This is a genomic window from Halalkalibacter hemicellulosilyticusJCM 9152 (assembly GCF_000513115.1).
GTDB lineage: Bacteria > Bacillota > Bacilli > Bacillales > Bacillaceae_D > Halalkalibacter > Halalkalibacter hemicellulosilyticus.
In genome coordinates this window covers 115343-157910 of sequence record NZ_BAUU01000007.1, presented here as the reverse complement: position 1 = coordinate 157910, position 42568 = coordinate 115343, and the positions used below count along the sequence as shown (strand labels likewise).

Genomic DNA, 42568 nt, shown 5'->3' with positions numbered 1-42568 from the left:
GTAGCACGAGGAGGCTCACCAGCTTCCCGCGGAAAGCGAAGTATATTTCAGGAGCGGTGCATGTGCTCCACTCTTGATTTGTTCGGTATCTCACTTATGAAAATACTTTTTTCCCAGCCTCTTCCCTAAAATATTTTTACGCGTTTTGACACATTCAAGTCTTTTTCTTTCTATTAGAAAAAGGTACACTATATTAGTGAATACGCATATATAAGGGGGCACTAATGAAGAAAGAAAATGTCTTATTCCTATTATTAGCTGTTATTACGGTCATTTGTATCATGAGCATTGGTGTAGCAGTCGCAGAAAAGAGTATGCTCATTTTTATTTTATCAATTATCGGTATTTTTTTAGCAATGAGATTAGGATTTACGCTAAAGAAAAAATTAAACGAACGCGAAAATAAAGAACCTGATGCATAGGCTACATCAGGTTCTTTTGCGATTCAAATTAATGATCCTCACCTAAATATAAAGAAATAATTTCTTTATGCACATGAGGCTTTCCTGCAATAAATGTGCCTGGCTCTAATAAGCTTAAGCGGTCTCCTTGAAAATTTGAAGCTCTGCAGCCAACTTCTTCAAGTAAAACTAACCCTGCTGCATAATCCCACGGAGATAATTTCACACTTATATAGCCATCTAATCGATCAGCTGCTAAATAAGCTAGTTCAATCGCAGCCGACCCAATTGAACGAGTACCACGTACATCGCGTACAAGTGCTGATAAAGGATTTCGATAAGGGTTTCTTCCCTCAATTAACCACCGAGCATTAATTCCAATAATCGCTTCTTCAACAGGCCTTTCTTTAACAGGAACAAGTGGTTCTTCATTTAAAAAAGCCCCCTTCTCTCGAACAGCATGAAACAATTCATCTGCCATCACATCATAAATTAAACCAACCATACCTATACCATCTTGATAGACTCCTATTGAAATCGCAAAATTGTACTTCTGATGAACAAAATTCATCGTCCCATCAATTGGATCAATTAACCAAACTGTACCTTTTAATGATTGTAATTCTTCCGCAACCCCCTCTTCTCCAAGAAAAAATGTTCCGGAAACGCTTCCTTAATTTTATGATAAAAAAACGATTCTATTGCCTTGTCCACTTCTGTTACAAGATCATTGGGATTTGATTTCGTTTCAATATGTATGGACGAAGCAAACGAATCCTTTATGATTTGGGCCGCTTCATAGATCCATGATTTTGCTACCTTTTCAATTTCACACCAATCATTTGACATCACATCGTACCTCCTCATTGTTGAAATAAACCTTTTTTGACTTACTACCATTATGACGTGAATGACCATATTGAATCAAGTATGAGGCAGTACGATTTACTAGGTTTGCGAAAAATGAGAAAGAGATGCGCTTGAAGTCTAACTTCCTTTGCACATCTCAGTACGTTTAGTGGAAAAATCCATATTCTACTAATTCTGCATGAAGCCTTCTTAACCTGCTTTTAGCAGCCTTCATTTCATCTAAATTTTCTGTTGCCATTGCATCATGTAAGGTAACAAGCTCATAATCTATTTCGAGACGCAACACAGGGATTCTATCTCTTCCGTCTTTTCGTTTCAACGTATTCATTACTTGTTCCATTTGCTACACTCCCTTTTTTCAATGGCTCGAATAACTGTCTGCAATAGTTAACTAAATTTTCAGTTATTTATAGTTATTATTTTAAGTGAATTTTCAGAAAAAATCAAGAGCAGCGACAAAAGAAATGAGAAATAGGGGAAAATTTTCATAAAGCACATCTTTTCGACATAGCGTGAAAATATGATAATATAAAGGAAATCAGTCATTACTATTTTATTTTTGAGCAATGACTAAAGGAAATTCACAACAAGAAAAGTGAGGTATAAATATGAACGGCTTTACAAAGAAAGACTTTCGCGTTTTTCAATTAGAAGGATTAGGTGAGCGAATGACTGCCATCCAAAATCAAATTCAACCCAAATTCCAGGACATTGGGTCACAATTAACAACTGATTTATCGATGATGATTGGTAATGAAATGTATTTACATATCGCTAAACATGCTAGAAGAAAAGTAAATCCACCAAACGATACATGGTTGGCAATCGCTGACAACAAACGCGGCTATAAAAAACATCCCCATTTCCAATTGGGATTATTTGATGATCATCTATTTATCTGGTTAGCGTTCATTTACGAACTACCAGCAAAATCAGCCATCGCTAATCGTTTTCTAAATGAATTAGACTTATTTTCTACGCTTTCAAACGACATAGTTGTTTCATTAGATCATATGAAAAAAGACGCCAAACCATTAGCTAGCTTTTCTGAAGAAGAATTAAAGCAATCTCTTATTCGTTTTAGGGATGTGAAAAAAGCAGAGTTCTTAGTCGGTAAGCATTTAACACCTAATGATGAGGTTGTACAAGACAAAGAGAAGCTAGTTGAGTATACAAAACATACATATGAAGAATTATTACCTTTATATCAATTAGCGATGAGTGCAAACGAATAGAGCATCACTGTCCACCATCTGAAACTCGCGAAACTGCTATTACATCATTTGAACTACTTATGTGTTCCAAAAGGCCTGTACGCCCCTTTGGAACACTTTCTTACTTTTGACGCTCACTTTTAATCATTTGATCTTTACTTTCTCTTGCTCGTTTTACAACTTGATATGTCGAAATATTGAATTCTTCATCATATTGCTTACATAACGTCTTCTCTTCGCTTTTACTTGGAACGATTTCTTTAAAACGGCGATATTTATGTAGAATCGTTTCTCGGTTGATTGGCTGCTTATACGTTAATTCAATACATTCAAAAAATTGGATAACATCAACCACTTCTTCCGAACTCCAGTCTAAAGAAATCGGTAAAGATCGATCCATCTCACTCACTTCCTTTCCTTGTTTATTATCGCTAATTTTCCTATCCTATTCAACGAGGAACTCTCCACTTAAAAAACATTAGGAATTATAGCTTATTTCTGATATACTCATTTTGTTTTAGCGATGATTATTATACAAAAGAGGTGAACCCGTTGTCTCGACAACATCTTACACCGTTGTTCACTGGTGTTCGTCAACACGCAGAAAAGCAACCAATCCAATTTCACATTCCCGGCCATAAACAAGGAGCAGGAATGGACCCTGAATTCAGACAATTTATTGGCGAAAATGCGCTTGCAATAGACTTAATTAATATTGCACCATTAGATGATTTACACCACCCAAATGGAATCATTAAAGAAGCACAAGAGTTAGCAGCAGAAGCTTTTGGAGCTGACTTCACTTTTTTTTCCGTACAAGGGACGAGTGGAGCCATTATGACGATGATTATGGCTGTATGTGGGCCAGGGGATAAAATTATTGTCCCGCGCAACGTACATAAATCGATTATGTCTGCCATTATTTTTTCTGGTGCAACCCCGATCTTTATACATCCAGAGATAGATGAAAATCTCGGGATTTCACACGGTATAACGGTTAATTCAGTAGAAAAGGCTATACATGCACACCCTGATGCAAAAGGGCTACTAGTGATTAATCCAACTTATTTCGGAATCTCAGGTAATTTAAAGCAAATTGTAGAAATAGCTCATTCTTATCAAATCCCTGTTCTCGTTGATGAGGCCCATGGTGTTCATATTCATTTCCATCCTGATTTACCATTATCAGCTATGCAAGCAGGGGCCGATATGGCAGCTACAAGTGTACATAAGCTTGGTGGATCAATGACACAGAGCTCAATCTTAAATGTAAAAGAAGGTCTCGTCTCTCCAAAAAGAGTACAAGCTATCATCAGTATGCTCACAACGACATCCACGTCTTACCTTTTGCTTTCTTCTCTTGATACAGCTCGTATGCAGCTTGCAACAAAAGGCGAAGCATTACTAGAGGAAGCCATTCGACTTGCAAATGATGCACGCAAAGAAATAAATAATATACATGGCCTTACTTGTGTCGGTAAAGACATCCTCGGCACTCGTGCTACCTATGATATGGACCCTACGAAATTGATCATTTCTGTTAGGCAGCTAGGTATTAGCGGGCATGAAGTTGAGCTTTGGTTACGCAAGAATTATTCAATAGAAGTCGAGCTTTCTGATTTGTACAACATTTTGTGTATTATTACACTCGGTGATACGAAAGAGAAAATAAATAAGCTTGTTGATGCTTTAAGACAATTAGCTTCAGAAAAAGAAATACAACCGAACCGAGATCATAAACCTGTATCAGTACCGGATATACCGACTTTATCACTATCACCACGTGATGCTTTCTATGCTGACACAGAAATTGTGCCATTTTCAAAATCAGCTGGACGTATTATTGCCGAATTTATTATGGTATACCCTCCTGGAATACCTATATTAATTCCAGGAGAAATTATTACAACTGACAATTTGCAGTACATTACAGAAAACCTTTCTAATGGCTTACCTGTTCAAGGACCCGAAGACGAAAGCTTCAACACGTTGCGAGTGATTAAAGAGCATAAAGCGATTCAGTGAACGTAAAAAGCCATTTAGATTACTACAGACTGTCCTCTATAGCACATAGGGAGTCTGAAAAAGTTGATTTTCACTTTTTCAGTACCCTCACCTATAGTTGCTTCTCTATCATATGTATGAAAACAAGACTCAAGTGTATCGGTCATGATGTCAAAAAAGAAGCACACTTGTACTAAAGGAACACTCTCCCATAACAGAAAATAGACAAAATAATGTTAAAGCGCCCTTGAGAATTATTTCTCAAAGGCGCTTTGTCTACAGTTTGAGGTAACTTTAGATTGCTAATCTAAAAAGGCTGCATAAGCAACAATAGCTCATACGCATGCATATATCATTTATTCCCAAATTCGTTGTAATATCGTTGATGTCTCATCTAACGTAAAAGGTTCCCAAAATAATTCGCCATATATGAGTAGATCTTGATGTAAATGAAGACCACCCATTTCATCGCCATTAACAGAGAAGCTTGTACCTGAATTTCCTACATAACCGATAATTGTATCAGCATCAACAGTGTCGCCCACTTGCAAATCTTCAGGAATTCCAGATAAATGAGCAAATCGATTCATGACACCACCTGGATATTCAACCCATACTTGCATACCACGCAATCGATCAAAAATGTATGCCGGAGTATCTTGTATTTCAACCGTGTAAGCTAAATCTTCATTACGCTCCTCAGGAGATGAATATTCCTTAAAGTCATGATCAACTCGAACGACAACCCCTTCCCCCATCGCATAGATAGGAGTATCTGGCGTAATCGCTTCACCTGTCGCATAACCATACCAGTCTATTCCTTCATGAAAACCGTTGCGATAATCTCGCGGTGCACCTGGTAAATGACTAGGTTGACGACTCACTTGAGCTCCCTGAATTGGACTTTCGAGAAAAGAGAGATAGTCAACCATTTCATCTACATCCCAATCAGACATATCAAAATCTTCAGGTGGACCTCCTACTCGTTCTGTTGGACCATACCAATGAAATTCTATCGTTTCTCCCGCTATATGAACGGGAATATCTAACCCTTTCTCAATAAATGCAACAGGAAGTAAAATAGAATAATCATCTTCCTCCTCCACTATCGTTAAATAAATTTCATCGGTTACGACATATTGCCCATTACGCTCTAATACTGGAACTTCATCTATTAAATAAAAGGAGTCATTGTTTATTGTTATTTCAACAGTACGATGCACGTCATCAAAATCATATTCTCCACCAGTTATGTCTAATAAATCATCCAACATAAAATATCGTTGATCATCTCGCCGCTCCATAGATAAAAGTTGCAGCGAATCATCCACTTCTGTTGACCCTTCCTCTACATCATCTTTTTCTTTAACATCTTGTTGCTTTGTCTCAGCTGCCTTATTTCCATCCATCTCTTGTTCTTCTATAGGCTCATGATTCATTTGGCAACCTACTAAAAGAATGAAACATGCAGAGAGTAACCATCTTGACTTTAACACGCCTAAGATTCCCCCTAAATTGTCATATGACGACTATTTTACCTTGCTCTCAATTGATTAACAAGTAGAGAATTTCCTATTCCACCTTAATAAGCTTCGGATCAACCACTTCATATCCTTTTGCCTGAAGCCCATGTACAATTTTCTCCAACGCATCAGCCGTCCATTGGCGATCGTGCATAAGTAAATTCGCCCCATTTTGTAATTCTGGCGCATTGACCATAATATCAGCCAACGGTTCAGGATCTAAGTAATCCGTTTCCCAATCATATCCATACGTCCAGTTCATCCTCGTCATTTCTAGCTCTTCCATTAATTCATTCGAGACATCTGTATTAACACCAAATGGCGCACGATAAAAACGCGGATATTCACCTGTAATCTCATAAAGCATATCGTTAAGTTCAATTATTTCGAAGCGTTGTTCTTCTTCTGATAATTCACTCATGTTCGGGTGATTCATCGTATGATTCCCGATTTCAAAGCCCATCTTATGTAAACGTTCGATCACTACCTTTCCCTCTTCATTAAGAAGATGACCATTCACAAAGAAAATCGCATTAACACCTAGCGTATGTAACGTTTCTGCCATTTCCAGTGAATGTTTATCAGGAGCATCATCAATCGTTAATAAGACAACTTGTTCATTCCCTTCATCAATCGGTTCTATACTCCAATTCTCTTCATTTACGCGGTAATAGTTAAGCTCTTCAACTTCCTCTGTCTCAACGTTTTCTACACGTTCATCATCATCTTCTTTCACACCTTGCACACCCTCATCTATTTGTTCATCTTCTTCATTTGTTATTTGATGTTGCTCATCTATTCCGTCTAATTGATTGTCATCAATCTTCTCATCTACTGTTTGTTCGCATCCAACAAGCAAGCACAAACAGAAGATTAGTACCCAATATGGATTCCTCATTTCCTTTCACTCCTTCACCTCAATAAGTATAACAGGAATTTATTTATGACATACTATAAATATCACTTTTTGTCATAAATACTAAAAAAGGCTTATTGGAAGCGCACTGAAAAAGTTTGATTTTTACCTTTTTTGGTGACATTTAAGCAATGAGTTAATAGTTACCTTTTTGAAAAGCTTGATATGAGTGGGTTTTTCGTATCAAGCGAGCAACGGGTGAAGACATTGCTAATCAAATGAAAGGTACTGAAAAAGTCGATTTGTACTTTTTCAGTGACCACTTATTGGGAGGATGATTATGAAAGGATGGATTGGTAGACGCGTATTAAAAACAGGCTTGTCTGTCTTCATTACGGCGACCATTTGTCACTTCATTAATATCCCACCGACTTTTGCTGTTGTAACAGCGATTGTGACGATTGAACCGACAGCAGCTGATTCAATTAAAAAAGGGTTGATTCGATTACCTGCCGCTGCTATAGGAGCGATGTTTGCTATTTTCCTAACAATGATGCTAGGACCAACACCCATCACGTACGGAGTCGTTTCAATATTGACGATTATGACTTGCATGAAGCTAAAGCTGGATACAGGGACTCTTGTCGCCACACTAACAGCCGTTGCCATGATACCAGCTACTTCACTAGATTTGGTTTCAGATTTCGCTCAACGAATTACTGGTACTTCTATCGGTATAATCGTATCTACACTTATTAATTTTCTTATTTTACCACCACAGTTCGGGCCAATTCTGTCTAACAAAGTCAATTATTTATTTTCACAAACGGCTCATTGTATTCATGCCATTATGGACGATCACTTCAACCAAAATGAACAAAACAAAACATTACATTATCGATTACTACAAGATGATCTAATAAAAGCTTATCAATTTATTCATTTTCAAATAGACGAGTGGGTATATCGTCGATCAACAGAATTAGAGAGACGTTCATTTAGCTATTTGCAAAAAAAAATGGATTATTTACATTTTATTCTTTTTCATTTGGGTAAATTAGCTCATACTCGAGTTAACCACCATTTATCAAATGAAGATCAAGAGGTGTTACGGCGAGCAATTGATTCATTTTCATCGATATTAAAGGATCCTTATCACCAAGTTACGACAGAACATTACATATGTTTAGAACAATTAAAGCAACTTTTAAACGAGCACAAGCATGAAGATTTATTTGTACATCAAGTATGTCGTGAACTATTATCTCTTCAAAGAGTGATGAAAGATTTAACTCAAATTACAAGTGATGAAAGACGTGTATCAATTGAAGAAAAGAGTTATCCCTCTTACATCTTTAACAAACCATCTTTAACTGATTAATTTACTCTTTTCCTGAATTTATGCAAAATATTTCTATTTCATTACATTTTTGTTACTTAGCTATTAAGAACGACCTTGCATGCTAAAATGGAGAAACAATGCTAGTCAGTATGCAAAGGAAGTGAACTGCGTTGGACAAGTACTTCATGGTCTTTCTGATAAGCTCTATGTTTATTTTAACTGCTTGTGTTTCCGTCGCCTCCACCGAAGAAAACCCTTTAAATCATCCAGATGATGAAATGGTCACTGTCCTATTTTCGGACTCTACGTCCATGCAGGATGAACATACATATTATGATGCATTCTTAACATTACAACAACATTTCGAAGATGAAATGCTCTCATTTATTATTGTTGATCTTAATGAGCGAGATGTGATTAAATATTTTGAAATCAATGAATTTCCAACGATGATTGTAGTAACTGGCGAAAATGAACACCTAAGGATGGAAGGAGTCCTTACAGAAGAAGAGATTCTTCAAGAGCTGTTTGATTTATTTTTAGAGGAGGAGACACCTTAAATGGCTATCCTAATCAGAGGAAAAATAGGACATTCCGAAAGAGAAACACTCATCTTTTGGAATACCCTATTTCTATCAGTCTTACCACAAACAAAAGAGAACAGGACAAAAGCACTAACCGCTTTTGTCCCGTTCTCTTTTTTAATTTTTACTTCACAATGTGAATCGGTGTACCAAGTGCAACTTCCGCTGCTTCCATTGTAATCTCACCTAATGTTGGGTGAGCATGGATAGTTAATGCGATATCTTCTGCTGTCATTCCTGTTTCGATTGCTAAACCAAGCTCTGAAATCATATCAGAAGCATTCGGCCCGGCAATTTGAGCTCCAATGACGAGTCCATCTTCTTTACGTGTTACAAGCTTCATGAAACCGTCAGCATCATTTAATGATAACGCACGTCCATTAGCTGCAAATGGGAATTTCGCTGCAGTAACATCAAAGCCTGCTTCTTTTGCACCTTCTTCATCATATCCGACACTTGCTAATTCAGGCTCCGAGAAGACAACCGCTGGAATCGCTAAATAGTCAATTTCCGACTTTTCACCTGCAATAGCCTCAGCTGCAATCTTACCTTCATAAGATGCTTTATGGGCAAGAGGAGGGCCGTCTACAATGTCACCAATTGCAAAGATGTTAGATACATTTGTGCGTAATTGCTTATCAACCTTAACAATTCCACGATCTGTCATTTCAACTCCGATTTGCTCAAGGCCAAGCTCATCTGTATTTGGTCTACGTCCAACAGTGACGAGGCAATAATCCGCTTCGAATACTTCTTCTTTGCCATTTACTTCAGCTGTTACTTTCACACCATCTTCTGTTTCTTCTACACTTTGAGCCATCGCTTCAAATTTGAAATCAACATTATTCTTCTTAAGACGACGTTCAACAAGCTTAGCCATTTGCTTCTCAAATCCACCAAGAATTTGCTTCGTCCCCTCAAGAACAACAACCTCTGTGCCCATATTAGAGAACGCACCTGTTAGTTCGATCCCAATATAACCTCCACCAATGACAACCATTTTCTTTGGTACTTCTTTAAGAGCAAGAGCACCAGTTGAGTTAATAACTCGCTTTGTATATTTAAATGCTGGAATTTCGATCGGGCGAGAACCAGTTGCAATAATACAATTTTTGAAATTATATGTTTGAGCACTTGACTCATCCATAATACGTACAGAGTTCTCCGACGCAAAATATGCTTCACCTTTAACAATCTCAACCTTGTTCCCTTTTAACAGGCCCTCTACTCCCCCTGTTAATTTCTTAACAACGGAAGCTTTCCACTCTTGAACCTTTTCGAAATTAATGGAAACATTTTCAGCAACGATTCCCATTTCTTCAGAAGCTTTTGCTTGGTGATAGCGATGCCCTGCTGAAATAAGCGCTTTTGATGGGATACAACCTACGTTTAAGCAGACACCACCAATATCACCTTTCTCAACAATTGTTACTTTTTGTCCTAACTGCGCTGCGCGAATAGCAGCAACATATCCCCCAGGACCTGAACCAATGACTAGTGTATCTACTTCGTTCGCGAAATCTCCTACAACCATCTCTTACCCCTCCATTAATAGTAATTGTGGATCATTTAACAAGCGTTTCACATGATTAAGTGCATTCTGTGCTGTTACTCCATCAATTAGACGGTGATCGTAACTGATAGAGAGAGCAAGAACAGGGGCAGCAACAATTTCGCCGTCCTTTACTACAGGCTTCTCTTCAATTCGACCAATACCTAAAATGGCAACTTCTGGGTGATTGATAACTGGTGTAAACCATAAGCCACGCGCAGAGCCTACATTTGAAATCGTCGCGCATCCGCCCTTCATTTCATCACCGCTTAATTTTGCATCACGAGCTTTAGCCGCAAGCTCATTAATCTCATCAGCTAATGCGAAAATGGATTTACGATCTGCGTCTTTAATGACAGGGACAAATAGTCCATGCTCCGTATCTGCCGCAATCCCAATATTGAAATACTTCTTATAAACAATCTCTTCATTTGCATCATCGATTGAAGCATTAAGAGTTGGGAACTTGCGTAATGCAGAAGTTAAAGCCTTCACTACATACGGTAAATAGGTAAGCTTCGTACCTTGCTCTGCAGCAATCTCTTTGTATTGCTTACGATGAGCAACTAGTCCTGATACTTCAACCTCATCCATATGAGTAACATGTGGCGCAGTGTGCTTAGAATTAACCATCGCTTTCGCTATTGCTTTACGCACACCTTTTAAAGGAACTCGTTCCTCTAGCTCACCAACAGGAATTGAAGTCGGTTTAGCTGATGCTTTTGCCGTTTTCTCTTCTTTCTCTTCTCCAACTGCTGGAGCTGCTTGATCGCCATTTAAGAAAGCATCAATGTCTTCTTTTAGCACTCGACCATTTTTACCAGTACCTGACACATTCGCAATCGTTACGTCATTGTCCCGAGCATATTTTCGAACAGAAGGCATTGCAATCACACGAGTGCTTTCCGTAGAATCATCTGATTCCTTCTTAGCTGACTCTTCTGATTTCTCTTGCTTCTTTGCAGTCGGTTCTTCTTTTGTCTCTTCTGCTGGCTCTTCTTCCTCTGCAGGATTTGCATCTCCAGCATCAATTGTTAGAAGAACATCACCTACGATTGAAACTGTTCCTTCTTCAACTTTTACTTCAAGAACCTTTCCATCAACAGGAGATGGAATTTCTACTACTGCTTTATCATTTTGAACTTCAAGAAGAATGTCATCTTCCTTAATTTCATCGCCTTCCTTTACAAACCACTTAACAATTTCACCTTCGTGAATACCTTCACCAATATCTGGTAATTTGAACTGATATGCCACCTTATGTGCCTCCTTTGTTTCTTAACGATTCGGTAAAAAGGAAAGACAAAAATCTTTCCTTCTTTTCATTCATACATTAAAAGTTAATAATTTCTTTTGCTGTTTCAACAATATCTTTGTAGTCTGGTAACCAAACATCTTCAGCTGCAGCAAAAGGATACACAGTATCAGGTGCTGTTACACGCTTCACAGGCGCTTCAAGGCTTAAGATTGCACGTTCTGTAATTTCTGCCACAACATTCGCTGCAATCCCAGCTTGCTTTTGAGCTTCTTGAACAACAATTGCTCGATTGGTCTTCTCAACTGATGCAATAATTGTATCGATATCAAGAGGGCTAATGGTCATCAAGTCAATAACCTCCACATCAAATCCCTCTTTCTCAAGTTCCTCAGCTGCTTTTAATGATGAGTGTACCATCGCACCATATGTAACAATGGTTAAGTCTTTACCTTCACGTTTAATATCCGCTTTTCCAAGTGGAATCGTATATTCTTCTTCAGGAACTTCTCCGCGGAATGAACGGTAAAGCTTCATATGCTCAAGATACACAACAGGATCATTATCACGAATCGCTGAAATAAGTAGACCTTTTGCATCATATGGTGTTGAAGGAATAACAACTTTCAAACCCGGTGTTTGTGCTACAAGTCCTTCTAAGCTATCAGCGTGCATTTCAGGTGTTTTAACTCCACCACCAAATGGAGAACGAACCGTAATTGGAGACGTTAGCTTACCTCCTGTACGATAGCGCATACGATTCATTTGACCTGCAACTGAATCAAAAACTTCGAACAAAAATCCGAAGAATTGAATTTCCATCACTGGACGGAAACCCGTTAAACCAAAACCAATTGCTAAGCCACCAATACCAGACTCTGCAAGTGGTGTATCGAACACACGATCTTCCCCAAATTCCTTTTGCAGACCTTCAGTCGCACGGAATACACCACCGTTTTGACCAACGTCTTCCCCAAACACAAGTACATCTTCATTATTTTTAAGCTCATTACGCATTGCATCCGTAATTGCTTGAATCATCGTCATTTGCGCCATTGGTTACTTCGACTCCTTTGCTGTGTATTGTTCCATTTGCTCACGAAGATTTGCTGGTAAATCCTCGAACATAAAGCCAATTAAATCCGTTACCTTTTGCTTAGGAGCAGCATCAGCTTTCTTTATCGCTTCTTTCACGTCTGCTTTTGCTTGTTCAACAACTTCATTCTCTTTCTCTTCGTCCCAAAGTCCTTTTTCTTCTAAGAATTTACGGAAACGAACAAGAGGATCCTTCTTTGTCCACTCATCATCTAAATCTGAAGAACGATAGCGAGTTGGGTCATCCCCAGCCATCGTATGAGGGCCGTAACGGTAAGTTAATGTTTCAATTAATGTAGGACCTTCTCCAGCTAATGCACGCTTACGAGCATCATTTGTCGCTTTATAAACAGCTAATACATCCATACCATCGACTTGAATACCTTCGATACCAGCAGCAACTGCTTTTTGAGCGATTGTTTTTGCAGCTGATTGCTTCTCAACAGGAACTGAAATCGCAAAACGGTTATTCTGAACAATAAATACAGCAGGAGCATTATATGCACCAGCGAAGTTCATTCCTTCGTAGAAGTCACCTTGTGACGCACCACCGTCACCTGTATATGTTAATGCGATATTTTCTTTCCCTTTACGCTTAAGCCCAAGTGCAACGCCAGCAGTTTGAATAATTTGAGCACCAATAATAATTTGCGGGAACAATACATTTAATCCATCAGGCATTTGTCCGCCTTCATAATGTCCACGTGACCATAAAAACGCTTGATATAACGGTAGTCCTTGGAATACAATTTGTGGAACATCACGATACCCTGGTAAGATCCAATCCTCTTTGTCTAACGCAAATTGTGAACCAAGCATTGAAGCCTCTTGTCCAGCTACAGGCGCATAGAATCCAAGACGACCTTGGCGATTTAATGAGATCGCTCGTTGATCCCAAATTCGTGTATAAACCATTCTTTTCATTAACTCTTGAAGTTGTTCATCACTTAGCTCAGGCATCGCTTCTTCATTTACAACTTTTCCGTTTTCATCCAAAATTTGAAACGTTTCAAATTGACTTTCAACTTGTTCTAACGTTTTTGTACTCATTTCCACCTTCACCTCTTCCTTAAAAATAAAAAAACTGTCCTGTCGTTCTTAAAATGTTTCATTTAATTTCAAGACTATTGACCATTCTCTAGCATATAGTACCCAATCTACCTATATCCATAACAGTTTCAAGTAGATCTTTTTTATGTCAAAGCCTTAAAGCACTGAAATGATTATCGACAACTGCGACTGTATTAGTCGAACTTTTCAATAACTAATACAATAGTCATCTTCGAAAATAAGTCTAACCTACTTTGTATAAATTCGTCAATCCTTTTGTATCATTGTATCATTTAACAATTCCTTTCCATACAAATAACCCTTATATTTTTAAAACTGTGTTATAGATCAATCTGTTTTTTTATAATACAGTTTCAAACAGAGTCTTCCATCGTTCCATCCAGCTCAAGAATTTGTTAATTAAGAAACACACGGTAGCAGTCTTGACAAACGGTTAAATTTTTTGAAAGTTGTACGTTTAATCAGAGCCGACGACACCCGATACCACCTTTCATCTGAACTTAATTGAACCTAATTCCGTATTTAAACATTTGTGCTGTGCTTTTCTTTTTGCGAATTAGCGAAATTGACATTCCACTTCGCGCGTTAAATGGCGTATTTCCTTCTTTAAACAAAATAAGGTTCCGTTTAGCATACTGCTCTTTCGTTCAATAAAAAAAGCCTTCTATGGGATGTTTTCTCCTAGAAGGCAATTGTAGCGCGTTTGTCTTACTTATTCATAGGTTATGTTTAAATCTGATGCTTCATAGAATTTTCTTTTGCTCTCATTGTATAAATCGGTCGCTCGATTAAAAGACTGCGTTTGTTGATCTACAGCTTCATAATAATCATTTACTTGATCGACAAGCTCCTGCAATCGTTCAAGTGTTAAATCTTCATCCAGAAATGCTTCGAATAAATCTTGGTCAGCTTGTGCTGCTTCTTTGTACACTTCATTTAATGAATGGTAAGCTTCATAGCGAGTGTTCATCGTTTCTAATAATGAAGAAAATAGCTCTTCCAATTCGGTTTCATTAAACTGATTTTCATATTGCTCAATTTCACTGAATTCATGAAAACTTGCTTCAATGCTCTCCTCTTCAATTTCTATCATCGATAATCTAGTCTCTATCGATTCAAGCGCCTCTTCAATAAGCGGTTCAATTTCGTCTAATTCAGACGTCCCTAAGGTTATGACTTCATCAAACAATTCATTTTCTCTTTCCTCAGCTTGATAGAGAGATTGTTGTTGTTCTTCAAATGGTCGTTCTAATTCAACAGCTGTCTCTAAGTGTTCATATACGTCTTGTGCCGGATTTCCACCACAAGCTGTAAGGACGAAACATGCTAGTCCAATTATGAGTAAATATTGTATGTATTTCACAAAACACCCCTCCTTCTCACTTTAATATCTAGCTTAACAATACACATCTTTTTTGCCCATGTAAATGTAAACGTTGCTATTATATGAAGGAAGTACAATGAATATGAGCCAGTACAATTAATTAAATTAAACGATCATAATTGGGCAAAAGTCCAACCGCTTATTTCGATCTTGCATACAGTAATTAGTGAATCGCAATAGTTGCGATACGCTTATAAAGGAGGAATGTCTCATGTTTGGATACGGTTACGGTGCTGACGCTGGTCAACAATATTGCTATGACCCATGTGGATATGGTTACGGTACTCAAGTAGCTCCAATGCAATATGGTCCTGGCCACTACGGAGGTGCTGGAAAGGGCTTTGCGTTGATCGTAGTTCTTTTCATCCTCTTAATTATTGTCGGCGCATCAAAATTCGGAGGTTAATTTCTCCTATATTCATCCCCTAATCATGAGGCCACTGAAAAAGGACAAATCGACTTTTTCAGTGCCTTTCATTTGAGGAGCAATGGCTTCACTCGTTGCTCGCTTGATACGAAAAATCCAATCGTTTCAAGCTATTCAAAACAGGCTACGGTTTCGCTCATTGCTTAAAGGGAACTGAAAAAAGTTGAAAATCAAACTTTTTTCAGTTCCCTCGATCATAAGGATGTGCACAATTACTTGCTATAATTGTGCACATCCTTCAATTCGTTTCTTGAAAATTTTTATCACATCAAACCTTTGCTTTTTCCTTATTTCACGTTAACATAAGAATACAATAAAGAATGCTTACCCATTATTACCATAAGTGTTTAAGTTAATAAGGAGTGATACATAAATGATTACAATGAAGGATATCATTCGAGAAGGAAATCCTATATTGCGCCAAAAAGCAAAAGAGGTTTCTTTACCTTTAAATGAAGAGGATAAGTCGTTGTTACAGGAAATGCTTGACTTTGTTATTAATAGTCAAGACCCCGAATTAGCTGAAAAATACGATCTTCGCCCTGGTGTTGGACTAGCTGCTCCACAGGTCGGTGTTTCAAAGCGAATGTTTGCTATTCATGCAACGGATGAACAAGATCGTTTATATAGCATGGGTCTCGTAAATCCAAAGGTGATAAGTCATTCAGTTGAAGAAAATCATTTAGAAGGAGGAGAGGGCTGCTTATCAGTCGATCGTGATATTCCAGGCAACGTTCCACGCCATTCAAGAATAACCGTTAAAGCAACTACCTTAGAAGGAGAAGAAGTAACATTACGATTAAGAGGATTTATTGCCATTGTTTTTCAACATGAATTAGATCACCTTGAGGGTATTATGTTTTATGATCGAATTGAAGACTTCTCAGACAAATTAAAACGTCCACTTCCAAAGGGAATATAGTATAAGTTAGGTTTAATGATGCTCTAAAACGACAACGCGACTTTTTAGAGCATTTTAATGTTGCCTCGTTTTCATTTCTTTACAAAAATTCCCTCGAACAAACTGTTATAAACTGACACATACTACAGAAAAGGACACTATTTGTGAAGAAAGGCGGGATCATATGCTAAAAAAATGGAGAAAGCGAATCGTAAACAAATGTAAGAACCTACTCCCAAAGAAACGATATTTTGAAGTTCAACGTTAATGACACGAAAGAAAAAACGACTATTTGTGAATCATTGACTCTTCTTAATCGAAAAATAAAAAAAAGAAAAACATGAAATTAGGAAGTATTTACTTTATAATGAACCTATAACCATTATTAAGGAGAGGTAGCTAAATGATTTTTAAAGTGTATTATCAAAATAATTTTTCTGAGGTTCCAGTACGAGAGTTTACGGAATCTCTCTTTATTGAAGCAGAAAGTGAAGCAGAAGTTCGGTTAAAATTAGCTTCTCGCCAGTATAATATCGAGTTTATTACTCCGATCTCTGGTCCATACTTAGAATATGAACAACAAAAAGAAGATTACAAAGTGGAGAATGTATAATTTATGAAACAAGTTAAAAACAACCAAACAGCCGTATTTGCATTAGGTGGACTCGGAGAAATCGGCAAAAATACGTATGCTGTTCAATTTCAAGATGAAATTATTTTAATTGATGCCGGAATTAAGTTTCCAGAGGACGAGCTTCTCGGTATTGATTATGTTATTCCAGATTATACGTATTTAGTTAAAAATGAGGACAAAATTAAAGGGCTTTTTATTACGCATGGACACGAGGATCACATCGGTGGTATTCCTTATTTATTACGATCTGTCAATATCCCGGTATACGGTGGCAAATTAGCTCTTGGACTTCTGAAAGGGAAATTAGAAGAACATGGACTTCTAAGAAGAACGAAGCTACATGAAATTCATGAGGATCAAATCGTCAAATTCACGAAAACGTCAGTATCCTTCTTTCGCACGACCCATAGTATTCCTGATGCATACGGGATTGTCGTGAAGACTCCTCCTGGTAATGTTGTACACACGGGAGATTTCAAGTTTGATTTCACTCCAGTTGGTGAACCTGCTAACTTAACAAAAATGGCCAGAATTGGTGAAGAAGGCGTACTATGCTTATTGTCAGATAGTACAAATAGTGAAATACCTGAATTTACTATGTCTGAGCGAAAAGTTGGCGAAAGCATCGACAATATTTTCCGTAAAGTTGAAGGAAGAGTCATCTTTGCCACATTTGCATCGAATATTCACCGGCTTCAGCAAGTTGTAGAGTCGGCAGTGAAATATGGACGCAAAATTGCTGTATTCGGGCGCAGCATGGAATCCGCCTTAACGATCGGACAAGAATTAGGCTATATTCAAGCACCGAAAAATACATTTATTGAGCCATCTCAACTAAACAAACTTCCTGATAATCAAGTAACTATTCTATGTACAGGGAGTCAAGGTGAGCCTATGGCCGCATTATCACGAATTGCTAACGGAACACACCGTCAAATTCAGATCATTCCTGGAGATACCGTAGTCTTTTCATCATCACCAATTCCAGGAAATACGTTAAGTGTGAGTAAAACGATCAATCAACTTTATCGTGCAGGCGCTGACGTCATTCACGGTTCATTAAATGATATACACACATCTGGTCACGGCGGTCAAGAAGAACAGAAATTAATGCTTAGACTGATGAAACCACAATATTTTATGCCTATACATGGAGAATACCGCATGCTAAAAATGCATATTCAATTAGCACAGGATTGTGGAATACCCGAAAAAAATTGTTTCATTATGGACAATGGAGATGTGTTAGCACTTCACCCTGAAGAAGCAGGTGTTGTCGGGAAGGTTCCTTCTGGCTCTGTGTACGTTGACGGTAATGGAATTGGTGACATTGGTAATATCGTTTTACGTGATCGCCGAATCTTATCAGAGGAAGGCTTAGTAGTAGTCGTCGTTAGCCTCAACATGAAAGAATTTAAGGTGACTGCTGGTCCTGACTTAATTTCACGTGGATTCGTATACATGCGTGAATCTGGCGACTTAATTCACGAAGCTCAAAAGCTTCTATCGAATCACCTGAACGACGTAATGGAGCGTAAAACATCACAATGGTCTGAAATAAAAAATGAAATTACAGATTTACTTGGTCCGTTTTTATATGAACGAACAAAGCGAAAGCCAATGATTTTACCAATTATTATGGAAGTATAATCTTCACAATGAAAAGCTCGTTACGAAAGGTGTACCTTACGTAACGAGCTTTTTTTCCTATTATTGAAACAATCTAGCCCACGTTTGCGGACCGACAATCCCATCCACCGTTATACCTTCAGCTCTTTGAAAATCTCGAACGGCTGTCTCAGTTTGAGGTCCAAATAAACCATCGGCCGTTATACCTAACTCTCTCTGAACTCTTCTAATATCTTGCCCTCTCATATACGGTGATTGAATAGATAACAATCGCTCATAACCAACTCCATTCTCACTAATGCGGTCTAAGGCTCTCCACGTCTGCGGTCCAACGATCCCATCCACAAGAATGTTTTGATCTCTTTGAAATGCTTGTACTCTCCTCTCTGTTTCTGGACCGTATAACCCATCTGGTACAGCCCCTACTTTCTCTTGCACCTCTCGAACATCCTCACCTCTCATCATAGGTCGTAACAGTCTTAGCAGCCTTCTTGATTCTTCTTCATACATAGTACTATTTTCATCTGGTTCATCAGTGGGCGAAGCAAGTTCTCGTTCATCCTTATGTTCAAAGCGATCTAATTGTTCCCTCGTTTGTGGACCGACAACTCCATCAACTTTAATGGCAGCAGTCCGCTGGAAACGAATAACCGCATCCTCTGTTTGTGAACCATATATACCATCAAGAGGGCCTGGATTAAAGCCTAGTTCATCTAATCGTTGCTGTATTTCCTTTACATCGCTCCCTTGATCTCCTATAGAAAGAATCGTTCGTTGTTGCTGATCATTTGTGAAACTTTTATCTACTTCTATTTCCTCGTATGAACCACCTCTTCTAGTAAGACGATTTCGAAAGTTTTGCATATTAATTGACGGACATGGTTTCCAAGCATATCCAGGAAATTCATCATGTCCCCAAACATTATCTACTGAAATGGCTAAGTCATCCATTAATTTCCGTGTAAGTCGAAGTGTTGCTTGCCGTTGCTCCTTAGTTAATGTTTGTGTCCGAAAGTCACCTACCATGCATATCCCAATCGCATATCTATTGCTATTACCAACATGGTAGCTAACAACCTCGATATCATGACAATGGCTAATCTGACCATTACGATCTACGACATAATGGTAACCAATACCGGGCCAACCTAGCTCATTAACGTGATACCTTGCAAAGGCTTCTGCACTACCGGAAGTTGTTGCACTATGATGAATCGCTATGTTACGAATTGTACTTCTTGGCCTTCTCCGGTACGAACTTGTTTGGCTTCGTAAGAGAGCATTCCTTTTATCAACGATTTTCATTAATCATCACCTCATTATTTATATATATCGATTGGTCTATTTATTGGTGATTAATTGACGCAGAACCTAACGTTTAATATGATAAGAATCGGTTATAGTTAATATGGGAGGAGATTTTAATGGAACAGTGGTTGAATCAACTAACGGAAGAAGGATTTTTACTTGGTATTCTAACAATATTAGGTCAAATGGTTTTAGCAATTCTAGCCTTTCTAATCGCTCGCTCAATTGGTAAGCGACTAATTACGAGTGCGTTTACGAAAATGCAATCGGAAAAGGACATGAGTGTCGGCAGAGTCAAAACGTTAGAAAAACTAAGTGTCAATGCTTTTTCATATGTACTCATTTTCATTTTCATCACAATCATTATTAGTATTTTTGGTCTTGATGCTACTGGATTAATTGCCGGTGCTGGTGTTATCGGTTTAGCGATTGGTTTTGGTGCTCAAGGACTTGTTAGTGATGTCGTCACAGGATTTTTTATCCTGTTAGAAAAGCAAATTGACGTAGGAGATTATGTGACAGCAGGTGGAATAGATGGTATTGTTGAAGAGGTTGGACTTCGTAATACGCAAATGAGAGGATTTGATGGAACTCTTCATTACATACCTAACCGTGAAATCGGAAGTGTCAGCAATCATTCACGTGGAAATATGAGAGCGTTAGTTGATATTAGCATTTCTTACGATGAGAATATTGATGAAGCGATTGCCATCATGCAATCTGCTTGCGACAAGGTAGCAAATGAAGATGAGACGATCGTAGAAGGACCTGATGTCATCGGAGTACAAGGGCTCGGTGATTCAGATGTTGTTATTCGTATAATCGCCAAAACAGAAAACATGCTTCAATGGGCAGTGGAAAGAAAATTACGAAAAGCCATTAAAGAAGCACTTGATGCGAACAACATCGAAATTCCATTTCCACATCAAGTTTATATCGAAAAGAACCATTAACTTGTATGGGTATTTGCAGGCTAATTTGCGTTTCACTCGATTTTCTGTAAGAGGAAAATCGTCAGTAGAAAACGAATGGGTCTTGCGCTAATGGCAGTGAATGTAAGTAAATTCACTGCCCAACTACTAAGGTAGTAGAAGAACTTACTCGCAAAATAGAAAAAGATGAATTTGAGCGAACTCAAATTCATCTTTTTCATTATTTAAAGCTATTTATAGCCCATCCTCATTATCGTACTATTGATTCACTCGTTGCTCAATTTGTTGGCAAATCTCTTGAGCTGTTAACCCATGAGCATTTATAACAGAACCTTGTGTAACAGCATCCTGAATCCCCATCATATTTTGATCCTGACCGGTAATGACACAACAATCACAGCCAGCCGCATCCTGTTCTTGTTTCAAAGGTACTACATCATATCCCTTTGCTTGCAATTCTTGTTGAACATCTGTTAATGACTGTTCTACACCTATTTTCGCCATAGCTATCCCTCCAGAATAGTTTTGAATTGATCATCATTACTATCCCCCGTTTATGGAAAGCTATTCAATTACCCTACATCCAAGCTTCATTCATCTTCTATACAAAAAGTCGATAATCGCCTTTACAGCAAAAGGAATAGCCTTTTCATTTGGTTCAAGCTTAGCATCGTGTAAACCATAAGGTGTATCAACGCCTAACCAAAACATGAATCCAGGAATTTCCTCTAAGAAATAACCAAAGTCTTCACCCGTCATCGCTTCTGAACAGATAATAACATTAATGTCTTCTTTTGTTTTTAACCATTCTATAAATGGTTCCGTTACTTTCGGATCATTGTAAACTTGGCAATAGTTCGCCCCATAATTAATCGTAGCTTCGCATTCAAAGCCAGTTTCAATTCCTTGAACAAGATTCTCTATTCGCTGTTTGATACGTGTCATCGTTTCAATCGAGCGTGTCCGAATAGTACCTTCAATTACGGCTTGTTCAGCGATAATATTTTGCTTCGTTCCCCCTTTAATGACTCCAATAGTGACAACCCCAGCGTCAAGTGGATCGACATTACGTGCGACAATTGATTGCAACTGCGTCACTAAATGACTAGCTGAAACAACCATATCATTAGCCGAATGCGGATAAGCAGCGTGTCCACCTTTCCCTTTTAATGTAATAAATAACTCTGATGTATTAGCAAATAATAGACCGGGCTTTATGGCAATCGAGCCAACTGGATATTCTGGAGCTATATGCAAAGCAACAATTGAATCAGGCTTCCATTTCGTTAATTGTGGTAGTTTGAGCATATCTTGAGCAGCGCCAGGACCTTCTTCTGCCGGCTGGAAAATGAATAATAAATTACTTGAAGGTTGCTCAAATGCAGCATGAGCTAAAACACCGAAAGCAATGGTCATATGAAAGTCATGTCCACACGCATGCATCTGTCCTGAATGTTTTGACTTAAAATCATAACTAGTCTGCTCTTCAATCGGTAATCCATCCATATCCGCACGGTAGGCAATCGTTTTGTCATTATTTAAACCATTCACATAAACAAAAATACCTGTTTTCCACGTTTCAACTGTTAAGTGACTTTGTGGCAACCTCTTTATTCTTTCAAGCAAATACGCTTGTGTTTTGATTTCTTGAAATCCAAGCTCAGGTATTTGATGTAACTCTCTTCGAATTTGGATTAATTCTTGCTCACTTAGCATCATCACATTCCCCTTATACGTAGAAGTTCGTATTCAAACTCTTTTATAAAATGTTCCACTTCTACTTTCGTTAAAGTCATCGGTGGTAATAATCGTATAATCGTTTGCTGAGTGACATCAACCATTAAACCTTTACCTAATAAATTCTTTTGGATCGTTTTCACTTCAGACGCAGATAATGAGAGAACAATCCCTATCATCATTCCTTTCCCACGAATGTCATTAATGATTCATCGTTTCGATCCTTTAAAGACTGGAGTTGATCATGGAGCTCATCAGCTACCTTCTTCCCTTTCTCCATTTGGCCTTGGTCGATTAACACTTCAATCACCGCATTTCCAAGCGCTGAGCTTAAAGGAGCTGGAGCGAAGGTCGTTCCATGATCTCCAGGCTGTAATAAGTCCGTATGAGGATCAGCCACAATTACTCCTCCTAGTGGCAAACCACCACCCATTCCTTTTGCAAATAGAATAACATCAGGAGTAATCCTTGCATGCACATAAGCAAAGAACGTTCCCGTTCTTCCTACTCCTGTTTGAATTTCATCCATACAGCAAAGCGCTTGATGCTTCTTGCACAGTTGCTCAATATGCTGTAAATATTCTGCCGTTAAAGTCACAATTCCACCTGAGCCTAGTACAGGTTCGACAATAACAGCAGCTGGTCGTTCTGTTTCAAAAACGTTTGATAACGCCTCACAATCATTTGGCTCTACTTCGTATACAGGCATTGAAGTAACAGGAAAATCTTGATATACACCTTGCTGCCTAGTGAGCTTCAGAGCACCTAACGTTCTCCCGTGGAAGCTTCTTTTCAGAACAACTACACCATTCCTCTCAAAATTTTGCTTCTTTGACCATTTATGAATAAGCTTCAAAGCTGCTTCAGTCGCCTCCGCTCCTGAATTAGTGAAGAAAACTTTCCCTTCTATCGATAATTCAATTAAATTTTCAGCTAATGTAATGGCAGGCTTATTATAAAAATAATTAGAAATGTGCATAAAACGCCCCGCTTGTTCTTGTAAAGCCTTTAAAACGGTTGGATGAGAATGCCCTAAAATATTTACAGCTAGTCCAGTAAATAAATCTAAATATTTTTTGTTTTCTTCGTCATAAACATAGTTTCCTTCACCACGGTTAATGACGATTGGAAGGCGTCCATACGTTGACATGATCGCCTGTTGATCTCGTTCTATCCAATTCGTAGACAACTATATACCCTTCTTTCTAAATAGCATTGTGTTACTAAAATTTTGTACCTGTATGAAAAGAGCTTTGTCGAATTCGACAAAGCTACTTTCATCACAACCATCTTAATCATCTTCATTCAAGCGTCGAAGCTCTTGCTTAATTTCAGTCTTCCCTTTAGTCTTTTCGTCGATTTCCTTAATAACACGAGCTGGCGTCCCTGCAACAACTGTATTTGGTGGGACATCTTCTGTTACGATTGCTCCAGCTGCAACAACAGCACCTTTCCCAACTGTTACTCCCTCTAAAATGACACAATTAGCACCAACAACTACATCATCTTCAACAACTACAGGCTTGGCAGAAGGTGGTTCAATTACTCCTGCTAACACAGAGCCAGCCCCAATATGACAATTGTTCCCCACAGTAGCTCGTCCACCCATGACTACATTCATATCGATCATCGTACCTTCACCAATCACAGAACCGATATTAATGCTTGCTCCCATCATGATAACAGCATTTTTGCCAATTTCTACTTGGTCTCGGATAATAGCACCTGGCTCAATACGAGCATGAATGTTTTTCATGTCAAGAAGTGGAATCGCAGAATTACGGCGATCATTTTCAACGACTACATCTTCTATAAGTTGTTCATTTTCTTTTAAAGCAGATTCAATTTGGCTCCATTCACCGAATAAAACCCCAACATTCCCCGTTACGAAAGCCTTCGTGTCTGCCCCAAAATCAATTGAATCTAATTGACCTTTAATATGTACCTTAACAGGTGTTTTCTTTTCACTTTGTGAGATAAATTGAATAATCTCATTTGCGTCCATCATTTTCATTTTCAAATCCTCCTGTAATAACAATCTCTTCATAATGATAATGATTTACTATCAAAAATGCAATCATAACCCTTAAAAAAGTATACATTTATGAACAGACCTCTAGTAACACACTACATTTACGCTCATAACAAGAAAAGAGCCTCGATAAGGCTCTTATAATCTTTGACACTCATTTAGTCACATGAGTTTATTTCCTATAATACTTCTCGTAACCAAACAAACTCTATGACATCATCTTTAGATTTTGCTTCAAACATTAACTCATAATCATCTAGATCATAGCTAAACATCCAATACCCATCCATCTGATTCATTTCACTTATATCAGGTGTTCCAAGAGCTTTTTTCAACTCTTTTTCTGTTAATGCTTCCTCTTCAATTTGCAAAGCAATCGCTACGCTTCTTTGCGTTTCAGGATTTATAAAAAACGTTACTCGTTCAAATTGCAAATATACTCCACCTTCATAATAACCCGTTTCAATTGGCTCTCCTTCACGTTCAGTGATCTCTTCAAATGTTTCACCAAGCCGGTCATTGGTCGGAGCAAAGATGCCACTATAGCCTTTTTCTATCCAATCGAACGTTACAGATTCAGATTCATGCCGCTCAGCTATTTCCCTTTCAACAGAATCATAATTTATCTTAACGGCCGCATTTGCATGTTGGTTTACTTCTCCCGCTACTTGTCCACAGCCAGTTAGTAACATTAGTAGGACAGCCATGGAAACAATCATTTTCCCTCTCATTTTCATTCACCTCTATAAATAGGCTATTATTAATAACCATTCTTGTACTATTCTCTTATATATGTATCCATTCCCAGGTTTATACGTGAATAAACAAGATTTTAATTATTTTTGTTTAGGAAAATGCGGTAGCTTCTTTTCTAGAAGCGTTGCACAGAGCCGTTACAGCGGTATTAAAACTTTATACATTCTTTAGCTTTCATTCGAACAATATACGAATGTAGCAGAAGAGGAAGCGCAACAGCCTTTCGAATGCCTCGTTATATTTGTTCGTATTCACATTTATAGTCTCTCACAATGTAATTAATGTTTGTGCTTGGTTTTTTTACGTTTCGGTTCTACTTCCAACCTGAAGGCACGTAGCATACCAACACTCATAATTAACAAAATAATCGTGAGTGGAAAGGCGCTTACAATGATTGCTGTTTGAAGGGCATTTAATCCTCCAGTAGCCATAAGAACGACAGCAGAAGCGGCTAAAATAATCCCCCACGAAATTTTGATAAAAGTCGGTGGCTCAATTTGCCCGTCTGTTGTTTGCATACCTAAAACAAATGTCGCAGAGTCTGCGGATGTAATAAAGAAAGTCGTAATTAAAAGCACCGTTACGATGGAAAGTAATCCCCCGCCTGGCAGCTGTTCATATACAAAGAATAAAGCCGTCTCCAAGCTTTTACTTGACACATCAAAACCCTCAATTAAGTCCAAGTAAATACCCGTACCTCCAAACATGGCAAACCAAAATGCACATACAAGTGTCGGTACAATTAGGACTGCAATCGTAAACTCACGTACGGTACGCCCTCTTGATACACGCGCGATAAACATCCCTACAAAAGGAGACCACGAAATCCACCAAGCCCAATAAAAAATAGTCCATCCTTGAGTCCACGCTGCTCGTTCCTCATTGAAAGGTGAGAGACGTAAACCCATTTGCGGTAAATATTGCACATACTCACCTAAAGTATGGGTAAATAAATTTAGCAAAAACAAGGTAGGTCCAACAATAACCATGATCATTAATAACAAAACAGCAAGCACCATGTTCGTATTACTTAAATAGCGAATTCCTTTTTTAATACCTGTACTAGCAGAAATAATAAATAACACGGTAATAACTCCAATAATAATTAGTTGAATCGTAAACGAAACAGGAATGTCCATTAAATAATTAAGTCCAGCATTAATCTGTTGCGCCCCTAGCCCTAAAGATGCACATACTCCAAACAAGGTCGCAAATACAGCAAATATATCTACTGTATACCCAAGCGGTCCCCTCACGTGATTTCCAAAAACAGGTCTTAACGTCGCACTCATTAATCCAGGCGCATCCTTACGAAACTTAAAAAAAGCTAAAGACAGAGCAACAACTGCATAAATAGCCCACGCATGAAAGCCCCAATGCAAATACGTATACCTTAAACTTAATAGTGCAGCATCTTGTGTTCCTCCTTCACCCATTGGTGGTGCTGCAAAGTGAGAAATCGGCTCGGAAACACCATAAAATAATAAACCAATCCCCATACCCGCACTAAATAACATCGCAAACCATGTAGGTCGACTAAACTCAGGCTTATCAGTATCTTTTCCTAACTTGATTTTACCGTATCGACTAAAAATTAATGCAAGAGCAAAAATTAAAAAAAACGAAGCGGTTAAATTGTAAAACCAACCAAAAGCATGAAGAAAAAAAGCTTGCGCATCATTCATAATTCGTTCTAATTGATTCGGAAAAAAAGCCCCCCACAACACAAAAACAAGAGCAACAACAATCGATATTTTATACGTAGCGGTTAAATTTCTCATGATGACATGACTCCTATACGACTAATATTCACAAAGACGTTGAATAAGTTTGGTTTTTATTTTTTTCGACGTTCTTAAGTAGACTTCATACGAGTCGGTTTCCGGTATCAGGCGAGCAACAAGTAAAAACCATCACTAATAAAAATCAAGGGCATTGAAAAAGTTGATTTTTACTTTCGTTAGTGGTCTCACATTCATTCATCTTTTAGCATTTACTAAATCATTGTAATTATGAAATGAACTTAACATTAACGGTATCCACTTACCTTTTCTATAATTTCATTTCCAAAGTGATATCTTATACATTGTCGAGGACGGGAAGATGAAATCAATGTCTACCACTAGTAACAGACGAAATAACGTAAAACGCCTTTGAGAAATGATTCTCAAAGGCGTTTTTACGGAGTGGATAGATGACAAAGAAGTGAGCATTTCTGGAAATGGAACGTGTAACAAGAGAGACACCGAAGACGTCCCTGATAAAACTTTTTAGAATTTTATGCTTTCTATAAGAGCCACCTCTCTCATCATACTTTCTTACGTGAACTCTATCCTTCCGTACGAACGTCATCCGGCTTTTCCATATAAATACTTCGTGTGGGGAAAGCAACTGAGACCCCTTCCTCCTTCAAAATACTCATTATTTTAAAGTTGATGTCTTCCTTCGTGGCAAACCATTCGAGCCAAACGATTGATTTGGTAAAAAAATAAATATAAATATCTAAGCTAGAATCGCTAAATTCATTAAAGCGAACAATAATTAATTCCTTATCAACCTCTTCATGATCGTATAAAAGTTGCTCAATTTTTTTACACAACGTTCGAGCTTTTCTCTAGAAGTAGAATATGTAACCCCTAAATTAAAGGTAATCCGACGTTTCCCCATTTGTGACCAATTCGTAATCGGTTCATTCGCTAATGTTGAGTTCGGAACGGTAATAACAGAATCTGCAAAAGTCCGAATACGTGTACTTCTAAACGTAATGTCCTCAACAATTCCTTCAACGGTCGGAGTCTGAATCCATTCACCTTTCTTAAACGGTTTCTCTGTAATGATCACGACACCACCGAAAAAGTTTCCAACTGTATCTTGAGCCGCTAATGCAAAGGCCAGTCCTCCTAATCCGAGCCCTGCAATAAATCCACTAATATCGAAGCCCCACTCACTAATAACGACGATGATAATTAGTGCTAAGACACCTGCTTGTAATACCTTAGATATAAACGGGATGAGCATACTATCTTCATCATCTTCTATTTTGCTAATCGCTTTTATAAGGGACAAAGAGTGTGAAGACGTGTAATTAAATAATCCCCAGCCAACTAAGATAATGATAATCGAGCGATAAACATGTGCAACGAATTCAATCGTTGTAATATTAAAAGGCAAATAGACGAGCGCTAAATATGTACCTAAAACCGCCCAAAACACTCTTAATGGCTGCTCAAATGAAAGTAGCAAATTCGAAAACACCGCGGTTGGCGTCTTTTTTAGCAACGCTAGTATTAACCTGAAAATATACTTTGTAAATAATTTACGAAAAAGCAAAAAAACTAAGAAAATAAATAAAGCAATCCCGATATCATACCATTCAATTCGATTTAACGAATTAACGAAAGCATTCCAATGAAATTCCACGATAACTCCCACCTTAACCATCATTCCAATACACTCAAATCCATCTGAGCGTGTTCATCCCATTTTATCATAGATCATTTGATGGAAAAATGGATAACCTACCTTTCGTTAAATTGCCATATTCAGTCATATATATAAAGTGAGATCAATGTAATCGATCTCACTCTTTATAGCACTTCTATTCATTTGCTTTTTCATCTCTTTCCACAACTTGCTCGATTAAAGAGCCAATATCACTTTTTTCATTCACATCAGAACGATTCGAATTACTTTTTGATTGATTCATGATGTCATCAACTTCTTCTTTCCATTCCTCTCCAAGCTCTAATAAAGTACGTGACAAAGATGGATACGCTTTTTTCGCTCTGTTCATAACTTGCTTTCCCGTATCAGTTGTAAACATCATGACACTAGCAGCACCTACTACACCACCAATGATCGAACTCGTAATTAACCCTTTATTTGAACGCTTTTGGAACATATAAGATCCTCCCTTCGTTATTTATCCTTCTTTTTAATTAATTTTGCTTCATTCTTATTTTCAATCGTACCCTCTGTTAATGTATCTGAAACTTGCTCATGAGTGACAGCTATGCCCTTTTCAGTTTCATTTTCACTTTTATAATAACTTGGTTGATATGATTTGGTTGCCATTTCCTCTACACGTTGCTTGTCTGTTTTATCCAACATCATCAACTCCTTTCTAGCATTAGTATTGACGAAATAGAGTTAATTATGTAAGAAAAGCACTCAGCGCTATTTCTTGAATCCACTTCTATTTCCCTTGATTAGTTCCGAGCAACTTGTCCGTTCAAATAATATAAAAAAGGTATAACCAAATCATCGATTCGTTTGGTCATACCATTGACATTTTTTTATTGTTCATGTTCATCATTGTCCTTTTGCAGCAATAATTCAATTCTCGTATGCGCTTGATCCAAAAAAGCTTCATACGTACCAACAGGCATTTTTAGTTGCTCAGCTGCAATCACCGTCACCGATGAGCTTGAAGGATATATACCAATTTGCTTAGCCATTTCCACCATTCGGTACTCCTCGTATACATTACGCAAAAATTGTGGCAACAGTCGACTAGCATTTTGCCTTTCTAAATCATAAATCGTTTTATATACAAGAATACGAAACTCATCTTGATCTAGATCTTTCCAATCCATCGAAGAATCATTAAACATTCTCATCTCCTCATTTCTTCTCACTCATATTATTATTGTACTAATTGATTCATTGTTGGTCGAATAATTTGCTTAATCGATCACGTGTACCCAAGGTCGATCATGCTTCCACGTTATATCTACTGATAGGTTGTATGCTTCAGTTAACGTTGCTTTAGTTAGCACGTCACGTTTTTCTCCAGCTGCAACAACCTTTCCATCGCGTAATAATAATACATGTGTAAATGCTGAAATCATTTCTTCGATATGATGTGTGACATAAATCATCGTCGGACCTCCTTTATCATTGGCAAATTGCTTAAGCATTGAAAGGAGCTGTTCTTTTGCATATAAATCCAATCCATTGCAAGGCTCATCTAATATTAATATGTCTGGGTTTGCCATTAATGCTCTGCCGATTAACACACGCCTCTTCTCCCCTTGAGATAGCTTATAAAAGTACCTAGTCTTCAAATGTGAAATTCCTAATGTTTCAACGATGTCACTTGCTCTTAACTTATCTTCCATTGTTGATTTTTCATACAACCCAATTGAAGCGTACTTTCCGCTAATAACAACATCTAATACATCATCTAATCGATTGGCTACTTGCTGATCTAATGATGCGCTAACCCAACCAATTGATTTACGCAATTCTGGAATATTTACTTTTCCATACTCGTGACCTAATACACAAACGTTCCCTTTTGATGGCCAAAGGTATCCTGTAATCATGTTTAAAAGTGACGTTTTACCAGAACCATTTAAACCTAGAATAACCCAATGTTGATTTCGTTGAACGAGCCATGTGATTTCATTTAAAATCATACGATTTTCTTGTCTCCAACTCACTTTTTCTAACGAAACAATCGTTTCTGACATACATGCCTACCCCTTCTTGTTAAGGGTACCAAAAAAGTTTCAAATGAAACTTTTTTGGTACCCTTGTTCTTCATATGTATATTCGACAACGTTCTAGTCATTTCCTTTAAGAAAAACGCGTTAGCGTCTCAGACTGTAGACAAAACGCCTTTGAGAAATGATTCTCAAAGGCGTTTCTACGTTATTTCGTCTGTTTTTTTGTTGATGACACTCGACCTTTTTGCCAAACTTTCGCTTATTGGCATTTGCTTTAACGTGAGTAGAATTTATAAATGCCACCTCTCGATTCACGAAACCCTTGTCCATTGTGTATCGTAGAATGCGCTAAACGATCTGTTCAACGACATCACTATCCTTAAATCGGCGAGCGTCATTCTATCCAAATGTAGAAAAGCGAGGAATCTCCCCCTCAAACCCAAACACTAAAACCTAAAAACAACGATATCCCACATTAGTTTCAATCTCTTTGATCGCCTGGCGCATCGCCCGAATACTGGTACTAGCTTTTCAATCCAGACCATCTCGATTCCAATTTTTTAGACGTCATTGTCCATTCACCCCTGTCCATTTTATTATAGAAAAAAACAGACATCTGTCTCTGTTAAAGGAGGCAAATTCCCTTTTTTTCACTAGAAAAAACGGAAGGGGATGGGAGGGCCGCACCCTGACTACTAATTAAAAAAACTGTCGACAAGCTGAAACGCGTTAGCGACTTTTCTTAATTGCGTTGTGCAGAGCCGTTACAACGTGTTCAGTTGTGCTGGCTGAAAGTGGGATTCTTTCAGCACAACCCGTAACGAGCGAAGCCAACGTCCTTCTTTGAATGATCGCGCTAACTTCTTCGGTTTTTTTCACATTTCCTTCCTCAAAATTTATACATTCTTATCCTTTTTAAAAAAAGGCTGTCCCATAAGGTATGTTTAGCACCTTTTGGGACAGCCCTTTAACGATCTTCAACAATAATGTAATATGCACGAATGGGGCCATGAACACCTACGACTAAGTTCATCTCAATATCAGCACTATTACTAGGTCCAGAAATAAAGTTCACACACGACGGAACATATCCCTTTTCTTGTTGCATATTGTGCAGCAATTCAGTTGCTTGTGTCATTCTTGGTACAATCGTACTTTTAGGAATAATCGCAACATAATACGTCGGTAACAAGCTAACAGATCGACCTTTTCCTTGATCACTTAATAATACAACCGTTCCTGATTCAGCTAGCGTAATATCAGAAAATGTAATCCCTATGTGAGCTTGCTCAGCAATTTGAACATTTTTTTGACCAAGCTCAGGGTCCCATCTATGCACAGAAGACGTAGCATCATTCAAATAATCCGTTAAACCATATTCATCAAATCGTGGATCATCCCAGTAAACGATTGATTCTCCTTGTAATTCGTTAATAATTCCATTAAGACTCTCGTTTAATTGTCGCTGTTGTATTTGAATCACATCCGTATGAATGTGTGCACAGTGAGCTTTTAAACGTTCAACTAATTGATCCTGGTTCTCTCCTTTGAACACATCATACTGCGGCTGCTTACGCCATTTCGGACGATTTACCTCCTGTTGAATCCGATTTCTCCCAAGACTTTTGGCAATATTGTTTAAAAAGCGCTCTTTATGGTGAACAGTGCCTTTAACCATTATTCGTGTCCTCCTTTCTTCCGCTCTTTAAACCATTTCTTAAATGATTGTTTACTCGGTTCAGGAAAATCACGTATATCGGTCCACGGTTTTATCGGTCCTGGTCCTTTGGAAATCTTCCCTTCCTTTGTAAAAGGACTCATCATTAAAGGAGCTGTTTTTGTAGCTGAATTAAAAATCGCTGGGTTACTTGCTGCTAATGAGAACCCTCTCATCGCAAGTTTTTCACCAAATCCTCCTTTGTTTTGCTCTTCAACAAAATTACGACGGTGCTTGATTAACAAATCATGAAGCGGAATTTTAACAGGACAAGCCTCCGTACAAGCAGCACACAAGCTCGATGCATAGGGCAACTCTTTGTAATCGTCGTAACCACCTAATAATGGTGAAAGAACAGCTCCAATTGGTCCAGGATAAATAGAACCATACGAATGTCCTCCAACATGACGATAAATCGGGCAAACGTTTATACAAGCAGCACAACGGATACATTGTAAGACAGACTGAAATTCTGTCCCTAATATATTCGAACGTCCATTATCAACGACGACAAGGTGGAATTCCTCTGGCCCATCTACATCTCCCTCTTCTTTTGGACCTGTTAAACCTGTAATATAGCTTGTCAGCTTTTGTCCAACAGCGCTTCGACAAAGCATACTAACCAAAATGTCTAGCTCTTCCCACGTTGGAACAATTCGCTCCATACCCATTACCGTAATTTGTGTTTTCGGTAATGTCGTTGCAAGTCTAGCATTTCCTTCATTTGTCACAAGAGAAATCGCGCCTGATTCTGCCACAGCAAAGTTGCAGCCAGTTATGCCAATGTCAGCATGAATAAAATCTTGTCTCAATTGCTCACGGGCAAATAAAGCTAACTCTTCAGGCTTCGATGATTTCGTATATTGTAGCTTTTCATGAAACGTATCACGAATTTGCTCTTTATTCTTATGAAGCGCAGGTGCAACGATATGTGAAGGTGGATCATGGTCATCAATTTGCAAAATGTATTCACCTAAATCAGATTCAATCACTTCACAGCCGAGATTCTCAAGTGCTTCATTCATATTAATTTCTTCCGTGACCATCGACTTCGATTTAATAATTTTTTTCGCCTCTTTTTCCTTTACAACATTTGATATATACTCATTTGCATCTTCTGCTGTCTCCGCAAAAAAAACATTCCCACCGCGACTTACAATATTATCTGCCAACTGTTCCAAATAATAATCCAAATGCTCAAGTGTATGCTGGCGGATTTCCTCAGACAATTCACGCCAGTCCTCCCAGTTCCCTAACTCCTCTTGTGCCGCTAATTTTCGACCCTTTAAACGATCTTGCGCAGAAACCATCGCCTTGCGCATAAAGTCATTATTAATCCCTTTATCAACACGCTCAAAAAATGGGTCGTCGCTGATTTTCATGGCCATTGTAATCCCCTCCTTTACGAGCGAGTATTTAGTACTTCTGCAATATGCATCACTTTGATTGGTTTACCTTGACGGTTAATTCTTCCACCAATGTTCATTAAACAACCACAATCCGCTCCTACTAATACTTCCGCATCTGTCTCTTCAATGTGTTCAATTTTTTCATTGACCATTTGTTCAGAGATTGGCACCATTTTGACAGAGAATGTGCCACCAAAGCCACAGCACGTTTCTTTATTAGGTAACGACGTAAATTCAAGTCCTTTGACACGATTTAGCAATTTTATAGGTGTATCCTTCACCCCTAATAGTCGTGTCATATGGCAAGATGTATGATACGTTACCTTCTTAGGAAAAACAGCACCCAAATCCTCTATTCCTAACACGTTTACAATAAATTGAGTAAATTCAAACGTCTTCTTTGCTAATGATTCAGCACGCATTTTCCATTCTGGTTCTTCATTAAATAAATGTGGGTATTCATGTATCATCGCACCACACGATCCTGAAGGAATCACAACATAATCGGCTTCCTCAAACGTACGAATCGTATGTTTAGCAACCTCGCTCGTTTCTTTATGATAACCACTATTATAAGCAGGCTGCCCACAACATGTTTGTTGCTGAGGAACATCGACTTCACAACCATTTCGCTCTAACAATTCAACAACATGCTTTCCTACATTCGGATAAAACACATCTGCTAGACAGGTGATATATAAGGAAACCTTCATCCTCATCCCTCATTTCTATTAACATCATTTCTATTTTAACAAATATTAGTTATTCGTGTTTACTCGTGACAACCACTACGCGGTTTTCTTTAAGTATCATGCTTAGCCGTTTCAAGGAGATGCGTTCAGTAAAGTGCGTACTAAGCGGCCGTCACTCTTCATACATTTCGTTCCATTCATACCTTGTTAAAAAGGCGAAATGCAGACAAGCAAACGAGCCTGACTGCATCTACACTTACGAACGTTTTGATAGAACTTGCTCTTCATACTTCTGTACATCTTGCAACCAACTTTCCTTTGCAGGTACATTCATTTCCTGACAATATTGATTCCATATAACTCCAAATGGATACGTTTTAAACTCCTCTAACAGAGCTAAACGTCTCGTGAAATCTCCATTTTCTTGCAGTTCCTTTAATTGACAATGAGGAAGTAACAAAGCAAAGAGCAATGCTTTGATCATATTTCGTGTACCAATCGTCCATGCTGCAACGCGATTAATGCTTGCATCAAAGAAATCAAGACCGATCATCACTTTATCTAACGCATCATTTCGAACAATTTCCATGGCAATCTCTTTTAGTTCATCATCAAACGTGACGACATGATCACTATCCCATCGAACTGGTCGAGATACGTGTAATGCAAGCTGGTCAAAGAACAGTAACATCGCTGATATTTTATTTGAAACCATTTCAGTTGGATGATAATGCCCTGTATCTAACAAACAATTTACATCATTTTTTAGCGCGTAGCTCAAATAAAATTCATGTGAGCCAACAACATATGCTTCTGAACCGATCCCAAATAATTTACTCTCAACAGCATCGACTAAATAATTTTTGTCTATTTCTTCAGCAAAGATTTCGTCAAGTGCTTCCATTAAACGACGTCTAGGAGTTAAACGGTCACTTGGCGTATCTTTGTAGCCATCTGGAATCCAAATGTTCGTTAAACAAGGAGTGCCTAATTCTCGGCCGAAGTATTCACCAATTTTCCGGCTCGCCTTACAATGATCAATCCAATATTGACGAATTTCTGGATCAGGATGAGCTAATGTAAGACCGTCTGCGGCTTTTTCATGTGAAAACAACGTCGGATTAAAATCAAGTCCTAACCTATGTTCTTTTGCCCACGTGACCCATTTCTCAAAATGCTTCGGCTCAAGCTTATCTCGTTCGACTACCTGACCATCGGTTTCAGCATAAATCGCATGAAGATTGATGCGATGTTTACCTGGGATCAAAGAAAGCGCCTTTTCAATATCAGCACGAAGCTCTTCAGGTGTTCGTGCTTTACCAGGATAATCACCTGTAACGTCAATCCCACCAGACAATTCACCACGGTTCACTTCAAAACCACCAACATCATCACCTTGCCAACAATGAATCGAAATCGGGATATTTTTTAACGTTTTAAATACTTCATCAATGTTAATACCCCATTGCTCGTATTCCTGTTTTGCACTTTCAAATGCTTGATTGCTACTCATTCCATTCCCTCCTCGACACTAGTCATTGCATGATAACGCTTTAACTCGAATGAATTCGCAATGACCTTGCGTGCATCTGCGATTTCATTTAATTCTCTTAAAGCCATTAATTGAGCTACCACATTCCCAATTGCCGTTGCTTCAACAGGTCCTGCACATACAATCTTTTTTGTTTTGTCAGCAATCAACTGATTTAATTGCTCATTCTGACTTCCTCCACCGATAACATGAATCGTTTCATATTCTTTTTCGATCATTTCTTCAATCTCCACAATTGCCTTTTGATAGCTCTCAGCTAAGCTATCGAATACACACTTAGCTACTTCACCAGGTTCATGAGGGACCTGCTGGTTTGTCTCTTTACAATATGCTTGTATTTCTTTTATCATATCGTCTGGCTTTAAAAAACGTTGATCATCAACATTAACAATTGAAGTAAACGAACTGTGCTGTTTAGATAACTGGACAAGCTTAGCAAACGAATACGCATCATCGTACAAGCGTTTCACTTCTTGTATCATCCAAAGCCCCATAATGTTCTTTAAAAACCTAAAGCGATAATCCACTCCACCTTCATTTGTAAAATTATAATCTAATGCTTTCGTAATGCAAATAGGAAACGAATTCTCAATCCCAATTAATGACCAAGTTCCAGAGCTAATGTAAATCGTTTCATTGTTTTCTGGCACAGCCAATACCGCCGAACCAGTATCATGTGTTGCAGGCACATAAACATCTAAAGAAAACCCAAGCTCTTCGACTAATTCTTCCTTCAATGATCCGAGCTTTTCTTTCGGAAGAATGATTGGCTGAAAGATATCGAAAGGTAACCCTAAGGCATCAATTAATTCTTTGTCCCATTTTTTCGTAAAAGCATTCACTAGTTGTGTCGTTGTTGCATTTGTATACTCATTAGCCTTTTTACCCGTTAGTAAAAAATGAAAATAATCTGGAATCATTAAAAACGTTTTCGCTTTTTCTAACAGCTCAGGCTGCTGCTTCTTTAATGCATACAATTGATAGATCGTATTAAACTTTTGAAATTGGATACCAGTATCTAAATAGAGCCGTTCCTTTTTTATAATCTCTGTAACTTCTTCCATCATCCCATCGGTACGCGGATCACGATAGGCAACAGCATCTGTTATAAGCTGGTCGTTTTCATCTAAAAGGACAAAGTCAACCGCCCACGTATCAATTCCAATACTTACTGGTTTATTTTCAAACTCGCGACATTTCTTTAATCCAGCTTTGACTTCCAAAAAAAGCGTATCAATATCCCAACAAAAGTGGCCTTTTTTTTCCACCATTTTATTATTAAAACGATGAATCTCATCTAACTGGAGTTGATCATTAGCCAATTGGCCAAGCATCACTCTTCCGCTAGAGGCTCCAATATCAACCGCTAGACAACTTTGATTCATGTTATCCCTCCAAATGTAAACGCTTCACCCGTGATTAGTCCATAGTGAAAGACGATGACCCTCCTCCAGTTAAGAAGCCACGGAAAAAGTTTACGATCAAACTTTTTCCGTGCCCCCTTCGGTTATATATGGAGGCAGGTCATCTACTATTCTTTTATTTATCGAGTAAAGGCTGCTGGTACTCCGCCATCAACAGTAATCATACAACCTGTTGTCTTAGCTGCTTTTGATGATGAGAAGAAAAGAATCGATTCAGCAATATCCTTTGGATAAATATTAACAAGTAATGTAGTACGCTTACGATAATGTTCTTCCAACTGATCTGGTTCGATTCCATAAGCAGCAGCACGTTCTTCACGCCAGCTAGAACCCCAAATGGCTGAGCCTTGCAAGACTGCATCTGGTAATACAGAGTTCACGCGAATACCGTATTCGCCCCCTTCAGCCGCAATACATCTAGCTAAATGAACCTCTAATGCTTTTACAGAGCTATAAGCAGATGCATTTTTTCCAGCATAGACTGAGTTTTTCGAACCGATAAAGACCATACTTCCGCCAATTCCTTGCTCTTTCATCACCTTAAATGCTTCACGAGCTACAAGGAAATAGCCTGTACCGAGAACATCCATATTTAAATTCCACTCTTTTAATGTTGTTTCTTCAATAGGGCTAGAAGTAGCTAGTCCCGCATTATTAACGATGATATCGATACCACCATATACAAGAGTTGCTTGTTTTAAAGCTGCTTGTACTTGCTCTTCACTCGTTACATCCATTTTAACAGCTAGAGCTCGTTTGTCACCATACTGTTCATTAATCTCTGACGCAACTTTTTCCGCACCTTCAAGGTTTAAGTCTGCTACAACGACATGTGCTCCTTGTTCAACAAACTGACGGCATGTTTCACTTCCGATTCCACCAGCTCCACCTGTCACAAATGCTACCTGTCTAGAAAACTCTGCTTCTGCTGGTGCCAATGATAGTTTATAAAGCTCTAATGGCCAATACTCGATGTTATAAGATTCGTTTTCATTTAAAGAGACAAATGTTCCTAATGCAGTCGTTCCTTTCATCACCGAAATCGCACGGTGATAAAGGTCTCCACTTACGTTAGCCATTGTGACGTTTTTCCCTGTATTCACCATGCCGATTCCAGGAATTAATATTACTCGTGGTGCTGGCTCAAACATAACATCGCCTTCATTTTTATTTTCATTGAAATAGTTTTGATAGTCACTCTTAAATGTTTCAATACCAGATTTAATTGCTTCAATCAAATTTTCCACATTTTTCGATGATGGGTCCCAATCAACAAACAATGGTTTCATTTTCGTATGAACGAGATGATCAGGGCAAGCTGCTCCTACTTGTGATAGTTCCGCGGCCTCATAGCTATTTACGAACTCTACAATCGCATCACCTGTATCATGCGTTAAAAGCATCTTCTTCTCATCACTAACTGCACCACGAATGACTGGCATTACTTGCGCTAACAACTCTTGCTGCTCTTCACTCGTTAATGATTGATATTTCTGGCCACCAAATGGCTTCTTCCCTTGTGCTTGCTTATGAATAAATGCCTCTGCTTCATTAATGACAGAAATGGTCTTATCATAGCTTTCCTTAGCTGTATCTCCCCAAACGACTAAACCATGCTTCTCCATTAAAACAAGTTCTGCATTCGAATTTTGCTTCACACCTTCTGCAATCATTTTTGATAAAGTAAATCCTGGTCTTACATATGGAACCCATACAAACCGATCTCCAAATATCTCTTTTGCTAACTCTTGCCCATTATGAGCACAGCATAGACTAATAATCGCATCAGGATGCGTGTGATCTACATGTTTAAATGGTAAAAAAGCATGTAATAACGTCTCAATCGATGCACGTGGATGTGTATGATCAATCATACAATGTGTTAAATAAGCAACCATTTCTTCATCAGACATTTCATCACGCTCGATTAAAGGACGGATATCTTCAAGGTTTAAACCAGTGAAATTCTTCGCTTTCATTGTTGCTAAATCAGAACCGCTACCTTTAACCCACATAACCTCGACATCACGCCCACGAAAATCCTTAACCGTCGTCTTCATTGACGTATTACCGCCACCCCAGTTGCAAACAGCTCGGTCAGAACCAATTAAATTAGAACGATATACAAGTTCATCTAATCCTGGCTTCAAAGATTTTGCATTTGCTTCATTCCAAAGATTTCGTACCATAATTACCTCCGAATAGTTGTTTTTACTTCTGAATAAAGTATAACATCTTTGTTTTATTTTGTATATATGTTTGTTTATTTTTGATTTTATCTAAGTTTTACAAGTAGTTGCTCAAGCTAATAAGATACAGTAAAACACGAGGGGTAACTCCTATTCTATTAAAGACACCGAAAAAGTTAAAAACCAAACTTTTCGGTGTCCGATTTCCTATTAAACAAAATCATTCCAATCGAATCAAAAATATAAAAAATTACTTATAGTCTAAAATGACTTTCTCACCATTAAAGCTAGCGATAAAGTCTGATTGCTTATCAGTCACTCTAAATATATAATCTCCAATCTTTAAAATCGTTCCCTCATAGGCAGTTCCTACTTTTATTTGTTTATCTTTTGGTACAGTAACGACTGTTCTTGTACCTGCATATGTGCCTAACTCTTTTACCTCTACTCCCTCTTCTGAATAAATCGAACCTCCTCTAAACTTTCCGAAAATGTTAACTGTTCCGTTCGCATATATTTTTGTATTAACACATCCCTTACCAATAACATAAATAGCTCCATTACTAAATAAATGACTATTGATAGCATCTGAAATCGTCATTGTTTGATCCTTTTCAGCTATGATTGTATTTGAAATAACATTTTCCATACGTTGTGTTAATTGTTGTAAATCTGAAATCGTCACTTTCTTATTTGTTAACGTTAAAAAATTTCTCCGAAGTTCATTTGATATTTCGCCCCATTTGCGATCCTCAATATACTGGTAATCGTTGTAAACCTTTTTCATATACGTACCGATTACTGCTCTTAATCTAGTAAATTTCTTTTCTAACAGCATAATGACAATGGGTTGAATCCCACTTGCCTTCAAATCAATTGATTGAAACGATGGAGACACTGATAACTGCTTTAATAAATCAATCATTCTATTAACCTGCTCTAATATCACTTTTAACAAAAGACCTAACTCACCTGCTATCTTACTGTTCTTTCCAACAGAGAGTTCGGAATTCATTACATTTCCTCTTACTGTAATAGATTTATGTGAAATGAGTTGCGCTTCAGTCACCGTCTTATAAATGTAAATATCTCCACCTGCTTTAACCTTCATTTTTTCTACTACATGACCTAATATTTCTACGTCACCATCAAATGTGACATTCCCTGTGCGAATCGTGATATCTTCTTGATACGTAAGTTTTGGATAAACAGTTACCTTCACAGATAGATCGTATTTGTCAATTTGAGGTCTACCTTCACCTAATGCGATTACATTTCCATTTGCTAAGCATTCAACTCCTTCTCCTAATTTCATGTTCACGGATTGACCTTTCTTGGCTTGAATCACTTCATTAAATATATTTCTTCCATTGAACCCTTCAGTTGGCGGATGAACAATCCCAATGACTTGTCCTCCTTTCACTGTAGGAATTTTCATTGATTGACGGTAATCAATATTTCCTTGATCATCTTCCACAAACCGTTTCTTTGTTTCTGTTTCAACCTTGACTTGAAATGTGCCATCTTGGCCATCTTTTGACTCTTTTCCTACAGCCACTTCATATTCGCTAGGAACCATTGATTGAACGGCCTTTGAAATTTCTTTATATTTGATACCATAAACGATTTTCAACGTTTCTAATTCGCGAATGATTTGATCAAAGGTTAAAGAATTTGTTATTTCTTTTTTCTCGTTGATTTGTAAATGAATATGTTTATTCGGAGAAGCATCTTCTAGTTTTCGATGGATTTTATAACCTGGGCGTACGATTAACTTTGCACTTAATTTTTGCTCATCTACGATAAAGGACCACTCTGTATCTACTTGCTCATTTTCGTGAATGATTTGTACATCAAGCGCATCCTGTTCAGATACGAACACCTTCTTTTCAGTTACACGTTCACCATTTTTTATGAGTATCATTTCTTCACTTAGCGATACACTTGCATAGCAACCGATACTATCATGAACACATAGCTGACCATTCTCCACCCACACCACTGGTTCTACTCGGTTACTAGTAAGTAGTGAAGCATTTATATCTTCTTTATTTAATTGTTGACGTTGAATATCTTTATTTATGATTGCGCTTTCATTTTGGATTTGCTTTAAGAATCCTTCCATTTCTATAAGGGGATCAATGACTTCAGCTTTAATAGGTTGACGTATGGACAACTTAACAACGGCTTTCTTCTTTTTCATACTAACAAACCCATCAGATCCAGTTTGTATAATCTCAATATCAACTTGATTTTCTTTGGCATTTAGCATTTGTAAGCCGATATCAATCGCTTCCTCAACTGACCTACCTTTTGTCACTATACTGTTCATGACAATCCCCCTTTCTATTTTACAATGCTTTATTTTTTTGAAAGCGGTAATAATCACTCTTCTTCACTTTCACTTATCAACTATGCCAGTGAAGACCCAGTCCTAATTAGTTATGAAAGTTTAAATTACTGGATTAACTTATTTAAATTCACTACTTCCTCATTTAATTTCTTCACACTTTTTGAAACCTCATCCATCGAAGCATTTGATTGCTGAGTTGTTGCTAATACTTCTTCTATACCCGCTATAGACTCTTCTGAAACAGAAGCAACATTTCAAAAGAAGAGCCCATTTGA

The 42568-nt window shown here is 38.0% G+C and carries 38 protein-coding genes and 3 pseudogenes; 10 read left to right on the top strand and 31 right to left on the bottom strand.

The genetic code is table 11. The features are described 5' to 3' along the window. Positions 1-224: 224 nt before the first annotated feature. The gene (locus JCM9152_RS05915) at positions 225-422 is read left to right on the top strand and encodes a DUF5325 family protein (RefSeq protein ID WP_035341990.1); all 198 of its coding nucleotides are present in this window, start codon (positions 225-227) and stop codon (positions 420-422) included. 28 nt (positions 423-450) lie between these two features. Here the strand turns inward: JCM9152_RS05915 and JCM9152_RS05910 are convergent. Next, positions 451-1250, bottom strand: a pseudogene (locus JCM9152_RS05910) (inositol monophosphatase family protein). Positions 1251-1416: 166 nt separating this feature from the next. Then, positions 1417-1611: a YkzI domain-containing protein gene (locus JCM9152_RS05905; RefSeq protein ID WP_035341988.1), complete on the bottom strand. Its 195-nt coding sequence runs from the start codon at positions 1609-1611 to the stop codon at positions 1417-1419. A gap of 262 nt (positions 1612-1873) precedes the next feature. Between JCM9152_RS05905 and JCM9152_RS05900 the strand changes: the two genes are divergently transcribed. Beyond that, positions 1874-2506: a YktB family protein gene (locus JCM9152_RS05900; protein ID WP_439644192.1), complete on the top strand. Its 633-nt coding sequence runs from the start codon at positions 1874-1876 to the stop codon at positions 2504-2506. A 100-nt stretch (positions 2507-2606) separates the two neighbouring features. Here JCM9152_RS05900 and JCM9152_RS05895 read toward each other — a convergent pair whose 3' ends face one another. Further along, positions 2607-2885 (bottom strand): UPF0223 family protein, encoded by a 279-nt coding sequence (locus tag JCM9152_RS05895; protein ID WP_035341982.1) that lies wholly within the window; start codon positions 2883-2885, stop codon positions 2607-2609. Positions 2886-3037: 152 nt separating this feature from the next. On the opposite strand from JCM9152_RS05895, the gene JCM9152_RS05890 reads away from it, so the two are divergent. Then, positions 3038-4510 carry an aminotransferase class I/II-fold pyridoxal phosphate-dependent enzyme gene (locus JCM9152_RS05890; RefSeq protein WP_035341979.1) on the top strand — a complete coding sequence of 491 codons (1473 nt, stop codon included), beginning with the start codon at positions 3038-3040 and terminating at the stop codon, positions 4508-4510. A gap of 335 nt (positions 4511-4845) precedes the next feature. On the opposite strand, the gene JCM9152_RS05885 is transcribed toward JCM9152_RS05890, so the two are convergent. After that, positions 4846-5985 carry a M23 family metallopeptidase gene (locus tag JCM9152_RS05885; RefSeq protein ID WP_235715635.1) on the bottom strand — a complete coding sequence of 380 codons (1140 nt, stop codon included), beginning with the start codon at positions 5983-5985 and terminating at the stop codon, positions 4846-4848. A gap of 76 nt (positions 5986-6061) precedes the next feature. Next, on the bottom strand, positions 6062-6910 hold the full coding sequence (locus tag JCM9152_RS05880; protein ID WP_035341976.1) for a polysaccharide deacetylase family protein: 849 nt from the start codon (positions 6908-6910) through the stop codon (positions 6062-6064). Between the two features lie 298 nt (positions 6911-7208). On the opposite strand from JCM9152_RS05880, the gene JCM9152_RS05875 reads away from it, so the two are divergent. Together JCM9152_RS05875 and JCM9152_RS05870 are read left to right on the top strand one after the other, a co-directional pair. Next, positions 7209-8249, top strand: a complete 1041-nt coding sequence (locus JCM9152_RS05875) for an aromatic acid exporter family protein (RefSeq protein ID WP_235715634.1) — start codon at positions 7209-7211, stop codon at positions 8247-8249. Positions 8250-8380: 131 nt separating this feature from the next. Beyond that, positions 8381-8770 carry a hypothetical protein gene (locus JCM9152_RS05870; protein WP_035341970.1) on the top strand — a complete coding sequence of 130 codons (390 nt, stop codon included), beginning with the start codon at positions 8381-8383 and terminating at the stop codon, positions 8768-8770. 148 nt (positions 8771-8918) lie between these two features. On the opposite strand, the gene lpdA is transcribed toward JCM9152_RS05870, so the two are convergent. The 5 genes from lpdA to JCM9152_RS05845 all read right to left on the bottom strand — a co-directional run bounded on the left by lpdA (position 8919) and on the right by JCM9152_RS05845 (position 15130). Then, entirely contained in the window at positions 8919-10328 is a 1410-nt protein-coding gene (lpdA, locus tag JCM9152_RS05865) for a dihydrolipoyl dehydrogenase (RefSeq protein WP_035341968.1), read from the bottom strand. Between the two features lie 3 nt (positions 10329-10331). Beyond that, positions 10332-11603 carry a dihydrolipoamide acetyltransferase family protein gene (locus tag JCM9152_RS05860; protein WP_035341966.1) on the bottom strand — a complete coding sequence of 424 codons (1272 nt, stop codon included), beginning with the start codon at positions 11601-11603 and terminating at the stop codon, positions 10332-10334. A 76-nt stretch (positions 11604-11679) separates the two neighbouring features. After that, positions 11680-12657: an alpha-ketoacid dehydrogenase subunit beta gene (locus JCM9152_RS05855; protein ID WP_035341964.1), complete on the bottom strand. Its 978-nt coding sequence runs from the start codon at positions 12655-12657 to the stop codon at positions 11680-11682. Positions 12658-12660: 3 nt separating this feature from the next. Beyond that, positions 12661-13746 carry a pyruvate dehydrogenase (acetyl-transferring) E1 component subunit alpha gene (pdhA, locus tag JCM9152_RS05850; protein ID WP_035342038.1) on the bottom strand — a complete coding sequence of 362 codons (1086 nt, stop codon included), beginning with the start codon at positions 13744-13746 and terminating at the stop codon, positions 12661-12663. 733 nt (positions 13747-14479) lie between these two features. Next, entirely contained in the window at positions 14480-15130 is a 651-nt protein-coding gene (locus JCM9152_RS05845) for a YkyA family protein (RefSeq protein WP_052015649.1), read from the bottom strand. Positions 15131-15449: 319 nt separating this feature from the next. On the opposite strand from JCM9152_RS05845, the gene JCM9152_RS24280 reads away from it, so the two are divergent. The 4 genes from JCM9152_RS24280 to rnjA all read left to right on the top strand — a co-directional run bounded on the left by JCM9152_RS24280 (position 15450) and on the right by rnjA (position 18763). Further along, positions 15450-15557 (top strand): YjcZ family sporulation protein, encoded by a 108-nt coding sequence (locus JCM9152_RS24280; protein WP_148296442.1) that lies wholly within the window; start codon positions 15450-15452, stop codon positions 15555-15557. A gap of 394 nt (positions 15558-15951) precedes the next feature. After that, positions 15952-16500, top strand: coding sequence for a peptide deformylase (gene def / locus JCM9152_RS05835; protein WP_035341960.1), 549 nt, complete (start codon positions 15952-15954; stop codon positions 16498-16500). A gap of 382 nt (positions 16501-16882) precedes the next feature. Further along, a complete protein-coding gene (locus JCM9152_RS05830) occupies positions 16883-17092 on the top strand; it encodes a DNA-dependent RNA polymerase subunit epsilon (protein WP_035341958.1) in 210 nt (69 codons plus the stop codon). A 3-nt stretch (positions 17093-17095) separates the two neighbouring features. Beyond that, positions 17096-18763 carry a ribonuclease J1 gene (rnjA, locus tag JCM9152_RS05825; protein ID WP_035341956.1) on the top strand — a complete coding sequence of 556 codons (1668 nt, stop codon included), beginning with the start codon at positions 17096-17098 and terminating at the stop codon, positions 18761-18763. A 60-nt stretch (positions 18764-18823) separates the two neighbouring features. Here the strand turns inward: rnjA and JCM9152_RS21310 are convergent, their stop codons facing one another. After that, positions 18824-20047, bottom strand: coding sequence for a peptidoglycan recognition protein family protein (locus JCM9152_RS21310; protein WP_052015647.1), 1224 nt, complete (start codon positions 20045-20047; stop codon positions 18824-18826). 119 nt (positions 20048-20166) lie between these two features. Between JCM9152_RS21310 and JCM9152_RS05815 the strand changes: the two genes are divergently transcribed. Beyond that, a complete protein-coding gene (locus JCM9152_RS05815) occupies positions 20167-21003 on the top strand; it encodes a mechanosensitive ion channel family protein (RefSeq protein ID WP_035341954.1) in 837 nt (278 codons plus the stop codon). 237 nt (positions 21004-21240) lie between these two features. Here the strand turns inward: JCM9152_RS05815 and JCM9152_RS05810 are convergent, their stop codons facing one another. The 20 genes and pseudogenes from JCM9152_RS05810 to JCM9152_RS05725 form a co-directional block, all read right to left on the bottom strand. Then, complete coding sequence (locus tag JCM9152_RS05810) at positions 21241-21486, bottom strand: YkuS family protein (protein WP_035341951.1); 246 nt, start codon at positions 21484-21486, stop codon at positions 21241-21243. A 90-nt stretch (positions 21487-21576) separates the two neighbouring features. Next, positions 21577-22698 (bottom strand): N-acetyldiaminopimelate deacetylase, encoded by a 1122-nt coding sequence (locus tag JCM9152_RS05805; RefSeq protein WP_035342030.1) that lies wholly within the window; start codon positions 22696-22698, stop codon positions 21577-21579. A 2-nt stretch (positions 22699-22700) separates the two neighbouring features. Beyond that, positions 22701-23869 (bottom strand): annotated as a pseudogene (locus tag JCM9152_RS05800) (aspartate aminotransferase family protein). A 141-nt stretch (positions 23870-24010) separates the two neighbouring features. Continuing rightward, positions 24011-24733 (bottom strand): 2,3,4,5-tetrahydropyridine-2,6-dicarboxylate N-acetyltransferase, encoded by a 723-nt coding sequence (gene dapD, locus JCM9152_RS05795; RefSeq protein ID WP_035341948.1) that lies wholly within the window; start codon positions 24731-24733, stop codon positions 24011-24013. A 197-nt stretch (positions 24734-24930) separates the two neighbouring features. Beyond that, entirely contained in the window at positions 24931-25482 is a 552-nt protein-coding gene (locus tag JCM9152_RS05790; RefSeq protein WP_035341945.1) for a DUF4309 domain-containing protein, read from the bottom strand. A gap of 303 nt (positions 25483-25785) precedes the next feature. Next, positions 25786-27288 (bottom strand): glycine betaine uptake BCCT transporter, encoded by a 1503-nt coding sequence (locus tag JCM9152_RS05785; RefSeq protein ID WP_035341943.1) that lies wholly within the window; start codon positions 27286-27288, stop codon positions 25786-25788. Positions 27289-27836: 548 nt separating this feature from the next. Beyond that, positions 27837-28106, bottom strand: coding sequence for a mechanosensitive ion channel domain-containing protein (locus JCM9152_RS23980; RefSeq protein ID WP_052015645.1), 270 nt, complete (start codon positions 28104-28106; stop codon positions 27837-27839). Beyond that, positions 28049-28927, bottom strand: coding sequence for a mechanosensitive ion channel family protein (locus tag JCM9152_RS23975; protein ID WP_052015643.1), 879 nt, complete (start codon positions 28925-28927; stop codon positions 28049-28051). Before JCM9152_RS23975 ends, JCM9152_RS23980 begins: the two co-directional genes overlap by 58 nt. Positions 28928-29105: 178 nt before the next feature. Then, a complete protein-coding gene (locus JCM9152_RS05775; RefSeq protein ID WP_035341941.1) occupies positions 29106-29408 on the bottom strand; it encodes a YtxH domain-containing protein in 303 nt (100 codons plus the stop codon). A gap of 17 nt (positions 29409-29425) precedes the next feature. Then, entirely contained in the window at positions 29426-29614 is a 189-nt protein-coding gene (locus tag JCM9152_RS05770) for a YozQ family protein (protein WP_235715633.1), read from the bottom strand. Positions 29615-29802: 188 nt separating this feature from the next. Beyond that, positions 29803-30120, bottom strand: coding sequence for a hypothetical protein (locus JCM9152_RS05765; RefSeq protein WP_035341937.1), 318 nt, complete (start codon positions 30118-30120; stop codon positions 29803-29805). 72 nt (positions 30121-30192) lie between these two features. Next, positions 30193-30981 carry an ABC transporter ATP-binding protein gene (locus JCM9152_RS05760; RefSeq protein ID WP_035341935.1) on the bottom strand — a complete coding sequence of 263 codons (789 nt, stop codon included), beginning with the start codon at positions 30979-30981 and terminating at the stop codon, positions 30193-30195. 213 nt (positions 30982-31194) lie between these two features. Further along, a pseudogene (locus tag JCM9152_RS21780) lies at positions 31195-31473 on the bottom strand (transposase); the annotation flags it as partial. Positions 31474-31924: 451 nt separating this feature from the next. Next, positions 31925-32635, bottom strand: a complete 711-nt coding sequence (locus JCM9152_RS05755) for a LutC/YkgG family protein (protein ID WP_035341933.1) — start codon at positions 32633-32635, stop codon at positions 31925-31927. Next, positions 32635-34062 carry a LutB/LldF family L-lactate oxidation iron-sulfur protein gene (locus JCM9152_RS05750; RefSeq protein WP_035341931.1) on the bottom strand — a complete coding sequence of 476 codons (1428 nt, stop codon included), beginning with the start codon at positions 34060-34062 and terminating at the stop codon, positions 32635-32637. The genes JCM9152_RS05755 and JCM9152_RS05750 overlap by 1 nt, the downstream gene beginning before the upstream one ends. Before the next feature lie 14 nt (positions 34063-34076). Next, the gene (locus JCM9152_RS05745) at positions 34077-34796 is read right to left on the bottom strand and encodes a (Fe-S)-binding protein (RefSeq protein ID WP_035341929.1); all 720 of its coding nucleotides are present in this window, start codon (positions 34794-34796) and stop codon (positions 34077-34079) included. A 235-nt stretch (positions 34797-35031) separates the two neighbouring features. Next, entirely contained in the window at positions 35032-36288 is a 1257-nt protein-coding gene (gene rhaA, locus JCM9152_RS05740) for an L-rhamnose isomerase (RefSeq protein WP_035341927.1), read from the bottom strand. Next, a complete protein-coding gene (gene rhaB, locus JCM9152_RS05735; RefSeq protein WP_035341925.1) occupies positions 36285-37712 on the bottom strand; it encodes a rhamnulokinase in 1428 nt (475 codons plus the stop codon). The genes rhaA and rhaB overlap by 4 nt, the downstream gene beginning before the upstream one ends. Positions 37713-37870: 158 nt before the next feature. Continuing rightward, entirely contained in the window at positions 37871-39940 is a 2070-nt protein-coding gene (locus tag JCM9152_RS05730) for a bifunctional rhamnulose-1-phosphate aldolase/short-chain dehydrogenase (protein WP_035341923.1), read from the bottom strand. Between the two features lie 250 nt (positions 39941-40190). Continuing rightward, entirely contained in the window at positions 40191-42272 is a 2082-nt protein-coding gene (locus JCM9152_RS05725) for a FapA family protein (RefSeq protein ID WP_035341921.1), read from the bottom strand. Positions 42273-42568 lie beyond the last annotated feature (296 nt).

Coding starts and splice junctions, on each gene's coding strand:
- JCM9152_RS05875 (WP_235715634.1), top strand. CDS start 7,209: ATGAAAGGATGGATTGGTAGACGCGTATTAAAAACAGGCTTGTCTGTC.
- JCM9152_RS05765 (WP_035341937.1), bottom strand. CDS start 30,120: ATGTTTAATGATTCTTCGATGGATTGGAAAGATCTAGATCAAGATGAG.
- JCM9152_RS05915 (WP_035341990.1), top strand. CDS start 225: ATGAAGAAAGAAAATGTCTTATTCCTATTATTAGCTGTTATTACGGTC.
- JCM9152_RS05775 (WP_035341941.1), bottom strand. CDS start 29,408: ATGTTCCAAAAGCGTTCAAATAAAGGGTTAATTACGAGTTCGATCATT.
- rnjA (WP_035341956.1), top strand. CDS start 17,096: ATGAAACAAGTTAAAAACAACCAAACAGCCGTATTTGCATTAGGTGGA.
- JCM9152_RS05880 (WP_035341976.1), bottom strand. CDS start 6,910: ATGAGGAATCCATATTGGGTACTAATCTTCTGTTTGTGCTTGCTTGTT.
- rhaA (WP_035341927.1), bottom strand. CDS start 36,288: ATGAGTAGCAATCAAGCATTTGAAAGTGCAAAACAGGAATACGAGCAA.
- lpdA (WP_035341968.1), bottom strand. CDS start 10,328: ATGGTTGTAGGAGATTTCGCGAACGAAGTAGATACACTAGTCATTGGT.
- JCM9152_RS05750 (WP_035341931.1), bottom strand. CDS start 34,062: ATGGCCATGAAAATCAGCGACGACCCATTTTTTGAGCGTGTTGATAAA.
- JCM9152_RS05730 (WP_035341923.1), bottom strand. CDS start 39,940: ATGGTACGAAATCTTTGGAATGAAGCAAATGCAAAATCTTTGAAGCCA.
- dapD (WP_035341948.1), bottom strand. CDS start 24,733: ATGAAAATGATGGACGCAAATGAGATTATTCAATTTATCTCACAAAGT.
- JCM9152_RS05755 (WP_035341933.1), bottom strand. CDS start 32,635: ATGGTTAAAGGCACTGTTCACCATAAAGAGCGCTTTTTAAACAATATT.
- JCM9152_RS05805 (WP_035342030.1), bottom strand. CDS start 22,698: ATGCTAAGTGAGCAAGAATTAATCCAAATTCGAAGAGAGTTACATCAA.
- JCM9152_RS05725 (WP_035341921.1), bottom strand. CDS start 42,272: ATGAACAGTATAGTGACAAAAGGTAGGTCAGTTGAGGAAGCGATTGAT.
- JCM9152_RS05745 (WP_035341929.1), bottom strand. CDS start 34,796: ATGAAGGTTTCCTTATATATCACCTGTCTAGCAGATGTGTTTTATCCG.
- JCM9152_RS24280 (WP_148296442.1), top strand. CDS start 15,450: ATGCAATATGGTCCTGGCCACTACGGAGGTGCTGGAAAGGGCTTTGCG.
- JCM9152_RS05905 (WP_035341988.1), bottom strand. CDS start 1,611: ATGGAACAAGTAATGAATACGTTGAAACGAAAAGACGGAAGAGATAGA.
- rhaB (WP_035341925.1), bottom strand. CDS start 37,712: ATGAATCAAAGTTGTCTAGCGGTTGATATTGGAGCCTCTAGCGGAAGA.
- JCM9152_RS05810 (WP_035341951.1), bottom strand. CDS start 21,486: ATGGCGAAAATAGGTGTAGAACAGTCATTAACAGATGTTCAACAAGAA.
- pdhA (WP_035342038.1), bottom strand. CDS start 13,746: ATGAGTACAAAAACGTTAGAACAAGTTGAAAGTCAATTTGAAACGTTT.
- JCM9152_RS05815 (WP_035341954.1), top strand. CDS start 20,167: ATGGAACAGTGGTTGAATCAACTAACGGAAGAAGGATTTTTACTTGGT.
- def (WP_035341960.1), top strand. CDS start 15,952: ATGATTACAATGAAGGATATCATTCGAGAAGGAAATCCTATATTGCGC.
- JCM9152_RS05830 (WP_035341958.1), top strand. CDS start 16,883: ATGATTTTTAAAGTGTATTATCAAAATAATTTTTCTGAGGTTCCAGTA.
- JCM9152_RS05855 (WP_035341964.1), bottom strand. CDS start 12,657: ATGGCGCAAATGACGATGATTCAAGCAATTACGGATGCAATGCGTAAT.
- JCM9152_RS05785 (WP_035341943.1), bottom strand. CDS start 27,288: ATGAGAAATTTAACCGCTACGTATAAAATATCGATTGTTGTTGCTCTT.
- JCM9152_RS05760 (WP_035341935.1), bottom strand. CDS start 30,981: ATGTCAGAAACGATTGTTTCGTTAGAAAAAGTGAGTTGGAGACAAGAA.
- JCM9152_RS05790 (WP_035341945.1), bottom strand. CDS start 25,482: ATGAGAGGGAAAATGATTGTTTCCATGGCTGTCCTACTAATGTTACTA.
- JCM9152_RS21310 (WP_052015647.1), bottom strand. CDS start 20,047: ATGAAAATCGTTGATAAAAGGAATGCTCTCTTACGAAGCCAAACAAGT.
- JCM9152_RS05895 (WP_035341982.1), bottom strand. CDS start 2,885: ATGGATCGATCTTTACCGATTTCTTTAGACTGGAGTTCGGAAGAAGTG.